Origin of the sequence: Acinetobacter sp. P8-3-8 (assembly GCF_000214135.1) — a bacterium.
Classification (GTDB): Bacteria; Pseudomonadota; Gammaproteobacteria; order Pseudomonadales; family Moraxellaceae; genus Acinetobacter.
This window is the reverse complement of sequence record NZ_AFIE01000001.1, coordinates 1-57,671: the sequence shown is the minus strand read 5'-3', so window position 1 is coordinate 57,671 and position 57,671 is coordinate 1. Positions and strand designations below refer to the sequence as shown.

The 57,671-nt window shown below is 37.1% G+C and carries 54 protein-coding genes and 1 pseudogene (1 of these 55 running past the window's edge); 24 read left to right on the top strand and 31 right to left on the bottom strand.

The window, feature by feature from the left end; genetic code table 11:
- Both GGG_RS0100275 and GGG_RS0100270 read right to left on the bottom strand, forming a co-directional pair.
- Window positions 1–1,437 carry the 5' portion of an arylsulfatase gene (locus tag GGG_RS0100275; RefSeq protein WP_010111104.1) on the bottom strand. Its footprint begins 114 nt before the window's first position, so the window shows 1,437 of its 1,551 coding nt (coding positions 1–1,437); its start codon is at window positions 1,435–1,437; its stop codon lies beyond the left edge, outside the window.
- A 151-nt stretch (window positions 1,438–1,588) separates the two neighbouring features.
- Window positions 1,589–2,854: an anaerobic sulfatase maturase gene (locus GGG_RS0100270; protein ID WP_010111103.1), complete on the bottom strand. Its 1,266-nt coding sequence runs from the start codon at window positions 2,852–2,854 to the stop codon at window positions 1,589–1,591.
- Between the two features lie 865 nt (window positions 2,855–3,719).
- Here GGG_RS0100270 and GGG_RS0100265 point away from each other — a divergent pair.
- The 4 genes from GGG_RS0100265 (at window position 3,720) to GGG_RS0100250 (ending at window position 9,304) form a co-directional block, all read left to right on the top strand.
- Complete coding sequence (locus tag GGG_RS0100265; protein WP_010111102.1) at window positions 3,720–5,210, top strand: NAD(P)/FAD-dependent oxidoreductase; 1,491 nt, start codon at window positions 3,720–3,722, stop codon at window positions 5,208–5,210.
- A gap of 48 nt (window positions 5,211–5,258) precedes the next feature.
- A complete protein-coding gene (locus GGG_RS0100260) occupies window positions 5,259–6,191 on the top strand; it encodes an alpha/beta hydrolase (RefSeq protein WP_157998070.1) in 933 nt (310 codons plus the stop codon).
- A gap of 156 nt (window positions 6,192–6,347) precedes the next feature.
- Window positions 6,348–8,279, top strand: a complete 1,932-nt coding sequence (locus GGG_RS0100255; protein WP_010111099.1) for an AMP-binding protein — start codon at window positions 6,348–6,350, stop codon at window positions 8,277–8,279.
- Between the two features lie 23 nt (window positions 8,280–8,302).
- Window positions 8,303–9,304: a nitronate monooxygenase family protein gene (locus GGG_RS0100250; RefSeq protein WP_138920247.1), complete on the top strand. Its 1,002-nt coding sequence runs from the start codon at window positions 8,303–8,305 to the stop codon at window positions 9,302–9,304.
- A 120-nt stretch (window positions 9,305–9,424) separates the two neighbouring features.
- Here GGG_RS0100250 and GGG_RS20535 read toward each other — a convergent pair.
- Together GGG_RS20535 and tsaD are read right to left on the bottom strand one after the other, a co-directional pair.
- Window positions 9,425–9,897 (bottom strand): annotated as a pseudogene (locus tag GGG_RS20535) (transposase); the annotation flags it as partial.
- Between the two features lie 147 nt (window positions 9,898–10,044).
- Entirely contained in the window at window positions 10,045–11,055 is a 1,011-nt protein-coding gene (tsaD, locus tag GGG_RS0100235) for a tRNA (adenosine(37)-N6)-threonylcarbamoyltransferase complex transferase subunit TsaD (RefSeq protein ID WP_010111093.1), read from the bottom strand.
- Window positions 11,056–11,201: 146 nt separating this feature from the next.
- On the opposite strand from tsaD, the gene rpsU reads away from it, so the two are divergent.
- Both rpsU and GGG_RS0100225 read left to right on the top strand, forming a co-directional pair.
- On the top strand, window positions 11,202–11,417 hold the full coding sequence (gene rpsU / locus GGG_RS0100230) for a 30S ribosomal protein S21 (RefSeq protein WP_001136722.1): 216 nt from the start codon (window positions 11,202–11,204) through the stop codon (window positions 11,415–11,417).
- A gap of 38 nt (window positions 11,418–11,455) precedes the next feature.
- On the top strand, window positions 11,456–11,902 hold the full coding sequence (locus tag GGG_RS0100225; protein WP_010110927.1) for a GatB/YqeY domain-containing protein: 447 nt from the start codon (window positions 11,456–11,458) through the stop codon (window positions 11,900–11,902).
- Window positions 11,903–12,029: 127 nt separating this feature from the next.
- Here the strand turns inward: GGG_RS0100225 and GGG_RS0100220 are convergent, their stop codons facing one another.
- The 14 genes from GGG_RS0100220 to GGG_RS0100155 form a co-directional block, all read right to left on the bottom strand.
- Window positions 12,030–12,596 (bottom strand): GNAT family N-acetyltransferase, encoded by a 567-nt coding sequence (locus tag GGG_RS0100220; protein ID WP_010110925.1) that lies wholly within the window; start codon window positions 12,594–12,596, stop codon window positions 12,030–12,032.
- Window positions 12,597–12,625: 29 nt separating this feature from the next.
- On the bottom strand, window positions 12,626–12,985 hold the full coding sequence (locus tag GGG_RS0100215; RefSeq protein ID WP_010110922.1) for a hypothetical protein: 360 nt from the start codon (window positions 12,983–12,985) through the stop codon (window positions 12,626–12,628).
- Window positions 12,986–13,117: 132 nt separating this feature from the next.
- Window positions 13,118–14,455, bottom strand: a complete 1,338-nt coding sequence (locus GGG_RS0100210; protein ID WP_227500473.1) for a M48 family metalloprotease — start codon at window positions 14,453–14,455, stop codon at window positions 13,118–13,120.
- A 205-nt stretch (window positions 14,456–14,660) separates the two neighbouring features.
- Window positions 14,661–15,626 carry a D-glycerate dehydrogenase gene (locus GGG_RS0100205; protein ID WP_010110920.1) on the bottom strand — a complete coding sequence of 322 codons (966 nt, stop codon included), beginning with the start codon at window positions 15,624–15,626 and terminating at the stop codon, window positions 14,661–14,663.
- Between the two features lie 73 nt (window positions 15,627–15,699).
- Window positions 15,700–16,425 carry a hypothetical protein gene (locus tag GGG_RS0100200; protein ID WP_010110919.1) on the bottom strand — a complete coding sequence of 242 codons (726 nt, stop codon included), beginning with the start codon at window positions 16,423–16,425 and terminating at the stop codon, window positions 15,700–15,702.
- A gap of 116 nt (window positions 16,426–16,541) precedes the next feature.
- Entirely contained in the window at window positions 16,542–18,431 is a 1,890-nt protein-coding gene (locus GGG_RS0100195; RefSeq protein WP_010110918.1) for a M48 family metalloprotease, read from the bottom strand.
- Between the two features lie 134 nt (window positions 18,432–18,565).
- Window positions 18,566–20,110 carry an amidophosphoribosyltransferase gene (gene purF, locus GGG_RS0100190; protein ID WP_010110917.1) on the bottom strand — a complete coding sequence of 515 codons (1,545 nt, stop codon included), beginning with the start codon at window positions 20,108–20,110 and terminating at the stop codon, window positions 18,566–18,568.
- A gap of 24 nt (window positions 20,111–20,134) precedes the next feature.
- The gene (locus GGG_RS0100185) at window positions 20,135–20,728 is read right to left on the bottom strand and encodes a CvpA family protein (RefSeq protein ID WP_029574369.1); all 594 of its coding nucleotides are present in this window, start codon (window positions 20,726–20,728) and stop codon (window positions 20,135–20,137) included.
- 9 nt (window positions 20,729–20,737) lie between these two features.
- The gene (locus GGG_RS0100180) at window positions 20,738–21,742 is read right to left on the bottom strand and encodes a quinone-dependent dihydroorotate dehydrogenase (RefSeq protein ID WP_010110915.1); all 1,005 of its coding nucleotides are present in this window, start codon (window positions 21,740–21,742) and stop codon (window positions 20,738–20,740) included.
- Window positions 21,743–21,832: 90 nt separating this feature from the next.
- Complete coding sequence (gene gspM / locus GGG_RS0100175; protein ID WP_010110913.1) at window positions 21,833–22,312, bottom strand: type II secretion system protein GspM; 480 nt, start codon at window positions 22,310–22,312, stop codon at window positions 21,833–21,835.
- Window positions 22,312–23,454: a type II secretion system protein GspL gene (gspL, locus tag GGG_RS0100170; protein ID WP_010110912.1), complete on the bottom strand. Its 1,143-nt coding sequence runs from the start codon at window positions 23,452–23,454 to the stop codon at window positions 22,312–22,314. Before gspL ends, gspM begins: the two co-directional genes overlap by 1 nt.
- Window positions 23,455–23,492: 38 nt before the next feature.
- The gene (locus GGG_RS0100165; protein ID WP_010110911.1) at window positions 23,493–23,948 is read right to left on the bottom strand and encodes a histidine phosphatase family protein; all 456 of its coding nucleotides are present in this window, start codon (window positions 23,946–23,948) and stop codon (window positions 23,493–23,495) included.
- Window positions 23,949–24,041: 93 nt separating this feature from the next.
- Window positions 24,042–25,115 carry an NAD(P)H-dependent glycerol-3-phosphate dehydrogenase gene (locus GGG_RS0100160; RefSeq protein WP_010110910.1) on the bottom strand — a complete coding sequence of 358 codons (1,074 nt, stop codon included), beginning with the start codon at window positions 25,113–25,115 and terminating at the stop codon, window positions 24,042–24,044.
- A gap of 72 nt (window positions 25,116–25,187) precedes the next feature.
- Window positions 25,188–25,763, bottom strand: coding sequence for a nitroreductase family protein (locus tag GGG_RS0100155; protein ID WP_010110909.1), 576 nt, complete (start codon window positions 25,761–25,763; stop codon window positions 25,188–25,190).
- 238 nt (window positions 25,764–26,001) lie between these two features.
- Here GGG_RS0100155 and GGG_RS0100150 point away from each other — a divergent pair, with 238 nt between their 5' ends.
- Complete coding sequence (locus tag GGG_RS0100150; protein WP_010110908.1) at window positions 26,002–26,382, top strand: hypothetical protein; 381 nt, start codon at window positions 26,002–26,004, stop codon at window positions 26,380–26,382.
- A gap of 79 nt (window positions 26,383–26,461) precedes the next feature.
- Here GGG_RS0100150 and rhlB read toward each other — a convergent pair whose 3' ends face one another.
- Window positions 26,462–27,613 carry an ATP-dependent RNA helicase RhlB gene (gene rhlB, locus GGG_RS0100145; RefSeq protein ID WP_010110906.1) on the bottom strand — a complete coding sequence of 384 codons (1,152 nt, stop codon included), beginning with the start codon at window positions 27,611–27,613 and terminating at the stop codon, window positions 26,462–26,464.
- Window positions 27,614–27,719: 106 nt separating this feature from the next.
- Window positions 27,720–27,932, bottom strand: coding sequence for a cold-shock protein (locus GGG_RS0100140; RefSeq protein WP_004822370.1), 213 nt, complete (start codon window positions 27,930–27,932; stop codon window positions 27,720–27,722).
- Between the two features lie 379 nt (window positions 27,933–28,311).
- On the opposite strand from GGG_RS0100140, the gene GGG_RS0100135 reads away from it, so the two are divergent.
- The 7 genes from GGG_RS0100135 (at window position 28,312) to GGG_RS0100105 (ending at window position 32,621) form a co-directional block, all read left to right on the top strand.
- Window positions 28,312–28,551 (top strand): sulfurtransferase TusA family protein, encoded by a 240-nt coding sequence (locus GGG_RS0100135; protein WP_029574368.1) that lies wholly within the window; start codon window positions 28,312–28,314, stop codon window positions 28,549–28,551.
- A gap of 138 nt (window positions 28,552–28,689) precedes the next feature.
- Window positions 28,690–29,559, top strand: coding sequence for an RNA polymerase sigma factor RpoH (gene rpoH / locus GGG_RS0100130; RefSeq protein ID WP_010110901.1), 870 nt, complete (start codon window positions 28,690–28,692; stop codon window positions 29,557–29,559).
- Between the two features lie 147 nt (window positions 29,560–29,706).
- Window positions 29,707–30,072, top strand: coding sequence for a DUF423 domain-containing protein (locus tag GGG_RS0100125; RefSeq protein ID WP_010110900.1), 366 nt, complete (start codon window positions 29,707–29,709; stop codon window positions 30,070–30,072).
- A 45-nt stretch (window positions 30,073–30,117) separates the two neighbouring features.
- The gene (gene thiS / locus GGG_RS0100120; RefSeq protein WP_010110899.1) at window positions 30,118–30,315 is read left to right on the top strand and encodes a sulfur carrier protein ThiS; all 198 of its coding nucleotides are present in this window, start codon (window positions 30,118–30,120) and stop codon (window positions 30,313–30,315) included.
- Between the two features lie 14 nt (window positions 30,316–30,329).
- Window positions 30,330–31,115 (top strand): thiazole synthase, encoded by a 786-nt coding sequence (locus tag GGG_RS0100115; protein ID WP_010110898.1) that lies wholly within the window; start codon window positions 30,330–30,332, stop codon window positions 31,113–31,115.
- A 131-nt stretch (window positions 31,116–31,246) separates the two neighbouring features.
- Complete coding sequence (locus GGG_RS0100110) at window positions 31,247–31,909, top strand: hypothetical protein (RefSeq protein WP_010110897.1); 663 nt, start codon at window positions 31,247–31,249, stop codon at window positions 31,907–31,909.
- A 31-nt stretch (window positions 31,910–31,940) separates the two neighbouring features.
- The gene (locus tag GGG_RS0100105) at window positions 31,941–32,621 is read left to right on the top strand and encodes a hypothetical protein (RefSeq protein ID WP_010110895.1); all 681 of its coding nucleotides are present in this window, start codon (window positions 31,941–31,943) and stop codon (window positions 32,619–32,621) included.
- A 56-nt stretch (window positions 32,622–32,677) separates the two neighbouring features.
- On the opposite strand, the gene GGG_RS0100100 is transcribed toward GGG_RS0100105, so the two are convergent.
- The 3 genes from GGG_RS0100100 to GGG_RS0100090 form a co-directional block, all read right to left on the bottom strand.
- Window positions 32,678–32,998, bottom strand: coding sequence for a putative quinol monooxygenase (locus GGG_RS0100100; protein ID WP_010110893.1), 321 nt, complete (start codon window positions 32,996–32,998; stop codon window positions 32,678–32,680).
- A gap of 73 nt (window positions 32,999–33,071) precedes the next feature.
- Entirely contained in the window at window positions 33,072–33,653 is a 582-nt protein-coding gene (locus tag GGG_RS0100095; RefSeq protein WP_010110892.1) for an NAD(P)H-dependent oxidoreductase, read from the bottom strand.
- Window positions 33,654–33,912: 259 nt separating this feature from the next.
- A complete protein-coding gene (locus GGG_RS0100090; protein ID WP_010110890.1) occupies window positions 33,913–34,524 on the bottom strand; it encodes a glutathione binding-like protein in 612 nt (203 codons plus the stop codon).
- 491 nt (window positions 34,525–35,015) lie between these two features.
- On the opposite strand from GGG_RS0100090, the gene GGG_RS0100085 reads away from it, so the two are divergent.
- The 4 genes from GGG_RS0100085 (at window position 35,016) to GGG_RS0100075 (ending at window position 39,673) form a co-directional block, all read left to right on the top strand.
- Window positions 35,016–35,708 carry a response regulator transcription factor gene (locus GGG_RS0100085; protein WP_010110888.1) on the top strand — a complete coding sequence of 231 codons (693 nt, stop codon included), beginning with the start codon at window positions 35,016–35,018 and terminating at the stop codon, window positions 35,706–35,708.
- Window positions 35,654–36,982: a 7TM-DISM domain-containing protein gene (locus GGG_RS19310; protein WP_227500468.1), complete on the top strand. Its 1,329-nt coding sequence runs from the start codon at window positions 35,654–35,656 to the stop codon at window positions 36,980–36,982. The genes GGG_RS0100085 and GGG_RS19310 overlap by 55 nt, the downstream gene beginning before the upstream one ends.
- Window positions 36,983–36,987: 5 nt before the next feature.
- Window positions 36,988–37,599, top strand: a complete 612-nt coding sequence (locus GGG_RS21270; RefSeq protein ID WP_227500467.1) for a sensor histidine kinase — start codon at window positions 36,988–36,990, stop codon at window positions 37,597–37,599.
- A gap of 160 nt (window positions 37,600–37,759) precedes the next feature.
- Entirely contained in the window at window positions 37,760–39,673 is a 1,914-nt protein-coding gene (locus tag GGG_RS0100075) for an ATP-binding protein (protein ID WP_010110886.1), read from the top strand.
- A 108-nt stretch (window positions 39,674–39,781) separates the two neighbouring features.
- Here GGG_RS0100075 and GGG_RS0100070 read toward each other — a convergent pair whose 3' ends face one another.
- Window positions 39,782–42,247: an ExeM/NucH family extracellular endonuclease gene (locus GGG_RS0100070; RefSeq protein WP_029574366.1), complete on the bottom strand. Its 2,466-nt coding sequence runs from the start codon at window positions 42,245–42,247 to the stop codon at window positions 39,782–39,784.
- A gap of 188 nt (window positions 42,248–42,435) precedes the next feature.
- On the opposite strand from GGG_RS0100070, the gene trmB reads away from it, so the two are divergent.
- From trmB to GGG_RS0100045, 5 genes are all read left to right on the top strand, one after another.
- The gene (gene trmB / locus GGG_RS0100065) at window positions 42,436–43,152 is read left to right on the top strand and encodes a tRNA (guanosine(46)-N7)-methyltransferase TrmB (protein WP_010110882.1); all 717 of its coding nucleotides are present in this window, start codon (window positions 42,436–42,438) and stop codon (window positions 43,150–43,152) included.
- 279 nt (window positions 43,153–43,431) lie between these two features.
- The gene (locus GGG_RS19305) at window positions 43,432–44,178 is read left to right on the top strand and encodes a glutathione S-transferase family protein (RefSeq protein ID WP_157998069.1); all 747 of its coding nucleotides are present in this window, start codon (window positions 43,432–43,434) and stop codon (window positions 44,176–44,178) included.
- A 57-nt stretch (window positions 44,179–44,235) separates the two neighbouring features.
- Entirely contained in the window at window positions 44,236–45,261 is a 1,026-nt protein-coding gene (locus tag GGG_RS0100055; protein WP_010110878.1) for an AraC family transcriptional regulator, read from the top strand.
- Window positions 45,262–45,505: 244 nt separating this feature from the next.
- The gene (locus GGG_RS0100050) at window positions 45,506–46,744 is read left to right on the top strand and encodes a hypothetical protein (protein ID WP_010110877.1); all 1,239 of its coding nucleotides are present in this window, start codon (window positions 45,506–45,508) and stop codon (window positions 46,742–46,744) included.
- A gap of 103 nt (window positions 46,745–46,847) precedes the next feature.
- Window positions 46,848–47,327, top strand: coding sequence for a hypothetical protein (locus GGG_RS0100045; protein WP_010110876.1), 480 nt, complete (start codon window positions 46,848–46,850; stop codon window positions 47,325–47,327).
- A gap of 212 nt (window positions 47,328–47,539) precedes the next feature.
- On the opposite strand, the gene GGG_RS0100040 is transcribed toward GGG_RS0100045, so the two are convergent.
- The 6 genes from GGG_RS0100040 to GGG_RS0100015 all read right to left on the bottom strand — a co-directional run bounded on the left by GGG_RS0100040 (window position 47,540) and on the right by GGG_RS0100015 (window position 54,125).
- Window positions 47,540–48,328: a fatty acid desaturase gene (locus GGG_RS0100040; protein WP_010110875.1), complete on the bottom strand. Its 789-nt coding sequence runs from the start codon at window positions 48,326–48,328 to the stop codon at window positions 47,540–47,542.
- A gap of 223 nt (window positions 48,329–48,551) precedes the next feature.
- Window positions 48,552–49,337: a Rossmann-like and DUF2520 domain-containing protein gene (locus GGG_RS0100035; protein ID WP_010110874.1), complete on the bottom strand. Its 786-nt coding sequence runs from the start codon at window positions 49,335–49,337 to the stop codon at window positions 48,552–48,554.
- 253 nt (window positions 49,338–49,590) lie between these two features.
- Window positions 49,591–51,132 carry an OmpA family protein gene (locus tag GGG_RS0100030; RefSeq protein ID WP_010110873.1) on the bottom strand — a complete coding sequence of 514 codons (1,542 nt, stop codon included), beginning with the start codon at window positions 51,130–51,132 and terminating at the stop codon, window positions 49,591–49,593.
- A gap of 178 nt (window positions 51,133–51,310) precedes the next feature.
- Entirely contained in the window at window positions 51,311–52,546 is a 1,236-nt protein-coding gene (locus GGG_RS0100025; protein ID WP_010110871.1) for a dihydroorotase, read from the bottom strand.
- Between the two features lie 16 nt (window positions 52,547–52,562).
- Window positions 52,563–53,579 (bottom strand): aspartate carbamoyltransferase catalytic subunit, encoded by a 1,017-nt coding sequence (locus tag GGG_RS0100020; protein ID WP_010110869.1) that lies wholly within the window; start codon window positions 53,577–53,579, stop codon window positions 52,563–52,565.
- A gap of 189 nt (window positions 53,580–53,768) precedes the next feature.
- On the bottom strand, window positions 53,769–54,125 hold the full coding sequence (locus GGG_RS0100015) for a hypothetical protein (protein ID WP_010110867.1): 357 nt from the start codon (window positions 54,123–54,125) through the stop codon (window positions 53,769–53,771).
- A 600-nt stretch (window positions 54,126–54,725) separates the two neighbouring features.
- Here GGG_RS0100015 and rlmKL point away from each other — a divergent pair.
- Window positions 54,726–56,930 carry a bifunctional 23S rRNA (guanine(2069)-N(7))-methyltransferase RlmK/23S rRNA (guanine(2445)-N(2))-methyltransferase RlmL gene (gene rlmKL, locus GGG_RS0100010; protein ID WP_010110865.1) on the top strand — a complete coding sequence of 735 codons (2,205 nt, stop codon included), beginning with the start codon at window positions 54,726–54,728 and terminating at the stop codon, window positions 56,928–56,930.
- On the opposite strand, the gene GGG_RS0100005 is transcribed toward rlmKL, so the two are convergent.
- On the bottom strand, window positions 56,927–57,400 hold the full coding sequence (locus GGG_RS0100005; protein ID WP_010110864.1) for a hypothetical protein: 474 nt from the start codon (window positions 57,398–57,400) through the stop codon (window positions 56,927–56,929). The two genes, rlmKL and GGG_RS0100005, sit on opposite strands and share 4 nt — an antisense overlap.
- Between the last annotated feature and the right edge of the window lie 271 nt (window positions 57,401–57,671).

Below are 57,671 nucleotides of genomic sequence, written 5' to 3'. Positions count from 1 at the left end.
AACTGGCTCATTCAACCATTGCTTACGTTGCAATACATCCGATCGGTCTGTTGTACCCTCAAACGACTCAAATGGATCCATACGAATATTATATATAATCGGGAACTTTTGTTTCTGGTACTGACTATAGTAATTTTCACTGGTTTCGAAATGTAACTTCCACTGATTAATACGAACCGCACGTAAAGTAGACTCATGATAATACAAGAAATTATTTCGCTTACTTTCTGCCGATTTTCCTGTCCAGTAATCTAAATTATTCACCCCATCTATATATTGTTTACGCTTAGTTTTCATATCTTCAACGACGTTTGGGTTACCCGCAGCGGCCGCTAAAGTTGTAAAAATATCCATATGGGCTTGAATACCATTCTTAATTTGTCCAGCTGGAATATGTCCTGGCCAACGTACCATCATCGGTACTCGCACTCCCCCCTCATAAGTGGTCATTTTCTCACCACGGAAAGGTGTGGTACCACCATGAGTTCTCGCACTATGTTCAGGACCATTATCGGTAGAATAATTAACGATGGTGTCATCAAGTACGCCCATGGCTTTCATATCATCAAGCAATTTACCCACTTGCATATCATGTTCCATGATACCGCTACCATATAAATCATGTTCAGAGGTATGCTTTGCCGCCAGATATCGATTTGAATCACGTAAATGCGTGTACATATGCATACGACTTGTGTTCAGCCATACAAAGAAGGGTTTATCGGCTTCTTTACTGCGCTTCATAAAATCTACACTGGCTGCAATAAACTCATCATCGACCGTTTCCATACGTTTACGTGTCAGCGGACCTGTGTCTTTACAAGTTTGTTTGCCCATTTTGCCAAAGCGCGGATCATCGGTACTATCTGATTTGCCAGAAGCATAGCAATGTAACACTCCACGAGTACCAAATTTTTTCTTAAATTCAGGATCTTTCGGATAATCGTACTGTTCAGGTTCTTCTTCAGTATTTAAATGATATAAATTCCCAAAGAACTCATCAAAACCATGCACGGTTGGTAAGTTTTCATTACGGTCACCTAAATGGTTTTTACCAAACTGACCATTCATATAACCCAAGGGTTTCAGTACTTCGGCTATGGTTGGCGAAGCTGCTTTTAAACCTAGTGGAGAACCTGGTCGTCCTACGGTGGTCATACCTGAACGAATTGGATACTGTCCTGTAATTAATGCTGCACGACCAGCCGTTGAACTCGGTTGAGCATAATGATCGGTAAACATAATGCCTTCTTTGGCAATTCGATCGATATTCGGTGTGGTATATCCCATCACTCCTTGACCATAAGCACTAATATTTTCCCACCCCACATCATCTGGAAAAATAATCAAAATATTGGGTTGTTTTGCAAACGTTGTTGCAGACAGCACCGCTCCGCCCAATAAGGCAACAGAACATGCAATTAAACTTTTCCGCATAGTATTTCTCCTGTTAAATTTTTTATGAAGCAAACATCAGTCTTTGTTATTGAAAATATCTATGCTCTTATTGTTTCGAAGAGACATAGCACCGAACTACAGATTCAATTTTCAGAAAAAATCTTCCTAAAAATCAGTTACAACATTTCTTCTAATGCGTTTGTATACGTTTTGCGATGTCATTTTTAGATAAAAGTGCGGTATGAAAAAACCGTTTTAGTCCTGAACATAGATAGTGCAATCCTGCTTCACCATCAGGAGTTTTTAAGAAGCGATCTTTCGGACAATCTCCCCAACAATATTGAAGGTACGGACATTCACGACAGTACTTGGGTAAAGTATTGGATTTTGCATAGGCAAATTGTTTTTGTTTTTCTGAAAAGACTAAATCACCTTGATGAATATCTTGTATATTGCCTAATTTATATTCGGGATAAACAAAGTGGTCACAGGAAAATAAATCCCCATTGTGTTCTACCGCCAATGATTTACCACAGATTTGTCCTGAAACACATTTCTGTGCACCATAGCCAAACATCATCGAAATCATGTTTTCAAATTGATCGATAAAAACTTTGCCGAAGTCTTTGTTGATCCATTCTCCCCAAACGCGTGATAGGAAATAGCCCCAATCATCGGCAGCAATTGACCAATCTGTCACCACTGAATCTGCTGTTCCCGGTTGCGATGCTGAACTTCCAAGTGTTGGTAATTCTTCAGGATTCCAATGGCCCGGCGCCGTTTGTTGAAATTGTGAACTTTCCATTCCGGGAATAAATTGAATCATGCGAGGTTGTACTTGGTCTCGTATAAAACGATAGACGTCAATCGGTCTTTTCGCATTGTCACGGTTGACGACACAAAGTGCATTAAAGGGAATTTGATAATGATGTAAGAGTGCGACTGCATGCATAACTTTGGCATGTGTCGGTTTGCCACCTTTGTTATAACGGTGTTTATCATGAAATTCGGCAGGACCGTCGATTGATAAGCCCACTAAAAAGTTATTTTCTTTTAGAAATTCACACCATGCTTCATCGAGTAAGGTGCCATTGGTTTGTAAGTCATTTTCAATACGTTGCTTGGGTTTTCTATATTTATTTTGTAGTTCAACTACTCTTTGGAAGAATTCCAGTCCCATTAAAGTCGGTTCACCACCTTGCCAACTGAATACAACCTCATCCCCTGTTTGACCTTCAATATATTGCTTGATATGCAGTTCAAGCATCGATTCAGCCATGCGTGGGGTTTTAGGTTGGTGTAACATGTCTTGTTTATGTAGGTAAAAACAATAGCTACAGTCTAAATTACATTGTGCACCTGAAGGCTTAATCATAACGTGATAACGATAAACGCCACCTTGTAGCTGTATCGTTTTCAACGATGGGGATTCAGCTTGTATTGGTATCATTTGCATTTCTATAGCATCCCTAATTGTTATGATCTCTTTCAGGCATATATTTACAAATCAACCAAATGCCAGCACGAAAAAATCATGTACAACTTGAATAGCATTTGGTCTGATTTGAATTGATGTAATTTTTAAATGTGTTTAGGGAAAGTTCCCTGCGAATATTTTGATCATTTAAATATCTTAAAATTCATGCTCTTCCCTGCCCATCATTCAAATTCACTCGCACTAATCTTTGTGCAAGCACAACACTAATACGCTTATTCTTGTGTAGGTATTAGCATCGGTGTGTTAATTCATTAGGCAAGTTATCAAATTTAGAAAATAGAAAAACCACTCAAAAGAATGGTTATTGAATTGTTTTTATCTATCCTTTAAAACTATGTCGCAGCTGGCCTTCAATGTAGAAAGGTATGAACTAATAAATATAAAACAGCATTTTGCTAATAAGTGAATAAAAAATATCTTTTTAATTATTCTAAAATGCGACTCATCCAATACCGCACATCATAAAATCATTCTCAATACGCAAAAATATCTAAAAAATCCTCATGTCATATTCACCTTTAATCATAACAATCTGACGCTTTCACTATATTTTTAAATAGATTGATGATGAATTAGGCATAGTGACTAAAATATCATCAAGTCTGTGATTTTGTTTAAATTTTATATTTAATCACACAAAAAATAAAATTAATTTAAATTAAAAATCAATAACTTAAACCAAATAAATATCTAATATCGCTCTCGCTTAAACCACGACAATCATGTCTCATAGGGTTAAAATTATGTCTCATAAAGTCAAGTTTAAACCCAGATTATCGATAAGATTTAAATGACCCGAATAACAAAGACAAGGATTTTCAAAATGAACATGGAATATGATGTAGTCATCATCGGAGCAGGTCTGGCTGGAATTGGCATGGCTTGCCAACTTTCACAGCAGAATCCAAATAAATCATTTACGATTTTGGAGCGCCGACAAGCTTTAGGTGGAACGTGGGATCTGTTTCGCTATCCTGGCATTCGTTCAGATTCGGATGTGATCAGCTTTGGTTTTAAATTTAGTCCGTGGAATAGTGATAAAGTTTTAGCTGCCGGCGATTCAATCAAGCAATATTTACAAGAAACTGCTCAGAAATTTAACATCGATGAAAAAATCCGTTACGGTATTAAAATTATCTCTGCAAATTTTTCAACCCAAACCAATAAATGGACTGTAGAAACGATTAATGAAGCAAATGGCGAGTCTTGCCAATTTACTTGTAATTATCTTGTTGCTGCAACAGGTTACTATAACCATGACCAAGGCTATACACCAAAGTTTGAGGGTGTTGAAAACTTTAAAGGTCTAGTTGTTCATCCACAACATTGGCCTGAAAATTTAGACTATAGCAATAAACGCGTCGTCGTCATTGGAAGTGGTGCAACAGCAGTTACGTTGATTCCTGCGATGGCGAATGATACTGCACATATCACCATGTTACAGCGTTCACCAAGCTATGTGATAAATGTACCAAATACCGATAAATTGGTTAATGCTTGCCGAAAAATATTATCAGAAGAATTGGTGTATAAAATTTTCCGTAAGCGTAATATTTTTATGCAACGCGGTATTTATAAAGTATCTCGTCGTTTCCCTAAACAAATGCGTTCATTCCTTCTTTCAAATGTTCAGAAAGCGTTGGGCAATCAGTATGATATGTCGAACTTTACGCCAGAATATATGCCTTGGGATGAACGTCTATGTGCGATTCCCGACAACGATTTATTTGACGTAATCCGTGATGGTAAAGCTTCTGTTGTTACTGATCAAATTGAGCATTTTACTGAAAATGGTATTTTACTCAAATCGGGTAAAACACTTGAAGCAGACATCATTGTGACTGCAACAGGTCTTGAATTACAGTTGTTTGGTGGCATTCAAATTTCTGTAGATCATGAGCAAATTAAACCAAACGAAAAAATGAGCTATAAAGGAACATTAATTGAAGATGTGCCTAACTTTGCTTATTTGTTTGGTTATACCAATGCACCTTGGACCTTAAAAATTGATTTATCTACCGATTATATTTGTCGCTTAATTAATGAGTTAGATATTCGCCAAATGGCTGCAGTAAAACCTATTGCGCCAACGAATGAAAATACCGGCAACAGTATCGTTTACGGCATGCGATCAGGTTATGTACAGCGTGGTGATTGGGTATTACCTCGCCAAGGTAAATCTACTGAATGGTTTGTCAGCCATAATTTCGAGAAAGATGCGGAAATGTATAATTTGCCAATTGAAAGCCAACATCTAGTTTGGAGTGCTACAGCACAACAGGTTAAGGCGAAAGGAAAACCCAAAGCAGCATAATTCATAATGGACATGGGTTCATCTGGCAATGTGTCAAATGAACCCCAAATGAACAATAAGAAATGGAAAATAGCCATGGATGCAATGCAACTTAATTTTATTAGCCAAGGCACTCGCTGTGCAGGTACATTACTGTTGCCTGAGCAAAATTCTAAGCCTCCTATTATTATCATGGCGCAAGGCTTTGGAATGATTAAAGAAGCAGGCTTACCTAAGTTTGCAGAACGCTTTGTTGAACAAGGTTATGCTGTATTTTCTTTTGATTATCGAAGTTTTGGAGAAAGTGACGGTTATCCACGCCACTGGGTTAGTCCGAAACGACATTTACAAGACTGGAAAGCAGCACTCGATTTTATACGAACACTCACATCTGTGGATCAGCAAAATATTATTCTCTGGGGATATTCATTCTCTGGAGGACATGTCATTCAAACAGCCGCAAGTGATGGGCAAGTAAAGGCTGTTATTTTACAAGCACCGCATGTCAATGGAATGGCGAGTTTAAAAGGTGTACCTTTATCCAAACTCGCAAAATTGAGTCTAGCAGGCTTTATGGATCTATTTGGTGGCATCGTTAACAAGCCAGTTTATCGCCCAATTATTGGTCATGAAAATGACATTGCTGCGATGACTACTGCTGATGCTTGGGATGGATATTTATCTTTATTGCCCCAAAATGCCAATTGGGAAAATAAAACACGTGCACGAATTTTTTTAGAAGTCGCAAACTATAATCCAATTCGTTTTGTACATAAACTTACCATGCCGACATTGGTCATCACAGGTCAGAATGATACGGTTATTCCTGAGAAGATGGTTCGTAATGCAGCACAGAAAATGCCAAATGCAGAGTATTTCCTGTTAAATAGCAATCATTTTGAGTTATGCACAGGTCAAATTTTTGAACAAAACATTGCATTACAAATAGACTTTCTGAATAAACACTGCCCAATACATGCTGAGACGATCATTGCTGCATAAATGAGTCATTCGCCTTTTAAATCAGAATTGATATTTCACAAAAGCATGGCTGAAACACCAATAAGCACTGAATAACTGATTTTATTTATTAATTTTTAAATGAATCCTTATTTTTAATAACTTTAATAACAAGGATTGGACTACACGGAAAAGTATATGGAACAGATTAAACATTCTTGGCATGGTGGTTTGCCTACGCTCGCAGCAATTGAACGTTTTGAAAAAGAAAAACCACTTATAGAACGTATTCCTCAAACTGTTTACCAATTATTTGTAGAAGCAGCTCAACGCTATAGCGATAAAACTGCTCTCACGATGATCATGACAGGTGAAGAAGATGAAAAGCCTGCTAGGCTCACTTACACTGAATTATTGAAACAAATTAATAGGACTGCCAATTTATTTGCTGAAATAGCAGGAACTGGGACAGGTATTGCCTATATTTTACCAACCCTACTTGAGACACAAATTACCCTTTGGGCTGCCGAAACTTCGGGTTATGCTGTACCTCTCAACCCGTTATTAAATGCTGATCATCTAGCAGATTTATTAGAAGCATCTCAAGCTAAAATTCTCGTCGTTCCAGGACCAAAAGTCGCCCCTCAAATTTGGGAAAAAGTTGAAGCCATTCGTACACGCTGCCCATATTTAAAAGTGATTGCGATTTTAGCGCCTGAAAATGAGGGGAATAGTAGCATTATCGATTTTCATCAATCGATTGCCCGTCAGCCAGATCAAGAACTTAGCTTCTCTCGCTCTGAACATCCTGATCGTGTAGTGGCTTATTTTCATACAGGCGGAACAACATCTGCACCGAAATTAGTTGCACATACCCACACCAATCAGCTCACTGCGGCTTTGGGTTCTGCTGCACTATTAGATATCCGTGCTGATGATATTCTTACAAACGGTATGCCGATGTTCCATGTAGGTGGTGCCATTGTAAGTAGTTTAGCTTTCTTTTTATCTGGTGCAAACATACTGATTATGTCGCCCGCTGGTTTTAGAAATCCTTCAATGGTGCAACGTTTTTGGCGCATTGTTGAAAATTATAAAGTGACTGTTTTAGGTGCTGTTCCGACCGCACTATCTGCGATTTTAGAGCATCCGATTAGTGGTGATCTATCTCGAGTTCGACTTGCGATCACAGGATCGGCTGCTACGCCTCGTGCATTAGCAAAACGCTTTCTTGAACAGACTGGACTATCAGTACATGAAATTTTAGGTATGACTGAATCAGGTGGAGCAACAGCTATTGATCCTGCTGGTGTTGATGCGACCATCAACTGTGTCGGACTCCGCCTACCTTATACACGCATATCTATTCATAAGCGTCTTGCAGAAGGCAAAATTGGAGAAGAATGTGCGGCAAATGAAACGGGTATTCTTGTTGTTTCTGGCCCAACTGTAAGCCCTGGTTATCTGAATGCTAGGCAAGGTGCTGATAATTTTACTGATGGCTATTTGAATAGTGGCGACTTGGGGCACATTGATGCAGATGGCAAGCTGTTCCTTTCTGGACGATCTAAAGACCTCATTATTCGTGGTGGACACAACATCGATCCTGTCATGATTGAAGAAGTGCTTGCCTCACACCCTGCTGTAGCTGCCGCCGCGGCTGTAGGACAACCTGACAGCTATGCTGGGGAGCGTCCTGTTTGTTATGTGACCCTTAAACCTAATCAAACAGTTACAGCAGAAGAACTGTTAACTTTTGCTCAAAATGGCATACCTGAACGCCCTGCTTGGCCTTGTGCAATTCATATTTTGGATGAATTGCCACTCACTGGTGTCGGTAAAATTTATAAGCCCGCATTACGTGCGAATGCGGCATTACGTGTCATTACACCACTATTAACAGAAGTTGCCGAATCGACTTTATTAGATATTAAATCTATCGACAGTGGTGCTAAAGGTTTAGTCATTGAAGTCCAATTGAGCAATGATAATGCTATCCAAGCTGTCAATGACATTCTCGGTCGCTTTACTCTAGCCAGTTGTGTACGAATCGCTTCTTCCGACGTATATCGGCAACAGCAATCCCGACATCAGCCTAATAACGTTCAATTTAGAGGATATATCAAATGACTACAAATAACGTTGACCGTCTGATGGCGCGTTTAAAGAGCAACCTGACTTTACCTGTCATTGGTGCGCCTTTATTTATTATTTCTAGCCCTAAATTGGTCATTGCACAATGCCAAGCAGGCGTGATTGGTTCATTTCCTTCACTGAATGCAAGACCTGCAAGTTTACTTGAAGATTGGCTCAAAGAGATTACTGAAACCTTGGCAGCATGGGATCGTGAGCACCCTGAGCGTCCAGCAGCACCCTTTGCTGTTAACTTGATTGTTCATAAATCAAATGATCGACTTGAACATGACCTTGCGCTATGCGTCAAGTATAAAGTACCGATCATTATCACCTCTTTAGGTGCAAGCACCGAAGTCAATGGTGCAATTCACGCCTATGGCGGTGTAGTTTTCCATGACGTTATCAATCAGAAGTTTGCTCGAAAAGCCATTGAGAAAGGTGCTGATGGTTTAATTGCTGTCGCTGCTGGTGCAGGTGGTCATGCAGGGACACAATCACCTTTTGCATTGATCCAAGAAACACGTCAATGGTTTAAAGGTCCTTTGGCTCTTTCTGGCGCAATCACAACGGGAAATGCCTTACTTGCTGCCCGTGTTTTAGGCGCTGACTTTGGTTATATCGGCTCTGGTTTTATTGCAACTCAAGAAGCAGGTGCTCCAGAAGCCTATAAAGAGATGATCGTGAATAGTGCAGCGGATGACATTGTGTATTCAAATCTTTTCACTGGTGTTCATGGAAATTATCTACAAGGTTCTATTGTCGCAGCAGGTTTAGATCCTGAAAATCTTGCTCAATCGCATGCAGCTGCAATCGATTTTGGTTCAAGTGGCGGTATGCAAAATAAAGCTTGGCGTGATATTTGGGGATGTGGTCAAGGTGTTGGAACAATCCATGAAGTTCCAACCGTTGCTCATTTTATCGCACGAATGAAACAAGAATATATTTCAGCGCTTGATCATACCCATGACATGCAACCTGCATCAAATTTAACTTTAGCAGATGAAACATGCTCAGCTTGAGTATAAATGTTCACACAAAACAAAATAGCTTTTAAGCATCGGTTGTGTTGATTGCCTAAATTGATCTGACAGTGACCGATATTTGATTGAGACTGTCAGATCAAGTCAAAACTAATACACATGAACTAATGATGGTGCACCTAAACGAGCATGATGTTGCCAGTACATTGCTTTTAAATCATCGTACTGCTTTGCTATACGTACCTGACGTTTTTTCCATGCATAGAAGCCTGAGGTGCTGACACCAAATTGTTTGCACAGCATAGTGACTTTAACCAGTCTCATTGCAAAGTATTTGATTACCATGTACTTCTCTTGCCTTGATCGGTGAGGAAGTACACATGCACTTTTTTTAGTATATCATTTGCCTCTTTGAGCTGTTTGACTTCTTTTTCTAGATCTAATATTCGTTGTTGCTCAGGTGTTAACTGACGTTTGCTTAAGCCTTCTGGATTAGCAGTACGAATCCATTTATCAAGTGTCGAGTAACCAATACCAAGCTTTACCGCAATTGATGCTAATGATTCATGTGAGTTTGCAAGTGCATAATCAATTGCTTGCTGTTTAAATTCCGGACTAAAGCGTTTACTCATGTGTACATCTCCAAAGTTAACATTACGTTATCTTTAGAGGGACGATGTGTCCATTATTTTGGCTAGGATCATTTACAAATACATCTTTAAAAAAGAGGCTTTCGCCTCTTTTTAATAAAATTTTTGAATTTTTAATACGGCTCAGTATTACTCAGGCTTAGTCAATTCTGTCATCGGCCAACGTGGTGTCGTCGTTACAGATAAACCATCTTGTTGCCCTGCTTTTAAACGCTGATACCCTGCAAATGCGATCATTGCACCATTATCAGTACACAAAGCAGGTTCTGCATAATAAACAGTACCTTTAATCTTCGCCAAATCTGCTTCTAAACGTTCACGTAAACGCTTATTAGCACTGACACCGCCTGCGATCACTAAACGTCTTAAACCTGTTTGTTTTAACGCTTTTATAGATTTTTTAACCAAAGTATCGACTAATGCTTCTTGGAATGATGCAGCAATATCTGCATCACGCTGTTCTTCACCTAATTTTTTTAACTGCACAGAAACTGCTGTTTTTAATCCGCTAAATGAAAAATCTAAGCCTTGATGTAACATTGGGCGAGGAAATTCAAAAGCCTCTTTATTGCCTTGATCTGCTAATTTTGAAATATTTGGGCCACCCGGATAAGGTAATTTCAACATTTTAGCAACTTTATCGAAAGCCTCACCTGCTGCATCGTCAATGGATTCACCGAGAATTTCATACTCACCGATGCTATGTGCTGCCATCAATTGGGTATGTCCACCTGATACCAATAAGGCGACAAACGGAAATTCCGGTGGATTTGCAGATAAAAGTGGTGCAAGCATATGACCTTCCATATGATGTACACCAATCGCTGGTTTATCGAGTGCAAAAGCCAAAGTACGACCAAATAAAGCACCTGTCATCAATGCTCCCATTAGACCTGGACCACGTGTATAAGCAATCGCATCAATCTCAGATTTTTTTACATCACTTTGTTCAAGTAGTTGATTAATCAATGGAATGAGTTTGCGTACATGATCACGAGAAGCCAGTTCAGGAACCACACCACCATATTCTGCATGCAATTTTATTTGACTATAAAGCACTTGTCCTCTTAAGCCGACCTCACTGTCATAGAGTGCTAATCCTGTTTCATCACATGAAGTTTCTAAGCCAAGAACGATCATTAAACTGCCTTTTACACATTTCGAAATATTGCTAACAGCATTATAGACTTGTGGTATGAGATGTAAATGAGTAAAATACTGCACTTCACTTGTGATCTTGGGTAATTCGACCCGAGATCTTATCCATAACTTAATGAGGATTCTTCATGCCACAAGTTAAATTGAAAGAAGGCGAACCAGTTGACGTAGCTATCCGTCGTTTCAAACGTTCATGCGAAAAAGCTGGTGTTTTAGCTGACGTTCGTAAACGCGAATTCTACGAGAAACCAACTCAAGAACGTAAACGTAAAAAAGCTGCTGCTGTTAAACGCTACCAAAAGAAATTGGCTCGCGAATCAGTACGCACTACTCGCCTTTACTAAGATTAATTTGTGATTGATTGACTAACTGGACAATATAAATGACTACTTTAAAAGACCAAATAACTGAAGTTTTGAAAGCAACAATGCGTGCTAAAGAAATGGATAAGTTAACGGTAATTCGTAGTCTCCAGGCAGCAATCAAGCAAATCGAAGTCGATGAGCGCATAGAGCTTGATGATAGTCGAGTTCTTGCGGTCATTGAAAAGCAAGTCAAACAACGTAAAGAATCGATTAAAGCCTTTGAAGGTGCTAATCGACAAGACTTAGCTAGTAAGGAACAAGCCGAACTTGAGATTTTATCTCAATTTCTACCAGCAGCTATGACTGAGGAAGAACTTGATTCAATCATTGCGCAAATAATTACTGCGCAAGAAGCTACTAGCATGAAAGATATGGGTAAGGTGATGAATTCTCTACGTCCGATCATAGCCGGACGTGCCGATCCTGCACAGGTTTCTGCAAAAATTAAAGCAAAACTTGGCTAAACCCGCATTCAAAAAGTCTTTATTTGTTTGGTTTGGTCTGTTTAATTTTTCACATTAGAACTATTTTGCAATGAAATGGTTTAGAACGATTAAATAGCCCAAATTATCTCAATCATTTCTTATTCTATTATTTATCTTTATTTTCAATCATATAGTGACAAATATCTCTCCAACTTGCATCAATTGGATTTTGTACAGATTTATATTCTATTTCTTTTAATTCAAAGTTGACTCGCTCACATAACTTTCGTGCAGCACTATTTTCTATATCCACATAGGCATGTAACTTTGAAAATGTCCATCTATGTAATAATGCATCAATAAAAATAGACAGAGCTTGCAACATATAACCCTGCCCTTGATAGCGTGCATTTCCCCAAAAGCCGATTGAAGCCTGATTTTCATCCCAGCGAATACAATGAATATCCAGAATACCTAAAAATACATGACTTGTTTTAGAGCGAACAATAAATACAAAATTTTCTTGGTTGAGTAATGCAGTCAATCTCGATCGGCAAAAAGCTTGAGAAGCTTCTAAGTTTGGTTGTTCTAATGCCCAAGGCAAACTCGCAGGAAATTTTCGTAAATCATCTAATGATTCTTTTATGCCAATATAAATATCTTCCGCATCAGATTCTTGAACGATATTTAAAACAATTTGATCATTCTCAATTTTGTATTGTGCTAAATCCATATCACCACACTTTGATCGTGATTGAGTTTTTAATGTAAATTACACTGAATATTATATTTTTTTAGAATCTGCATTTCTGGTGAAACCATGACTTTATCTATAATATTTTGTTTCGTCACAGACATGAGCGAAGGTGGTAAATCTGCACGATTTTCATCCGTGGTTTTGTACATATCATCCACGTATTTTTGAATCATTCCACAAAATTGTAATTGTTGCTGTGGGGTAAATTGATTCAATTGTGGATCTAAACTGCGTAAAAAAAACTTCATATCTGCATTGTATTGGTTTGAGATTTTTTCTACATCACGTACATAGTGCTCAGATACGCCTGCCATAATCTGGCTCGACGATAAAACCAATAACATTGTCACAAAGATTTTTTTCATTTTTAATCAATTACATTTAACCAATATCTGAGATAAATTCTAACTTTTTAATTGAAAAATAAACAGTTAAATTTGTTTATTTAATTACCCAAGAGAATATTCAAGATCTGTCTTGTCCTGAAATAAAAAGACTTATATTTTCAATCTACGCTCTTGTTGCATTGTTTTTAGTCGTACCTCAATTTTTGCACTCATGGCATTATTTTCTTTAGCCAAACGTTGAGCATGCAATAATGATTTAATCGCATTCTCCTCATCCCCACTCCAATATTGAACTTCAGATCGATTGCGTAACACATTTACAGTTCGCATTGGGTTTGATTTATCTAAATTGGCTGCTTGTTGTAATAATTGCCACCCACTAATATCACGATAATTTTTATTGATAAAACGATTTACCAACTGTTCTGCTTCTTTAGGCTTATTTTGTCGAATATACACTTCAGCCAATTTATAACTTAAAGCACGATTTTCAGGTGTAATTCTTTGTTTTGAAATAATCGCTTGATATGCATCATCAAGCTTATTCTGACCCAAATAAATATCCGTTTGAATTAAAGCAACCAAAGCATGTTGCGAATTTATTTTCTTAGCTAAATTAAGCTGAATTTGGGCATTTTGATAATCCCCTTGTTTTAAATAAAATTCACTTAACGCTAAAATACCAGCAAAATAATTTCTTCGAGCCAAAGCCTGTAATTCTTTTTCATTGGTTTGATCAGAAACAACAGCTGTATACCATTTGATGATTTCGAACTCTTGCTGATCATGACTATAAGGCACTCGTGGAAATTGATTTGCACGTAATCTTGCTTCACTCATCCGTTCTGTTGTAAGTGGATGCGTTAACCAAAAGTCAGGTAAAAAGCTCAAACGACTGGTTGAACGATGCATGGTTTCAAAAAAATCTGCCATGCTTTCAGGGTTATAACCTGCGCCATACATAAACTGCATGCCAATTCGATCAGCTTCACGCTCCTGATTACGACTATAACTGAGCTGTTTACCCATCAAAGCCGCTTGTGTCCCCATCATCACTGCTCCACCTGCATCACCATCAGCCTGTGAAGCAATCACAGCACCCACTAAAATACCTGCCAAAGCAAGTAAGCTTTGCCCTTTAAAATCTTCTTGAGAGCGACTGTAATGGCGTTGTGTCACATGTGCAATCTCATGTCCCATTACCCCGGCTACTTCATCCATGCTTTTAGAAGAGGTTACCATGCCTGTATTGAGTGCAAATAAACCACCTGGCACAGCAAATGCGTTGATTTGTGGATCTTTCACCACAACTAATCCAATCGGCTGTCCAAGTTGGGTTTGACTTAATATTCGAGAAAAAACCATCATAAATTGGTCTTCTAACCACGGATCTTGCAAAATCGGCAATTGATGATGAACTTCACGATAGACTTTTTCACCAATCATTTTTTCTTTTTGTTGATCAATAAAACCTATGCCACTTCCAATTTCAGGAACTTCAGTGTGTGATGAAGCAGAATTAAAAGAAAAGTCATCCGCTAAGCTTAACGAACTGCTTAGACAAAGGCATAGGCTCAGTAAAGTCTTGTTCAAATGTATGGCTCAATCAGGGCTAATACTTCGAATATAACATTGAATTTAGAACAAATTTGCAATGAAGTGTTATATTGTTTTAACCAAAATTGGTCATCAATTAAAAGTCAGAATTAACCAGATATCGTGGTGTTCTATCTTCTAAAGCATCTACTAAATTCTGATAAGCCAATTCTGCCATTTTCTTACGGGTTTCGGCAGTCGCTGAACCTATATGTGGCAAAGTCACCACATTATCCAATTGAAATAATGGAGATTCTTGCAGTGGTTCTCGCTGATAAACATCTAAACCTGCTGCGAAAATTTGCTTTTGCTGCAATGCTTCAATTAAAGCCTGCTCATCAACAACCGAACCACGCGCAATATTAATGAATACAGCATGCTTTTGCATCAAAGCGAATTGCTCAGCACTGATTAAGGCCTTAGAATCGCTATTTAAATCCACAGCAACTACAACAAAATCAGATTGTTGCAACAATTCTTCCAAACTTTTATATTGTGCATTTAAAGGCTGCGCCATTTCTAATTTTTCACGGCGATTATGGTAAATAATATTCATATTAAATCCATAAAAACCACGTCGTGCAATGGCTGCACCAATATTTCCTAAACCAATAATTCCTAATGTTTTACCAAAAATATCCTGACCAAACTGAGTCACTCCAACGGTACGTTTCCACTCACCTTGTTTGGTCCATTGATCTAAATAAGGCACTTTTCTCGCGGCGCTCATCAACAATGTAAATGCCAAGTCAGCGGTTGATTCCGTTAAAACATGGGGAGTATTTGATAACCAAATTTTCTTTTGATTTAAATACTGAACATCATAATTGTCATAGCCCACACTGACAGAGGAAATGATTTTAAGTTTTTGCGCAGGTTCAAGATTAGATTCATTCAGTATGCGCCCCGCACCGATCATTCCATCTGCATCAACCACTTTTTGGCGAATCTGTTGATTTATATCGCCTGCTTTTGGATTCAATACCACTACTTGATAACGAGACTCTAAACGGGCTTGGATTTCTTGATCAAACTGACTAAATACAATAACTTTTTTACGCATATCTCTTCCCTGCTTATTTCTTAACACTCATCAAATATCTTAAGACTCATCAAATCTATATCAACCTAGATCTTTAGTTCACTCTATTCTGCATAAATTGCCATAAACGACGCTTTAAAACAGGTTGATCAATCATTTCTTGTAAACTTGCTAATTGAATAATATCAGTGGCTTGCAAATGTGGAAGCTGCCCAAGACTCAGAACTTTACGCTCATTTTTGAGCGAATCAATAAAACCTTGAATATAAATATGTGCACCTTTTCCATCTTGTAATTGCAACATTGGAAATGGCCATTTTAATTCATAGTATTGCCCCACAATTGCATGCTGAATATTCAACCAAAGCTGTAGCTGATCTGCTGTGAGTTTCGTGCAATCGACTAAAATCACACAATTTGCAATACAAAATGCTTGTACTTCAAATGCATCCAACTGAATCGCAGGTTCAGTATGAAAATCAACTTGCTTTGCAATCTGCTCTGAAACCGAACTTTCGCTTTTTTGTTGTATTTCAATATTTTGTTTTAATGATGAATTTTCAGCCTGTGATTTACTCTCGGTCTTTGCAACATCCGTTGTATGCGCTTGTGCAAGTTGTTGAATAGGTTGAGCGTGTATAGTCTGAGATAAATTTTGAGACGCATCAAATTGCATAACACTGCTGTGTTCAAGTGAAGCAATATCACGATATAAATTATTTTGGTATGGACGTGTTTGCACATCAGACCTTGGAACCCATAGGTCGATTCCCATTGTAGCCATGAGACTACGCTGATGTTCTTGCAAATTCACATTCATTATGGATTCAATACGATTTCATTTCAGTGGCTATTTTAACGCTGTTTTCATGGTTTTGCTGAGCTTCTCATAAGAAAATAGCCAAATGTTGTAAATTTATGCACGAACTCAACAAATCACATAATCATGACACTGTTTTTCTTATGCATTTGATCAACGATTTCAGCAGTTGTAAAACCAAAGCGCCAATACAACAGCTCTAAAACATCTAATTCATCTTGAGTGATAATCCGATCATTCCACAAACAAATCTCAGCTACACCCAAGATACTTAAACGATCTCGCAATAACAGCCCTGCAATATCATTTAAAATCTCCCCTAAATCTATCGGCTCATCAGAGATTTCTTCAAAAAGCTCTAACTCAGGTTTGGATAATACACGTTCTAAAATTTGATAACGTACTTCAAGCTGATTTGCGCTATTAATTTGCTGAACATGCAACAATGCATCAATTAAACGAACGATTTGTGGTTTCACCGTTTCTAATGATGAAGGTGTATGCATCGGAAGCAATTGTAATTCTGATTTCACACGCTCTATCAACAATGCATCAAGCAAGCCAATTTCACCATCTTCTTGAATAATTTTTGCGAGCTTAGTGACAAATTGCCGAGCACTGGTTGCAGGCATATTGCCTAAATTTTCACATGCATCATGGAAAATCTGAATATAGAAACGCCCATCTATATTTAAAAGTGAATCGACAATCGCTCGACTGACTTCTGCATTGGAAGGAATAAATTCACGATATTGGCGAATCATCAAAATCGCCACCATCACTTCCCTTGAACCTGTTGCGGTTTGCATCGCCCTTTGGATCAAATCAGGACGTTCAATTTGCCGACGCACTTCAGGATTCAAAGGTTTAATCGCATCATTTAAAGCAAAACTAATCGGAGATAATCGCAATAACGGCAGTGGTTGTGGTGAAACCCATGGGTTATACACTTCACTGCTGGCTTCTTCCAAAGGTCGTAATAAACTAAATAACGGCTGGCTACGCAATTTTTTTAAATTTTCAAGCTGTAAATCTTGCAATAAAGTCGGATTAAGTTCGTAAATTCTATCTTCAATACTTGGATGAATATTCAACCAACTTTGCTGACTTAAGGAATTGGCAAAACACATGTGTGCAATAGCTTCCGAATATTCACTATGGATTTGTGAACCCGCATGATGCACATAAATACGTAGTAAAGTTTGCACATTGGCATTATTTAGCAGCAATCTTTTGGTTTTATAATCATTATAAAAAGTACGACCACCGAGAATAAAATACTTGGTTAAACGATTAACCAAAATTCCCATACTTCCAATGAGCCAAATAACACCACCTACAGCAACAAAACTGGTTTCAAATTTATGTCGTGCATTATTTGAATAACGATTATAGCCCTGCTTTGCAATCTTACTTCCCAACTGACTAAAGGTGGTTAAACCGCTATATAAAATTTTCAGTCGCGTATTTTCTTTCGCTTCACCAGACAAAATTTGATTGAACTCATGCCCCAATAATCCATAAAGTTCTAATTCATCTAAATTCTGCAATGCACCCCAAGTCAAAATAATCACCGTATCACGAGGGTGAAAACCTGCTGTAAGCGCATTTACCCCTACTTCATCGGGCAATACATACAGTGTGGGTGGTTCAATTTCAAAAGTTTTCGCCAATTTATCTGCGAGTTTTAGTGCCACACTTTCTTCAGGTGTGCTTTCAATTTGACTTAAACGGCGAGCTCTTAATTGTTTTGCTAAAGAGTGCCCACCTGAACGAAACACATAAAACTCATAGGCTATCGACCAGCCAATCACAGTCAACAACAAACCGACAAAATAAGGACTTAGGCTATGCCAAAAAATAGATTGTTCAGGTTCAAAGTAATGAATCAATAAACCAAGAACAGTATTGAGAATAAAGATCGCCAAAATGACCGCGAGCAAACAAATACTTGCAGTCCATAATATATTCTTGTTTTTAATCAAATAATGATTGACATCTTTCAATGTAAATTTCCTCATTACATTGCTAAACAATCATAAATGAAAAAAGCAGGAAATACCCGCTTTTTCAAAATGCTTTTTATTCAGACCAAACTAAAGCATGCACAAAACACACTTTAGCCTGTTGAATCATTCAATTACATTTCTTCTTTAATACCGCTTAAATCAACAGATGCAGCATCGATATTGACGTCAATATAACCATCTTTTTCCTTTTTCGCAGTATCGCTACGACTTTGTTCAAGATCCGTTAAATATTGTTCATCAATATCGCCAGTCACATAAACACCATCAAATACAGAACAATCAAATTCTTGCACTTCAGGAATTTTCTTAGTACGTACAGCAGCAATTAAATCATCCAAATCTTGGAAAATTAAACGATCTGCGCCAATAATTTCTTGAATTTCATCCACGCTACGATGTGATGCAATCAATTCAGCTTTGGCTGGCATATCAATACCATAGACGTTCGGATATTTCACCATAGGCGCTGCTGATGCGAAATACACTTTTTTTGCACCTGCATCACGCGCCATTTGAATGATTTCATTACAGGTTGTACCACGTACAATCGAATCATCCACCAGTAAAACATTTTTACCCTTAAACTCAAGCTCTACAGGGTTCAACTTTTGACGTACTGATTTTTTACGTTGTTGCTGACCTGGCATAATGAAGGTACGACCGATATAACGGTTTTTCATAAAGCCTTCACGGAATTTAACCCCGAGAATATTTGCCAACTCTAAAGCTGATGTACGACTGGTATCTGGAATTGGAATCACAACATCAATATCATGCTGCTCACCCCATTCACGCAAAATTTTATGCGCCAAAGTTTCGCCCATTTTCAAACGTGCTTTGTACACAGAAATACCATCAATCGTTGCATCTGGACGTGCAAAATAAACATATTCAAAAATACATGGGCGATAACGTGAGTTTTCAGCGCATTGTTGCGAAAAGAAATTACCATCTGCATCGATAAAAATCGCTTCACCCGGTGCAACATCACGTTCAACTTTAAAACCAAGTGCAGTGATTGCCACAGATTCAGAAGCGATCACATATTCTTTTTCGCCATTTTCAGTAATACGTGAACCATAAATCAATGGGCGAATACCATTTGGATCACGGAAACCGACCAAACCATGTCCAGTAATCATTGCAACCACACCATAAGCACCTTTACAGCGCTCATGTACACGTTTTACCGTATGAAAAATATCTTCTGGTGTTGGCGTTAATGATGCTGATTTTTGCAATTCATGTGCAAAAACATTCAGCAATACTTCCGAATCAGAATCCGTATTCATGTGACGTAAATCAGTTTTGAATAGGTCATCATGGATATCAGCAGCATTGGTCAAGTTACCATTATGCGCTAAGGTGATTCCATAAGGAGAGTTTACGTAAAACGGTTGTGCTTCGGCACTGCTTGACGAACCCGCTGTAGGATAACGCACATGGCCAATACCATAGTTACCTAGCAAGGCACGCATGTGACGGGTATGAAATACATCTCGCACCATACCATTGTCTTTTCTTAAAAACAGCCGCCCGTTATGGCAAGTTACGATCCCAGCTGCATCCTGCCCGCGATGTTGTAACATCGTCAAAGCATCAAATAACATTTGGTTCACAGGTGATTTACCGGCTATACCAACGACTCCACACATAACTACCTCGCAGACCAGCTAGGACTAATAAAACGGATTCTTTGTTGAATGTGCTGATTGATCATCATTTTTCAGTTTTGATGATGAATCAGACTCACCCACAGAAGTATCATCAGGACGATCTTCTGAATGTATATGATGCAATGCTTCATTGGCTGCATCTTTTGAAATTTCAGATGCTAAAGGCGCAAATGGCAATAAAGTTTGGATAACTTTGGATTGTTTCCACGTTGGAGAACTTTCAACCCAAGGCCCAATTCCCTGCATAGTAATGAGGACGATGAACAAACCTTTCAAGGTACCTAATGCACTACCTGCTAAACGATTCAATGGGCCAAGTTTTAAAGTTTTTAAAATTGAGTTCAGTAATGCTGTCACAACCCATGTTAAAACAATGATCACCAAGACAATAAATGCAAATGCTGCAATTTTTTGCACCACAGGATCTTGACTGAGTGCAGACATGGAGGGTGCGATGATATTTGCATATTTTGCACCAACAATCAGTGCAAATATCCATCCTATCAAGTTCGCAAAGGCTTTAACAAATCCTTGTCGCAAACCGTTTAGCCCTCCAATGAGCAATATAATCAGTAAGATAATGTCTAAGGTGTTCATGTTCATGTTTTATGTCATAGCATTTACACAATCTTGAATTAAAGTAGGACCTGTATAGATCATACCACTATAAATCTGAACTAAAGTGGCACCTGCTTGTTGTTTTGCAACAGCATGTTCGCCTGCTAAAATACCACCGACACCAATGAGCGGTACTTCACCTTTCAATTGTTTTGCAAATTCAGCCAAACATGCTGTACTTTTCTCAAATACTGGCGCACCAGATAAACCACCCGCTTCATCACCAAAGGCTAAACCTTCAACGCCTTCACGCGACAACGTTGTATTGGTGACAATAAGACCATCAATTTTAAATTGTATGAGCTGTGATGCAATAAATTGAATATCTGATTGCTCAAGATCGGGCGCAACCTTTAACACCAAAGGCACATAATGCTGATGTTCTTCAGCAAGTTCGAGTTGACGTTTCTTTAAAGTTTCGAGCAATTCTGTTAATGCATGACCACTTTGTAGTGAACGCAAATTTTTAGTATTCGGTGAAGAGATGTTGACCGTAATATAAGAAGCGTAATTATATACTTTTTCTAAGCAGATTAGATAATCAGAAACCGCATCCTCAACAGCCGTTGTCGCATTTTTTCCAATGTTTATTCCTAGAATGCCTTTAAATTTAGAGGCTTTAACATTCTCAACCAATTGATCCACACCGTCATTATTAAAACCCATACGGTTAATAATGGCTTTTGCTTGAGGAATACGGAACAGTCTAGGCTTAGGATTGCCCTCTTGCGGTTTTGGTGTAATTGTACCGATTTCGATAAAACCAAAACCCAAAGCAGCCAAGGCATCGATATATGCACCATTTTTATCCAAACCCGCCGCCAAACCAACTGGGTTTGGAAACTCAATCCCCATACAAGTGACTGGTTTTGCAATCACAGGATGGCGTATCGCACCCATTTTATGGGCTGATTTAAGCATGGATAAGGTGAGTTCATGTGCACGCTCTGGTGCTAAAGAAAATAACAAAGGGCGAGCAAGTGAATACAACATATCTATAAAAGTCTACTGCTTTTTAAGTTGCCACATTATAGGCACAGTAGCTTGAAAAGGCTATGCTTGAAGCATGTTTATTTTCATTGCTTATTGTACTGTCGCTGTTAATTTAATCTGAGCACCATCTTTCACCAATTCCAACTTTTCAAGACTCACACCCATTTGTGCAGCTTGGGTCAAGAAATTAGCCAAAACAGCATAATTTTGATGTTGCGCCACGATTTGCAATTGCTCACCCACCTGCTGTGATGCAACAGAAAGGCCTTGCTGCTGTGCCACTCTTTGAATTTTATCTGACGTGGTTAATGCCAAATCATCCGTTGGTTTCATGCTAACCACGTTACTTTGCATCCACACCACAAGATCTTTCATTTCATTTAAGCGAACTTGCTGTTTTTCCGCAGCTTTATGCATAAACCACAAAGCCGAACCCACGGCAGCAACAATGACAAAAACCGTGGTAAAAATTACCATCACTTTTTCACGCGAAGACATTTTATCCAAATGATCTGAAATTTTCTCAGACCATGCATCTAAGCGATTTTGTACGTTTTCCATTGTTTTCATTATTGTATTTTCACCAAACCTATAACGCTTGAACCTTGAGTTTGTACATTCCCCAATTCAGCTTTAAAGCCCTGTTCATTCAATTGTTTGACTAAAACTTGTAGTGAATCTGAAGATTTTGCAACTAAATCCATATTCAAAATCGCACTATCATAATTCACACGATTGGCAATAATTTGATGTTGCATCAAAATTGGCCCGACACGACTGAGTAATTGTAAAGCTTGCGTATTTGCTGCCTGACTCAATGCTAATTTATTTTTAAACTGACGCTCAACAGATTCTTCCGTGATCCGCTGTTCATTTGGAAACCATTTTTTGTATTGGTCTACAGCGATTAATGCTGTTTGATCTGCTACTTTTTTCAGTTTAAACCAACGCAATGCATCATAACTCAGCTGCGTCACGATCAAAGCAACCAGTAAGATCGCACATGCCTGCCAATAGCGTGAAACACCCGTATTTTCCTGCTTCGCTTTAGGAAGCACATTATAAGGATGTTGTTTTGGTTTTTTAATTTCAACAAATTGATCATTAAATTCATCACGACGATCAGTTGTCGTCACCGCAAACAGGCTAACCGCTTGCTCGTCGGTTAATCCACTGTATTTATAGATTTTATTTGGATCTGCGAAATCAAGATATAAACCTAAATCATCAATTGAATTACCCAAAAATTCATTTTCACGAACCAATAATTGACCATTGATATTGGCAAGAATACTTTGCCCAAGTTCTGGTACTGGTAAAATTAAAAAATCAGGCAACATTGAAACAATCTTGACTGGAATTAACGACAGTGAATGCTGCATCGTTGTTACAGCATATTGATTAATCCCAAGTACAGAAACTTGATCAGGTTGTTGGAAATGTGAAAAAACCTTCATTTGGTCTATTGGTAAAATCACATATTCTTCTAATAAGTATTTAAGACCATCTGTACCCAACTGTTTATATTGAGTTTTATTAAATTTCTGTTGAAGAATTTGCACTTCACGACTTGGAAAAAAAACAACCGCTTCTTCACCTTGGTAAAGTTTAATATCTTGAATTAACTGCTCCAGACTCGAAGATTTAGTCCAATCATCCCCTCTAGACCACTGCCAAACCCCATTGGCTTCAGGCATCCATAAGTACAACATCTATCGTATTCTGCCGTTCATTTATTTTGTTTATGCTTTTATACAGTTGGAATAAAGGCTTTGGTTTGTGTTGAAAGCCCATGAGCAATCACACTTTGTTCATATAATCGTGCTTCTGCCAAAGCAAAAGGATGAAAATGCTCTTGCGTTAATTGCTCTGCAATATGTGCAACAACGTTCATATGACACACCACCACAATACTTTCAAATGGTAATTGTGACAACCACTCAATCGCAAGTTTTGCATCATCTTCAGGTTTTATTTTGTCACAGATCAGCACAGGAACATCTGGAAAATATTTTTGTATGTGTGCCAAAGTTTCTTGCGCTCTCAGCAAAGTACTCACCACAAATACATCTGGTTTAACATTACTCTTCACAAATTCAGCCGTTTGCTGTGCTTGTAAATGACCACGTTCCGTCAAAGGACGTTTACTGTCTACTCCATTGATCGGTGGAGCTGCTTCACCATGACGCACTAAGGTCAGTTGCATAAGATTTCCCTATTTTATATTGCACTGATTATAACGATGCTTTATGACAAATCCATCGTTATCATTCAGAATACACACGACTTTTTATATATTTCACACTTCGTTGTGCGGTAGCACAAACTCAACATCGCTACGATGACCATTTTTCATTAAAGATACTGCAATATTTAATGGTGGTGCGCCCTCAAAAATCACTTCATACAAAGCTGTTGTGATTGGCATATACACATCCAGCTCTTTGGCACGTGCATTCACTTGGATAATGGTATTGATCCCTTCCGCAGTTTGTCCAAGTTCAGTGGTCGCTTGTTCCAATGTTTTACCCGAACCCAAAGCAAAACCAACTTGATAATTACGACTTAGTGGACTATTACAGGTTGCGAATAAATCACCTACACCAGATAAACCCAAGAAAGTCAGTGGATTTGCTCCAAGCTTCACCGCAAAACGACTCATTTCAGCTAAAGCACGCGTTAGGATCATACTCTTGGTATTTTCACCTACTTTATAAGCGGCAGCCATTCCCATAGCCACGGCATAAATATTTTTCAGTGCACCGCCTAATTCAACACCGTGTACATCATCACTTGCAAATACACGAAATAAAGCACTGTGTAACGCCTGTTGCACAGCATAGCGAACCAATTCAGATTCACTTGCAATCACAGTGCCAGCAGGCTGCCCTGCAACAATTTCTTTGGCTAAATTCGGCCCAGAAAGTACACCATACGGTACTTCTGGTAATTCTTCATGAATAATATCACTCATGAAACTAAACGTTTTTGCTTCAATCCCCTTAGTTAATGAAACCACAGCTTGAGCGGTAATAAATGGTTTAATTTGACGCAAAACATCTCGGAACGAATGACTTGGAATCGCCACAAAAATAATATCACGATCGCAAACTGCTTTTTCTAAATTAGATTCAGCACGTAAACCAGATTCTAATTGAAAATCAGGTAAGTAGCGTTTATTGATATGAGTTGCATTAATTTCAGCAGCAATCGCTTCATCACGAATCCAAATCATGGTGTCACAACCATTACGCACAGCCGTATTCGCCATTGCTGTACCGAAACTACCACCACCTAAAACTGTCACTCTTAGTGCAGTTTTCTGATCGACAGCAACAGGCTCAACCAAATCTTTAAATTGTAAATCTGACATTATTGTTATCCTAAGGATTCAATTTTTTTAAATATAATGTTTAAAATAGAAGTCATACTATTTGGCACATATTTAGATATGCCAAAACTGAACATATTGATTAATATCAATTTCAGCACGCGGTGCGATTTCTTTTGCAGCCGTACCGACATAAATAATCCCTGAAATTAAATCTCGCTCAGCCAAGCCCAATGCTGATTTCAATAGTTTCGACTCCACGACAGCCCCACTACGCCACATGGTTGAAAAACCTTGAGCTTGTAATGACAACAAAAGATTTTCAATTGCAGCACCTGAACTTAAAGTTTGCTCAAAAAGAGGAACTTTGGGATGATCTTGGAATCGAGTGACTGCAAGAACCAATAAGGGCGCTCGAAAAGGATGATTTTTTACACGATCAATTTGTACAGGATCTAATTCACCTAAGTCTGCAACAGCATTTGTCAATAATTCACCAAAAGCCAAACGTTGCTCACCTTCAATCACAATGAATTGAGTCGGTTTAAGACGATGATGATCAGGGGCAGCCAAAGCTGCTTGAAATGCAATATTGAGCTGCTCATGTGTAGGTGCTGGCTCAACGAGCTGTCCGATCGATTGACGTTGATGGATATTGTCATGCACCGCTTTAAAGTTCGAATCCGACATTGACCTTCCTATCACCCATTCAAATTAATTCATCTGCAAGATTAGCATAATCTAAAATCATTAGGCTATCTCAGCCGAGATTTACTTGTGGAATGACCTCGCTTTTTCACATTGCAACCATATAAAAACGCAAATTTTATACATGATTTTCAATATTTAGCGCAATGTGTGTGTTTCAATAAATGTCGCTTGAGTTATTTATGAATAACTATTTTTAAGATTGAATTTGGGAATGAATATGAAAAAATTATCAGTAATTCTTACTTTATCTACAGCTGCATTATTTTTAACGGCTTGTGCTTCAAATCCTACACAAAGCTTAGCTATTCAAAAAGCAGACAATCAATATGAAGTGACTGGTTTAGGTAAAACCCAAATTATTGCAAAGAATAATGCTGTGAATGCTGCCAATAAAACTTGTGGCAAAAAAACCACTCCCGTTGTAAGCAATGAGAAAACGGATTACAACGGTGCTTTAAAAGGGGTTGTGGATGAAGAAACTGGAAAAATGATCACCGCAGCAGCTGGTGTTTTAGGTTCAGTGATGGGTAAAAGTAATGCCATCGAAAAAGATACAGACTATCAAACAACACTAACCTTTAGCTGTAAAGCAAACTAATTGAATCAATTGTTATTGATTTAAAAATCCCCTCATTTGAGGGGATTTTTTTAATTTGATGTTTTAAAACGCAATAACATTAACAATAACCATCTAATCGAGTTAATGGTAATTTTTGACCAATTGCTTTTTCGATTTCTGGTAAATAAAAGGCGTCATCTTCTGATAAGAAACTAATACTTACCCCTTGTGTACCTGCACGACCAGTACGACCAATTCGATGTACATAATCATCAGACTGCTCTGGTAAAGTGAAATTCACAACATGTGATACACCATCCACATGAATCCCACGACCTGCAACATCTGTTGCAATCATAATATTGTGTTGACCATTTTTAAATTGATCCAACATTTTCAAACGCTTATCTTGTGCAATTTCACCAGATAGCATAACCACTTTATAGCCATCTGCTTTTAAATGATCATACAATTTACGTACTTGGTCACGGCGATTGGCAAAAATCATGACTTTTTCAATCGGCTCATCCGCTAAAATTTGACGTAATAACTTATATTTATCTTTCTTTTCTACCACATAAACACGTTGTTCTACGTCGGCATTGGTTTTTTTCTCAGGCTCAATTTCTACAGTAACAGGTTCAAACAACCATTGCTGAGCAAGATTTAAAACATCATAACTAAACGTTGCAGAGAACATTAAAGTTTGGCGTTGTTCTTTACGTGGTGAAAATCTTACGATACGTTTTACCGACGGGATAAAGCCCATATCGAGTAAACGATCAGCTTCATCAATCACCAAAAATTCGATTTGATCTAACCAAACTTCTTTTTGCTCAGTAAAATCAATTAAGCGACCCGGTGTTGCCACAATAATGTCGACAAAATTCTGATTGAGTTGCTTCTTCTGTTTATCAAAATCCACCCCACCGACCAATGTCACCACATTCAAATTGCTAAATTTCACCAAATCTTTGGCATCATTTTCAATTTGAATTGCAAGTTCACGTGTAGGCGCCAGAATAAGGGCGCGAGGTTCGCCACGAAAGCGTTGTTCTTTTATAGGATTATTGAGCAAATCATTGATAATACTGACAAGAAATGCTGCAGTTTTACCCGTGCCTGTTTGGGCACGCCCAATTGCATCATGACCCGCTAAAGTATATTTCAACACTTTTTGCTGAATCGGGGTCATTTCTTTAAACCCTAAAGCATCAATCGCTTGTTTAAGTTGCGGATGTAAATTAAGGGTTTCGAAACCTGATGACATAAATAGGAGCTCTAACTGTAGGCATTTTGAATTGCGACCATTATAAACAAAAAACGCCCCAATTTATCAAAAATTGGAGCGCCACTTAAATTTTAAAAATTTAAGATTAGTCTAAAGGCTGAACTTCTTCAGCTTGAAAACCTTTTTGACCTTGAACAACACTGAATTCAACGCGTTGACCGTCACGAAGTGAACGATGACCGTCACCTTGAATAGCACGGAAATGAACGAAAACGTCATCACCGCCTGCGCGTTGGATAAAGCCGAAGCCTTTAGTGTCGTTGAACCATTTAACTACGCCTTGTTCACGAGCTGTCATAAGTTAATCCTCAGTTATTAAGAAAAAGGGACCACCCGGTGTTGCAAACAGCAGAGCAAACAAAGTTTTAAAATATTTTGTAATTTCAAAGCTTGTAATCATTCTGTAAAACTATTAACAAAATCCCGGTTACATCCATTTGTAATAGGGTCTAAAACAACAATTGTTTCTGATAAATCCCAAATACGCAACGAGCTTAACATGGGTTAATCACAATTAATAGAATTTTTTTAGATAAATATGCCCTATTTTTTGCTTATTTTTTAAACCCCTTCGTTTTTTAGATTAAATTAATCAGTAATATGACAAATATGTTGGGTAGTTTTATGATTTTTGCTAGACTTGATGCACTTATATAATGATGTGTTTCAGAGCAAAGATGACGGATGCTTTAGGTCGAGTACCTATAGAAATAAATAGTATGGGTAAACCCTGCCCAATGCCTTTACTGATGTTGAAGCGTGCACTAAAGACGGCTGAAGAAAATCAGGTGTTTTTACTCAAATCATCTGATCCACATAGTGAAATTGATATTACCCGTTATTGCGCAATCAACCATTTGTCTTGTCAATTGACGCAACTTTCTGCAAATGAATTTCATTACTTAATTGAATCTTAATTATTTTCAATTAAAATTTAATTTTGCAAATTTGCATAAAATTTTACATTTCTATACCCAAATTTCCTTACTTATGTATGATATTCGAATTAAGATGAATACATCTGTATTAGAACGTAATTCCTATAAGGAGAACACATGAGTGACAGCAGCAATCAATTGATGCCCCTGTCCTTGTCTGCGCCTGGTGTAAATCTTGGTGCTTATATTAGCACTGTAAATCAGATTCCAATTTTGACGGCTGAACAAGAAAAAGAGTTAGCTGATCGTTATTATTATGATCAAGATTTAGATGCTGCAAAAATGTTAGTGATGTCACACTTACGTTTTGTGGTTCATATCGCCCGTAGCTATGCAGGTTATGGCTTACCTCAAGGAGATTTAATCCAAGAAGGTAACCTAGGCTTAATGAAAGCCGTTAAACGTTTTGATCCCAATATGGGTGTTCGTTTAGTGTCCTTTGCTGTGCATTGGATTAAAGCTGAAATTCATGAATATGTTATTCGAAACTGGCGTATTGTTAAAATCGCAACCACCAAAGCACAACGTAAACTATTCTTTAATTTACGTAGTCTAAAAAAATCAAGTAAGAAACTGACACTCGAAGAAGCAAAATCAATTGCCAATGATTTAAATGTGACTCCCGAACAAGTTTTGGAAATGGAAGGTCGTTTAACTGCTTATGATGCTGCTTTTGAAGCTCAAGGTGATGATGACGATGAAGGTTCAACCCATGTTGCTCCTGCACTTTATTTAGAAGATAACCGCTATGATCCTGCACGTTTAGTTGAAGAGGAGGACTATGAAAATCAAAGTACCTCTGCCCTGCATGATGCCATGGAACAGTTAGACGATCGTTCGCGTAATATTTTACAACGTCGTTGGTTAGATGATGATAAATCTACACTTCATGAACTTGCTGCTGAATATAATGTTTCCGCAGAACGTATCCGTCAGTTAGAAAAAAATGCGATGGATAAAATTAAAGTCGCGATGTCGTCTAACTAAATTTAAAACGTCAATCGTAGATAGATTTAATAAAAGGGCGAAATGCCCTTTTATTTTGCGCAAAGTTTGATTCTGTAAAGATTTAACCTTTAATCAAACTTTGAAATTGTGTTAAGGTTGTGCGCAAATTTATGCAGAGGGTTGGCTATGTGGATTGCAATTTCAGCCTTAAATTTAGCTATTGCTGTCATCTTAGGTGCATTTGGTGCACATGGTTTAAAAGCACGTGCAACGGAAGCTCAATTGGCATGGTGGCACACAGCAACAGACTATTTTTTCTATCATGCATTAGGTCTTTTGGCTTTAGCAATTCTCAGTAAAGTGATTCCACAACTCCCAATTAAAGCCAGCTTTTGGCTGATTCAGGTTGGAATTCTCTTTTTTTGTGGCTCACTCTATGTCATGGCACTGGGCTTACCACGTGGATTAGGCGCAATTACACCCATCGGTGGTGCTTTAATGATTGCAGGTTGGCTCATGCTGGCATGGAATGCGTTCAAATACGCAAAGTAAATATTCTAAAAAACATTATCATTTGCTCTATTGAATGGAATTTATATGCAAATTTTCTTAAATGGTGAATCACAAGAAACCACTTGCCAAAATCTTTTGCAACTTATTCAAGAACTTTCATTAGAAGGTAAACGATTTGCGGTTGAAATGAATGAAATGATCATTTCCAAAAGCAAGTTGGAACACACCCCTATTTCTGAAAAAGATCGTATTGAAATTATCCAAGCTGTCGGTGGCGGCTAATTCGGAGCTCTCTCATGCAAGATTCCCCTCTTATTATCGGTTCTCGTACTTTTCAATCACGCCTACTGGTGGGAACTGGCAAGTATAAAGACATGCAAGAAACCGATGCAGCAATTCAAGCCAGCGGTGCTGAAATTGTGACGGTTGCCATTCGCCGAGTGAATATTGGGCAAAATCCTGATCAACCCAATTTGTTGTCCGTCATTCCACCTGAAAAATATACAATATTGCCCAATACTGCGGGTTGTTTTGATGCCAATAGCGCAATACGCACCTGCATGTTGGCACGTGAATTACTCGATGGTCATAATTTGGTTAAACTTGAAGTTTTGGGTGATGAGAAAACGCTTTATCCGAATATAACAGCGACATTAGCAGCAGCACGTACTTTGATTGATGATGGCTTTGAAGTAATGGTCTATACCTCAGACGACCCTATTGTTGCTCAAGAGCTAGAAAGTATGGGCTGTGTGGCAATCATGCCTTTAGGTAGTTTGATTGGTTCTGGTTTAGGAATTTTAAACCCACATACCATTTCAATTATTAAAGAAAATGCCAAAGTTCCAGTGCTTGTCGACGCAGGCGTAGGCACTGCAAGTGATGCAGCAATCGCAATGGAATTGGGTTGTGATGGTGTGCTGATGAATACAGCCATTGCTGCTGCTCAAAACCCTGTACTGATGGCTTCTGCGATGAAAAAAGCCGTTGAAGCTGGCCGTGAAGCATACTTGGCGGGTCGCATGCCACGTAAACGTATGGCGAATGCCAGCTCACCTGAAACAGGTTATTTCTTCAAATAAGTGACTAAAGAATAAGTTATTGAAGATAATTTTTGAAGATTCTTAGCGCTTAGAATATTGAAAGGGTTTTTCGGAATCCTTTCATCATATCAATACATGTTAGAATCATAAAAAATTGATTGAGAAAGATCGTGATTAGAATAATAAATGTAACGCTGTTATGTACCGTTTATTCATCTATATGTTTTGCTAACCAACCCACTACAGCGCTACAAAAATTTGTACCTCAAAATTGGGAAATTATCTCTCAAACCCATGGTGATTTGAATGCAGATGGTCAAACCGATACAGCAATTATTATTCAACCTAAAAACACAAAAGTTCATAATCGAAGATTACTCATTTTAATTAACCAAAAAAATTCACTACAAATTAAACTTTCTAAGCAAATTCCCAATTGGACATATCGTGATGATGAAAACTGTATTGATGATGCGCTTTCTGGTGGTGGTGTGAGCATTAAAAATAGTGTCGTTGATATTGCTTTTGATGCGATGAATAGCTGCTCAAATTGGTACGGTGAATCATGGACATATCGTTTTAAATTTGATAATAGTCAATTTAAATTGATTGGCTTTGAATATTGGTTCGTTTACAAAACAGATGGTAAAAATAAAACTTATAGTGGAAATTTCTTAACTCAAAAATTAAAGACAACTCAAGGTAATGAATTTGATGACAATGTTAAGCCCCAAATTTCTTGGAAACCTTTAAAACCAATTTTGCCGAATACATTGGAAAAAATGACATTAAAAGACAGCCAAGATTTTCTAAAACAAATGATTCAACCATGAGAGGTTAAATTACATGATAAAACCAATATTCATGCTCATCTTAACATCAAGCTTTCTTCCTCATTTAGCTGTTGCAAATACTCAAGCAACAACTTATCAATCCTTTATTCCCAAAAACTGGAAAGTTCTAGAAAAAGTACAAGGTGATTTAAATCATGATCAGCAAGCAGATATGGCCTTGATCATCGAAGATACTGATTCTAAGAATATTATCCGTAATGAAAACTTGGGTAGCGCTGAGCTAAATACAAATAAGCGAAAACTATTGATTTTATTTAAAAATAATCAAGGCTACCGACTGGTTGCAACAAATGCTTATCTTCCACCTGAAGGCGACATAGAATCACCTTGTTTGGCCGATCCAATCGGCGAAAATGATCCATTGGAAATCAAAAATGGTCTGCTTAAAGTCAATTTACACTATTGGCTCAGTTGCGGTTCTTGGTATGTGACCAATCACAGTTATACATTTCGATATCAAGACCAAGCTTTTAAACTGATTGGATATGATCATAATGATTTTCATCGTGCTTCTGGTGCAATTACTGAACAAAGTATTAACTTTCTCACAGGAAAAATTAAAAATACTTCAGGTGCAAATGAGTTTGAAGAAAGTACACAACCTATAACAATAAAATGGGACAAACTGAAAAAAAGTTATTCACTTCAATTAGAACAAGTGAAATTTAATGAATATTATGAATTTAAATAAAAAATAGCCTCAAATGAGGCTATTTAAAACTGTGTGCGCGTTTTTTGAATAGGCAATTAAATAAAAAGACCTTTTTCTAAAATGCGTATTTTCACATCAGCAACATCATCTTTAACTTCAGTTTGATAAGCCTGCATATGTGCCGTTTGCATATGCGCATTTAAATGTTCAATACTTTCCCAGTGCTCAAGCATGGTGATCACATTAGCATCTTTGGCTTGAAAGCCTACGTCTAAATCTGCATCAACCAATAATTCATAACCATGACAACCCTGTTCTGCTAAAACCGTTGCTGTGATTTTTTCAAACGCGTTGATTACTTTTACTTTATGTTCTGGTCCTGCATGCACACGAATTTCAGCGATAATGGTTAACATCATAAATTCCTAAAATAAATTAAATCTTAAAACGAGCTAAAAAAACTGAACTCAATACTTGCTTCAATATTGTTTAAGCAAATACCTTGGTTAAATGGTCACGATATTGATCTTCGTAAAACGGCACATTCGGCTGCTTAATCACATCATTGGCAATAAAAGTATCTAAAGTTTGCATACCTAAAAACTGATTGGCTTTATGGAAAGGCAAATAAACACCATCTACACCCACACCATGGAAAAATTGTTCAGGATCATCAAAGGCCTGCATCGGTGCGTTCCAAGTCAAAGACAGCATATATTTTTTGCCATGAATCAAACCACCTGAACCATATTTTTTCTCGGCATCTGAACGTGTACGACCATCATTGGCATATAAACTGCCATGACCTTCGGTAAATACATCATCAATATATTTCTTCACAGTCCACGGCGCACCCATCCACCAACCTGGCATTTGGTAAATCACAACATCCGCCCAAAGATATTTTTGAACTTCTTCTTGGGCACTATAATCGCTATCAGCACGTGTCACTTGAACCGTGTGTCCAAGATCAGCTAAAACTGACTCAGCAAGAACGGTCAAAGTATCGTTTAACTCGCCATTTGAATGTGCAAAAGTTTTAGCGCCATTTACGATCAGGATGTTGCTCATTTTTAAACTGTCTCTATTTATCAATGGCGCAACTATATCGATTATTTTTATTGTTAAAAACGCAACCTCAAGCAAATGATTATTGCCTAAAAATCAAGAATAAGCTTTTTTATTTTCTTACCAATTTTTAAACTTTGACACAAAATGATTTTATTATAAAAAATGGAGCACGAAGCCCCATTCTTAAACAACTAAAAAGTCTAATTAAATCAAATCAATTAATACTTCTACTATCTCTTTTATACCAATTTTAAACGTTTTAAGGGATTAAACCTTCATCACGCATTGCGATTTGTACAGATTGGCGTTCCGCAACTTTATTACGTAAAGCGACAATATGGGTAAATGGTGTAAGGTCGTGGTGAATACTGTTCGACCAATTTGTTAATACAAATAAATACGCATCTGCTGGGCCAAAGCGATCATTCACCAAATAATCATATTCAGACTCACCTAGATAATCATCGATATATTTCAACATCTTATCTAGTGTTGCATAGCCACGTTGTTTTTCTTCTTCTGTTAAAGGCGGCCCAAAGAAAACTGCATATTCATCATGCAATTCAGAGTTTAAATAGCCTAGCCATTCCAAAACTTTAGCGCGACCTAAACCTGATGGAGGAATCAAATCTTGTTTAGGATCATGTTGTGCAATAAAAGGAAGCACAGCAACATTCTCAGTGAGCACCAAACCTGGATTGATTTCTAATGCAGGTACATAACCTTTTGGATTAATTTCGTAATAGTCTGCCCCTTTTTCTGTTTTATGGGTTTTTAAATTTACACGTTCTAAATCGAAATCAACATTAATTTCGTTGAGTAAAATATGGGCAGCTAAAGAACATGCACCTGGAGAATAATACAACTTCATATCTAATCCTTGTTATATGACTGTTTCAGTTTTAAATGGCTTATTGACCAATTTCAAGTTTTAAAACGTGAAAATTGCAAATAAGCGTAAATTTTATAAATAAGATACAACTTGAATATTCAATAAATTGAATCCTTTTTCAAGTCAAAGTTAGTTAGATTTGACTAAATGTTGTTTTAACATACACATCTTTAAGAATGATGAAAACCTTGTTTATGATTCAGCAAAAGTGAGCAATTCGCTATTTTCATTTATCGCATTTTAAAAGAATAAAATAGGCAAAATCATCATCCAAGAAATTGTTAAATTTTTCTCATAAATTAGACACATTACCGCTTTATTATCATTAAAATGCATTTAATTAGAACGTATTATCATAACATTTTTTAGAAAAACTTACGTTTAACCACAAAATACCTATTATCAGGTATAGATAAAATGACCAATACCTGAAAAGATATGGGTATAGACATTGATGAGTTTTCTACATTATGAACAACGAGTTAAGTTTACCTGTCCCAGTCATCATTGTAGAAGACGAACCTCTAATACAAAAAAGACTAACGGATATATTAGTCAATATTGGATATTCAATATCAGATTTATATTTTGCTCAAAATTTAGCGCAGGCCAATGAACAACTTCAACGGTATTCAGCATCATTCGCACTTGTGGACTTAGGTCTACCTGATGGAAGTGGCATTGATTTTATTGAAACCTTAAAGGATTACGATCCAACGATTACTATTCTTGTGATTTCAGCATGGAGTACTGAAGATTCTATTCTCAATGCTTTGAGTGCTGGTGCAACAGGTTATGTATTGAAAGAAAGAGATGATTTAGAAGTTTCATTGTCAATTCGAAGTGTATTACGTGGCGGTGCGCCTATTGATCCATTTATTGCCCAAAAAATTTTAAAACAATTACAATTTAATGAAAAAAGATCTGTTAATAAAAATTTAAGTGATTCAAAATTAACAAATAATAACGACGTTCTTTCGAAAAGAGAATTAGGAATTTTAGAACTCGTCGCACAAGGCTTAAGTAATAAAGAAATTGCGGATCAACTGACATTATCACGATACACGGTTGAATCTCATATTAAACATATTTATCGGAAACTTGCGGTATGCAACAGAGCCAAAGCAATCGACACAGCTCGAAATCTTGGAATACTCTATTAAAATTACAGTGTATTGTTTTTATCTGCATTTTTTGCAGTTTTATACAAAATGTATTTGCCGAAACATTATTAGAAACTAACTTTAATAATCATCTGAATCCGTGTAGTGCAGTCATCCTATCCACGCAAGTCGTTAAAGCCAATCAGAATTTAGCTCAAGTCCCTACACAAGGTTGGCAAAATGTTCAATTGCCCGATGATTGGGAAAGTCGTTGGCCAGATTATTCAGGTTCGGTATGGTATCGCATTATTTGGGAATATCAATGTCAGGATGACCAAGAACAACTTCCTGTCGCATTACTTATTGATCGAATTATTATTGCAGGGATTGTCTATAGCAATAATGAATTGATTTGGCATGATAAATCTTTAGTCAAACCCCTATCACGAAGCTGGAATATGCCTCGCTATTGGATTCTACCTTCAACCTCTTTAAATGAAGGCCGTAATGAAGTTTTAGTTAGAGTGGTCGGAGTCGCTTCACAACATTCAGGTTTAGGTGTGGTAAAACTTGGAAATGCAGAAAGTATCAGTAGTATGCATGAGCAACTCATGTTTGAACGCAGAACCCTTTATTTTATTAATTTACTGATTACTTTGGTTTTTGGAACAACCAGTTTTTTAATTTGGTTATTTAGGCGTCGTGAAGTTGCTTTTGGTTGGTTTGCGCTAAACTGTTTTTTTTGGTCATTGTTTATTTGTAATTTACTCATTATCGAACCATTCCCATTCACTGACAGTTTAATTCACTCTCGGCTCAATCTTATCTTTTTGGTGGCCTATGCCTATACCCTAAGCTTATTTTTATGGCGCTTTGCCAATGTTACTTTTGCAAATTTAGAAAAATTTTTGATTACCTTAACACTTATATTTGTCGTGGTTTTATTGGCTATCCCAGATCAATATCTCACCATAGCGCTAAACAGTGCTTTTTTCTCAAGTGTTGTTATTTTCATCCTGAATTGCTTCTTTATTCAATGGATCGCTTATAAAAAACGTAAGTTTGATGTCTATTTACTCGCTGCTGTTTTCTTCTTATTTATTATTATCGCTTGTCATGACCTACATTTAATACTAAATATACCTTTCACTGGAATGATGTGGACACCTTTTGCTGCGCCAATCACCAGTTTAGCAATTTCGTTCATTCTCGCATGGCGTATTTCAAAAAATATGCGTCACATCGAAAAATTTAATCGCACTTTAAAAGAAACCGTTGAAACTGTCTCTTTTGATTTAGAACAATCTTTAGAAAAAAACATCAACTTGAAATAGAAAATATGCGCTTACAAGAACGTTTAAATTTGGCACATGATTTACATGATGGCTTAGGGGGTTCAATCGTTCGTTCGATGATTTTATTGGAACATTCTGAAAAAGTTGAAAAACCTCAAGTATTGTCCATGTTTAAATTATTACGTAATGATTTACGGCAAGTCATTGATTCTGGTTCTAGTTTGGGTGCAAAGACTCCAGAAAGCCCGATATTGTGGGTCGCCCCCTTACGTCATCGCTTTGTACAGTTGTTTGAAGAAATGGATATTCAATCCTCTTGGATGCTTGCAAGCCATTGGAATACCATTCCTCATCCTCTGCACTGCTTAACCTTGTCACGCGTTGCGGAGGAAGCACTCACCAATATCGTGAAGCACAGTCATGCAACGAAAGTTGAAATTTCGCTAGTAGAAGATGAACAACACAGGCTGATTTTAGAAATTAAAGACAATGGTCAAGGGTTTATTGTCAATACAGTCCAAGAAGGATTACACGTTGGATTACAAAGCATGCAAGTGCGTGTTAAACGAATTGGTGGAGAGTTTTATATTCATTCAGAGGCAGGCTTAACTGTGATTCGTGCCGTCGTACCGCACAAGCTTCGAGGTGGTACATAAAAATCATTTGAATTTTATACAATAGACAACGATACATTCATATTTTTATAAATTGTGTATATTATAGCCAAAGCATTATAATAATGATGTGGTATTGAAGAACAACACCAATATAACTTAAGCATTTTCATAACTTTTTACAGCTTTGGAGAAAAGTTAAATGCATAAAGATCAGTGTTATAGCAAATGTAGGCCATACCATTGGATTGCCTACTTTGGTTTTATTACGCTGATTGTCTTTGCCTCTTCGCTACTACATGCTGACCAGACGTCGATTGAGCAAAATGCAAATTGCCAAGCATCGATTTCCTCAGTAAAAGTCATCAAATCTAATGTGAATAATATTCAAGAATTACCAAAATCAGGTTGGTCTGTGGTACAGATATTACCCGATTACTGGGACAAAAGATGGAAGGACTATAGTGTAAGTGCTTGGTATAAAATCACCTGGCAATATTTATGCCCAAACCCACAACACAACACGCCAATCACTTTAGTTATTCAAAATATCAACATGGCTGGAGAGCTCTACCTCAATAATGAGTTCCTTTGGAAAGATCAATTCTTAACAGAACCACTTTCACGCAGTTGGCATACACCTCGCTATTGGGTCTTACCTGCTTCCAGTCTAAAACAAGGTACAAATCACCTTTGGGTCAAAGTCATTGGAACGCCTACTCAAAAATCTGGCTTAGGTCATCTTTTTTTGGGTGAACATGCTCAAATGAAAAGCCTTTATGATCGCAGTTTATTAGAAAAACGGATTTCACCGATTCTGAGTTTTATTATTAATTTTATTATCGGCGTTTTTTGCCTCATGGTGTGGTTAGTCAATCCAACCGAAAAAGCATTTAAATGGTTTAGTTTTGTTGGTATTGGATGGATGTTATATGTGTGGATTATCATGCAACAAGAGCCTGTATTTGGCTTATCCAGTATCAATTTAGATCGTATTACAATTGCGATTTTTTGTTTTTCCATGATCGCTGGCTGTATTGCTGCATGGCGTTTTGCCAATAAAAAGTACCCTCGAATTGAACATGTTTTATTCACTTTTTGTGTAATTTCAATTGTTTTAATTTTTGTTGTTCCCGATCAACATACACCACAGCTTTTGAATCTATTATTCATCATGGGTGTAATTATTTTCTTATTAAAATGTTTTACTTATCCATTTATCGCCTATCAATCTAAATTAAAAGAAGCCTATGTACTGGCTATTCAATACGTGATTTTTATTCCGATTGTGATTAATGATGCAATTTATATGATGACACTCAAAGGTCATATTTTATCGCCTTATACATCACCTATTGGCACATTATTGGTCGGTTTTATACTGGCTTTACGGCTTGCAAATGATGCGAAAAGTATTGCACATTTCAATCAAACCCTTGGCCAAAGTATTATCCAAGCGAAAAATGAACTGTCGACATCGTTAAATATTCAACATCAACTCGCTTTAGAAAATGCAAAATTACAAGAAAGAATTAACCTTTCACATGATCTGCATGACGGATTGGGTGGCTCAATCTCTCGATCAATGCTGTTAATTGAAAACCATGATCACATTGAAAAGAAACAAATGCTGTCCATTTTAAAGCTTTTACGCAATGATCTTCGCCAAACCATTGATTTTGGATCATGCTTAAATACGAAAATTCCTACAACACCTATTCAATGGGTTGCGCCTATACGCCATCGTTTTGTACAAATGTTTGAAGAATTTGCAATACAATCAAAATGGATCTTGTCGGAAAATTGGCAGACACAGCCCAACGCACTCCAGTGTTTAACCATGGCTCGTATTGCCGAAGAAGCTTTGACCAATATTATTAAACATAGTCATGCAACCCAAGTTGAGTTTTCTTTGACTGAAAATGCACAATTTTTAATTTTAAAAATTTCTGACAATGGTATCGGTTTTGATCCTGCACAGGTAGATGCAGGCTTACATGTTGGATTACACAGCATGCAACAACGAGTGATACGACTCGGTGGGTTATTTGAAATAGATTCACTCACTCATCAAACTATTTTGAAAGTTAGTTTGCCATTTGGTTCGGCGTCATAAAACAGCGTGTCATAAAGAGAGCTTCTTAAAGCAAGGAAAATACTTATATTTTCCTTGCACTTAATCATTTTAATCTTGCTTGAATCATTTCTAATAACAGATTCAAAATTATTTTTTATATCGGGTAAATGCTGTTCCAACAGTCAATAATATTAATCCCAATAAAGACCACAAGCCTGTACCACCACCATTGGTATCTTTAGAATCATTTGATGAATCGGCACTATTTGAATCATTCAAATCAAGATCGACAATCACTGGATCATGGTCTGAAGATCTAAACGCATCGGCATTATAAAATGCAGTGATTTGCTCAGCCGTTTTATATTCTTCGTTATAGTCCAATGCAGTGGGTTCATCTGCATTGATATGCCATGCAAAAGCACGTTTCACCATCGGATATAGACCTGCATCTGCAATTGCATGGTCTAAGTTCCCTGCACCACCATTGCCGTTGAGATCACTCGCTACACCAAAAACATAACTATAGGCACTTTTGCCTTGTCCAATTTTTTCATCATTGAGCAAAGCCTTATAGTTGGCTTTCTCAAATGCAAGAATTGGGTCTTCTTTGGCATAACTATTCATATCACCCACCAATAAATAATTGGGCTTTTCAACTTTGGTTGGATTGGTCGCTATCCACTGGGTCAGCTTTTGTACGGCAGTCAAACGTGTTGCATTCCAACACCCCTGCCCATCACCTTGGTCTGCATCAGCCAAAGTCTTATCTTCTGGACAACTCCCTTTAGACTTCAAGTGATTAGGGACGACCGTAAATATTTTACCACCAGATAGAGCCTGAAAGCTTTGCGCCATCGTCACACGATTTTTCTGTGTCAAATCATCATAAACGACAGCCGCACCTACAGGTTTTACTCGTTTGCTATTGTAAATAATGGCGACAGCAATCACATCTGTACCCAATTTTGCAGTATTTGGCGGAGTAACATATTTCCAATCTGCACCTAAAGCTTTGGTTAAATAAGCCACCGCACTATTTTCAGCATAGCCATTATTGGCAATCTCCATCAAACCATACACATCTGCATCAATGGTTTTTAAAGCACTGACTGTTTTTGAATGTTGACTATTGAACTCTGAAACTGTATTTGCACCACGATCAGGTTTAACCCCTATCAATGGCGAATTGTCATAATTTAGAACATTAAATGCAGCCACTCGAATTTGTTTTGCATCTTTTGTAATGACAGTTGATTGACGTGGATTGGTATCCATCACCAATTCAGGTGTTTTATTCGGAATGGGTTGAATTCGCCATGCATTGAAGCGGTATTCCAAAATCCCTTCTACATTTTTCAGTTGATAACCTGTTCTCAGTGTATTGGCTGCATTGAAGTTTTGTGGCAACCACGGCGTTCTATTTTGATTGTTATAGCCATCATCTAAAATAATTTTTGACAATAGATTCTGTTTTGCCAAATTTACCGCTTCAGCCGACTTTGCAGGATATAAATTGGTTGGAATATATAAACGTCCTAAACTGAGTGATAATTCCCCAAAACGACCATAATTATAATTTTCACTTACTGTTAGTGTTTGAGGGATTTTAACCAACATACCTTGATAACGTTTAGGTGCATTGCCTTTGGCATCTGTTAAACTTGAAAATGGTAATTGCAGTGGCATTGCACTGACGAGGTTTGCAGCTTGACTATTACAAGTTTGAATATTGCTACTCAATTGATCGATTTGTAATTGATTTTGATACGTTGTTAAACGACCTTTGAGAATAACTTCCTCCCCAACCTTCCCCCCTGTAATTGTACTTCCCGCAGGTAAATACACAAAAATTGCATTGCTTAAATCCACTTTGGCTTTAGTGTCAGGTGTCTGAATATACAATCCAGAGAACCCATTTTCATAACGATAATCTGCGGTAATGACTCCACGAATTACATATTGTTGATCCTGAGCTACAGTTTGTAAATCTGCAATCGGTGTATCCGTCGCGCTACAACTGACTGAGCTTAATGGTGGGGGTGTTGTCGTACCCATCAAATATTGGTTGAATGCACTACTTTCTGACCATTTTGACCATTCACTGTCTAAATCGAACTGCGCAGATGGATCAATAGAAGTCACATCATTTTTGGTTTTAATTCTGCTTAGGCTATTTTTATAACTAGTGATCGCTCCGCCCCAACCATTATTTGCTGGTTTCTCTCCAACCCGACCAAAACGATCAACAGGTGTGCCTTTATATAGTAAGACCAATGCATCATCACCATTGAAAGATAAGCCTGCAACTTGATTCACTTTATCGCCAATCTCTGCTTGAAGTTCTGAACGACCAATGACAAATTTTGCCTTACTGGACAATGAACCTTGCAAAGTTACAGAGAAACTTTTACTGGTTGACCCATTACTAAATTGCTGAATTTCATAATCAGCCAAATTGACTGTACCAGCATCAGGATTATAAATTTCTAAGCCTTTGCGGTTTGCAGTAGCATCAATATATTGGCTAAACATAAGCTGTGCGTAGCTTGGGAATGAACAACCTAATAGTGCTAAACTTAGGCATAGGCGATGTGGTTTTAATATTTTCATAATTTTTTAACGTTTGTTGAAATTTAAAGCAGATTAATTTTTATTAATGACACTGTTGTGAATATTTAATGACAATTTAACATCAATACATAATGGATTCAATTTAACTAAAGATTAGATAAAAAATTTGACTTGCCCCACTCAGGTCTTACAATACGCCTTTTAGATTTTTAGTATTGCCAAAAAAGATGTCAAACGATCAAATTGAAGCACAAGTTGTAGATTTAGATAATTTACAAGAACACCGTGAAATTGTGACATTTATGCGTAGATCTTCTCCGCTAAATACATCGCAACGTACTGCGCTCGAACAACATCGTGATTTAATTTTGGAATACCCTGTTGGTGATTTACGCCAACACTTTGAACACCCTGAACGCCCTCTGACGGTTGAAATTGGCTTTGGTATGGGACGTTCATTGGTGCTGATGGCAAAAGCTAATCCTGAGCGCAACTTTGTGGGTATTGAAGTCCATGTCCCAGGGATTGCTCAATGTGTCTATGAAGCAGGTGTAGCAGAAGTCAAAAACCTTCGTGTTTTAGATGCCGATGCGATCCAAGTCTTACGTGAAATGCCTGATAATAGTATCAACACTGTTCAGCTTTATTTCCCAGATCCATGGCAAAAGAAGCGTCACTTCAAACGTCGTTTTGTTTCGCATGATCGTATGCCATTGATTGAAGAAAAATTGGAAATGGGTGGAACATTCCATGCAGCAACCGATTGGGAACCGTATGCAGAATGGATGCTTGATGTTTTAGATAATCGCCCTCGTTTAGAAAACTTGGCGGGTAAAGGCAATAGTTATCCCCGTCCTGAGTGGCGTCCACAAACTAAATTTGAGCGTCGTGGTATTGAATCTGGCCATAAAATTAATGATTTTATTTTCAAGAAAATCAATTAATAAATGCGTAATTGAATTTTAATATTCGCTTTTTAAAGGGATAAATATTTAATATTTATCCTTTTTTTTATTTCAAAACCTGATGAATTGATCAAAATAAAATAGACGTACAGTACAGATCCATATAAAAAATAGATAAATTCATCCACTCTAATCAATTTATCTGTTTAAATAAGATCGGTAAATCTGACACAACTTTGCCCTATTTCAATTTTGACTAAACAGACTTTTTCGTTTGGTTGTATGAGAATCCAAACTTATAACAATAGGTAAATGACAATGATAAAAAGAACTCTTTACCAATTTCCATTTTCACACTATTGTGAGAAAACGCGTTGGCATCTAGAGCTTAAAGGAATTGATTTCACTTGTCGCAATATGATTCCAGGCTTACATGCTGCTCCTGCTTGGTTAATGGCTCAACAAACAAGTTTGCCTATTTTCTCTGATAATAAAGTGACCATTGGTGATTCGACAAAAATTGCACTGTATTTAGAAAAGTACTACACCCATTTTCCACTATTGCCCAGCGACGATGTTCAACGAAAGCAAATATTAGAACGTGAAGATTGGTTTGATGATTTGGGAGACCATATAAGACGTTATGGTTGGAGTTGTATGATAGATCGGCCAGATATTGTAAATATCTTTTTTAATTTTGAAGGCTATAGCCAATTCCAACATTTTTTAACACGGCATAGTCAAGGTATTCTGCGCTTGATGATCCGTCGTACTTGTAAAATTCATCCCGAACAAGTTGCAATTTCCAAAGCATATATTAATGATGCACTCCTTCAAATTGAAAAATGGCTAGATGGAAATCCCGATAACTATTTGGTTGGAAATACTTTCACACTCGCAGATTTAACCGCAGCAAGTATGTTAGCACCGCTCATCAAACCTGATCTTAGCCCATGGCCAAATAGTCATTTACCAGATGAAGCACATCCACTACAAAAACAGATTCAAAATAGCATTGTCACTGAATGGGTCTTACGCATATACAGTCAATATCGTCGAATTTAATTTTTATAATCACGTTTAACCACATTTATAACCACGTTGTATTGAAGTGAAAATAACATGTCCGAATTAGATAGAACTTTAAAAACATTATCCTTTCCACAGCAGTTTATTGATATTGGTATCAATATTTTAAATTCGCTGGATGTATTTAAAAATTGTAATTTTTACAATATAAACACTGAGAATCTAAACACACTGATCCAAACCATTGACGGGAAAATGTTTATTTCCGCATTAAATGCTTTATATAATCAGTTGCCAAAAGATCAATTGGCCAGTGCTATTTTTTTAGAAAAAACACCATTAACAGCATATGGGCCTTTTGGTTTATTAGTCTTAACAGCACCCACCGTTGGAGAAGCGTTTCAATGCTTACTCGATTATTTAGAGCAACTGATTCCTGTTATAGAAGTTGCGACAATCGAGTCTGGTCATCAGGTTCACTATACGTTTAAACTGCGCTATGACTTTGGTGAGATTAATCACTTTTTAACCGAAGTTATTACATTGACCGCATTAACTGGGCGACCATTCTTAAGCCAAAGCTTACAACATACCACTGTTCATTTTGCACACGCTCCATTAAACACGATTGAAATGTATGAAACAGCATTTGATGCAAATTTTCAGTTCAATCGTGCGCAAAACGCTTTGATTATGTCTAAAAAAGATCTCGATATTACTCTAACGACAGCAAATCCAACGACACATGCTTGGATTAAATCTCAACTCAATCAACAAATAAAATTATTAGGCAATACCAATCTAACCTCTAACCATGTAAAACGCTTTATTATGCAAAGCTTAAAAAACAATACGGTAATCAATGCTACGTCTATATCTGAAGCCTTATCTATATCAGAACGTACACTCAGCAGAAGATTAAATGAAGAAGGTCATTCTCTTTCTGATCTCAAACTTGAAGTGGGAGTTGAATATGCGCAATTGCTTTTATTAGATACCAATAAATCGATGAATGAGATCGCCCTTAGCGCAGGCTTTAACAATGCCACAAGTTTTAGTCGAGCATTTAAGCGCTTTACCTCACAAACCCCCTCTCAATTTAAAAAGAACAAAAAGTAAAATAAATTATGCCAAATAACGCATAAAAATAATGATTTTATAGAACTACATCTTGTCTATTTATGTATAGAGTTGGCGACTCAAATGCTATTTAAGTCCTTTAAATTGTGTTTATACACATTGACTGTGTGTCGATTCAATTTTGCATTGGCTTTTATAGCATTTTCTTAACATATTGAAAATAAAATCAATATTCAGTTTTAGAAGCCAAATCATAATAAATAACATAGAGTAGGCATCATCTATGAAAAAGGATTTCAGTAAAGCTGTAGGGAAATTAACCATTTCAATCGTACTTGGTCTCTGTATCAGCCAGTTTTCTTCTGCAAAACTCAGTGAACTCCAAGACAAGGAGCTCAATCAAATCACTGGGCAATCTTTATTTAGCATGTCCTATATTGCACCTACAGAACCTGGGAATACCAGTAATTTAGGTTTTTACGCTTTAGGTTTAGAGGCTAAACTTGAACTCAATGCCAATATTCGAAGAGTGCAATTGGGTTGCGGTGGTGTGAATGGTGCTGATCAGTGCGATATTGATTTAGAAAGGGTTCGATTAACAGGTTTAACACCTGGACCGAGTGGTACCTACGCCGATTCAGATGCTGTTTTAGATAATCCATTTATCCAATTTGCTGTTAAAAATCCAAATTCAGCCTCTACTCGTTCTGTTGTCGGTGTTGCTTTAGGCGCACAAACGATCGTTGGGCAAATGTCTGTAGGTGAAAACCCCACTCCAAATATTGCAGGTACACCTGGGGGAACGCCAGGTGGAGAAACTGGTGCAAATGTAATCAGTGGTCGTCTTCCTGCGCAAGTTTCGCATGTAGAGCTTGCCTCTACTTTATGTACAAGAGTCTCTGGTTCAAATTGCATACTCGCCTTAGGTGATGGAAATTTACCACTTTTAAATACAACGGTAAAACCAAGAAATGGTGTCAACCAACCAAATGGTGTCTTTTCTTCATTAGTCACAGGCAATCGCATGACCAACTTAAAATTAGGTCCTTTTGGCTTAGATGCCGCTCCTTTAGATAGTATTGGTGGTGTGTTTGTCAGTGCATTAGGTGGTGTCGCTTATGGCACACTCGATGAAAACTTTATTGATATACATAATTTAAATATCAGTAGTAACAAAACTTCTGGCTTTCTTTTGACATTAAATCAACAAGATATTCTTTGGCCACAAATGGGTACGAGTGGGACAAGCAGTTTCCCTACACCTTCACAATTTACCAATTCGAATGGCAGTACCATCACAGAAGATATGCTCTTGGCTAAAAGAGGTTGGTTTCTTATTTTCCCTGGTGTAAGTCTTGGTGGGACACCTGAAGAGCCTTTAGTGACATCAAGAGTATTGCTCGGTGTGCTTAATAACCCTTCTGCGCTTCAAGTATTAAGTTACCCAGGTATCACCATTCCTTCAATTAATTTAAGACAAGTTCCGACTCACAACTGCTATGGCAATTTAAAATTTTGTTAATAAAAAGTCACCGTAGATTGTGAATAGAACGATAAATTTTCAATTCAAAAGCATTATTTTCATCTTCATAATGCTTCTTGGAATCTCAAATGTGAGAGCTTATATGATTAAAACATGTTCATCTCCAGAAAAATCCTATTTATCGGAAATCAGAACAGATTTACTGAAAATTAAAACAACTGATGATGAGTCTAATAATGCACGTATTGCATTTATCATGGCATCTGCGATCGCTGTAAAATTTAATGTGCATGTCGATCAAAATAGCATTACCCAACGCTTAAATGAAAAAACACAGTTTCACCGAAAAGTTTCTCTTTTAGATATTAAACAAGTGATTAATGAATTGGGTTATTCAATTGATCCTGTTCAAGCAAATGATCCTTTTGCCTTACAAAAATTAAGTCGTGAAATTTTAATTACGCAGGATTCCGAACAGAACTTTATTTCTCTTGTAGGTTTATCTAGTACAAATCTCTATTTTATTTATGGAAAATTTAACCGTGAGGTGATTGTTTGCCCTATCACTAAGTCTGCATTTTTAAATCATTATACCAGTAACAAATTTTTAGTCTTTAAATAGGGTCAGTAAATCCTAAAAAGCATAACAATATGCAGATCATTTGATTAGAGAAATATGATCAATAAAAATATGATCAATACATGCTTTAGCATATTTGACTACCTTGATGTTAAATCGGTGTAGTCAAATTGATTATAGATACTTGAATATAATTCTATTAAATTCAGTTCTTTATATAAGTTGCATAAATTAAATATAGCAATCCATATTGATCAAAACACTTCCCGAATCTCCACACTCGGATCGTATTCATCTAAACGTTTTGCCAAAATATGTAAATGTCGTGTAGGGACAGCAGGAAACAAGTGATGCTCAACGTGATAAAACATATTGTACGTCACAACCCGTTTAAACTCATTTCGTACTGTCCGTGCCATATAAACATGGTCTTCGGTATCATGATGCACCGTCCAAACCGCAAAAAATGCCGTCATACATTGACCGATGAACATTGCAATAACGTGATATTTTAAAATGGTAATATCGAGAACAATAAAAACGGCGATTAAAACAATAATATTGGCAAACAACTCAGCGGACATCCATTTGCGTTGAGTTGTAGTACCTACCTCAAATGCTTTTTTATGCAACATCACAGGGAAAATCGGCCCAAAAGCTAAAGCTTGCCACCACTTCATTTTTGCACTTTTAGCTTCAACATCTTCATCTTGCATACAATGTTGATGGTGTCGCAAATGATTGATTTGCACTGCATGCATTGAACCTAACATTAAAACACTTAAAATAAACATGGCCCAATGCGTATTTTGGCGACTGATCCCCAAGGCAAAATGAAAGGCGTTGTGTACCTGTCGAAGCCCCGTTAAAAAAAACATGAATGAACAGAATAAGGCTGGAATATACCAAGTCAAATATGCGAAACATAATGAAAACACCAACCAAGGTAAAGAAATGAGCAACTCTGACCAGACATCTTTTTGATTGAGTTGAACTAAATCTTTCCAGTGAACTTCTTTTAATAATCTTTGCTGAATATTCATTTTATCTTTAATGATTTATTTTAGTACTTACCCAATATATAACAACAACATTGATGTTCAAGTCTTTTGAATTGCAATTCCTAATTCAGTTTATTGCTCATTCACAAAGTCATTATATACAATCTGATATAATTCAATACCATAAAAACACTTATCGATGATAATATCAGATAAATACAATGCATTATTATAGAGCTCGTTGTATCCACTCTTTCGTTCAGGCTTATTTTTGGGGAGATGATTGCCTATTTTGAATTCCTAAACTTAAATCCTGATACAACGCTTTTAAATCCTCTCGCCCCGCATCTGACAACATATTCATATGCATATTGAGAATATTTTGATCACCACGCATTGCAGGGCCTGTTTGCATGGTTTGAGGATCATTTTGAGTCGCTTTACTGGCTGTTTCTAAAATTAAAGGATAAAGCAAACTAAAATCAACCTGCTCAGCGTCGACAACTTGCTTTGCCATGTCATAGCAATAATTGCTAAAATTACAAGCAAATACCGCAGCCAAATGCAGACTTAAACGTTGCTTAGAATCGTATTGGTAAACTCGATTGCTTAGACTATTTGCAAGTGTGGTTAATATGTCCAAATCTTCAGTTTTAGCTGCTTCTACAAATAACGGCGTATTCAACCAATCGATTCCACGTTCTAAGCTAAAGGTTTGTAAGGGATAAAATACACCTGAACGAGTATGTTGTTGAGTCAATACATTTAGATGCGTACTTCCTGAGGTATGCACGATCAGTACATTTTCAAGATAGCTTGCAACATTACCAATTACATCTGCAATCGCTTGATCGCTCACAGCAATGATTAATACATCAATATGAGTATCAAACTGCGTGTAATTCTGAATCGCTTGTGCATCACACTGTTCAGCGAGTATTTGAGCATGCTCTAAATGACGACTATAAATCTGTACAACTTGATGTTGTTTTGACAATTGTTTAGCGAGGTGATGAGCCACTCGTCCTGAACCAATGAAACTAATGCGCATATTTAATCTAAATCATGGACTATTTTAATATGTTTACAGCATGCCAATAATAAGCACAGGAATCAATTCATTCCCAAATGCATCTAAAAAATCATTCAGAACAAATTAGAATATCTGATCAATTTCAGCACTAATTCATTGAAACTTATTGAAGTGATTATGATTGACGTTATGGATTATTTTAAATAGAAATGAAAAAAGCCCTTAATTTTAAGGGCTTTTCTATACATATCAAAACATATCAAATATCGGTTTATTGTTTTTTCTCAATTCCTTCTTCTGAAACTTCACGTGTAATTCCAGTTTCAGTATTGGTCACTTCAAATTCAATACGTCTATTTTTAAATTGCCCTTCCTTAGTCCCATTATCAGCAATAGGATTTTCTTGTCCAAAACCTTGTGCTAAAAGTTTATCTGGTGAAACACCTTTACTCATCAAATAATCTGCAACGGCTTGTGCACGTTTTTGTGATAAGACTTTGTTAGAATCTGCATTCCCAACAGCATCTGTATAGCCTTTAATTAATAATTTTACATTCGGTAAATGGTTCATCAATGCTGCAGCTTGATCAAGAATTGGCTTATTCACATCAGGAATTGAATTTGAACCACTCGCAAAATTGATAATTTGCATATTCAGTGCTGTTGCAATATCTAAGGCTTTGGCTTTGCTTGGGTCTAAACCTTGCAGTGCTTGCTTAGCCTGTTCAATACTTGAAGAAACAGCTTCACTTTCACTTAACGGTTTTTGTACAACAACATTCATGTCTTTCACTAAAGGCTTAATCTTTTCAGCCAATGCTTGTAAAGTTGCTGGATCTGCACCTTGTAGTGAGATTTCATTACCCGTCCAAGTTAATGATGCATTTGGAATACCCTTCACCAATTTTAAAACACTGACCAAAGAGTTCTGATCGATCAATTCAGCATTAAAGCTTTGACTTGAATCAATACCACAACCGACTGAATGAGCGAAAATTTGTTTCACTTCATTTTGTAAAGCTGTTGTAAACGCCTCATGACCGATTTTTGCTGAGCATGTGACCAACCCACCTTGTGGATCTGTAGTAATTTGAAAATGTGCAGGTTGCTGAGCCGTTGTAGTTGCTTGATTTGCTGGTGCTGTGACATCATCATTTTTACAACTTCTTAATAGTAGAAATGCCAAAACAATGAGAATTAATAAAGCAATCAATGCTGTTAAAAATAAATTTGATTTTTTAGGTTCAGGCTCACTCACCGCTTGATGACTGGATAATGGCTCTGGTGGGACAGGTGTTGTCACAATCGGATCGACTGGCGGTGTCGGGATAATGGTTTCAACCACAGGTGCAGCTTGAGCTTGTGCACCAAAACCTAAGCCGCCAACACTTAACCCAATCGCAGAAAATAATCCAGAAGCCCACACAGGTAATGCCGCTTGAATATTTGCCCATTGTGATTGTATCAGATCGAAAATCGCCAGTTTATCGTCAGTGCCCGTTTGATCTTCGAGTAAATACAACGTTGGTGATATGGCATGATTTAAAGTCTTTTCGATTTCATTTGCTGGTGCTTCACCACCAACTAATCCGAGAAAATGACTCACTGACTCCGCATTATTGTTAAAAACTTCACCCAAACGTGGATTCAGACTTTGTTGTAAGATTTCAATTAATTCAGGTTTAGATTTAAACACGGTTAACAGAATCGGATAAAAAGCCGTTAGCGCTTCTATTTTCTCATCTTGAAACTGATTATCACCCTGTAATAATTTTGATGTCACTTTTTCTTTTAACAGCTCAATAATATTCATAATACTGAACACTCCTGTGTCATTGTTGTTTTGTAATAATAGAATCAGTTATTGACCGTTTTTATTCTAGTTATTAAATAATGAGAATAATAATAGTTTTTTGTAGTTAAACCATATTTATATCACACATAAAAAAGCCAGCCGAAGCTGACTCAGAAATATAAGAATACGATAAAGCTTAGACAATAAAAGTTTGAATCACTTTACCACGGACATTTTGATTGATAAGAGGCGTATTTTTCCCTTGAGAAAGAATATTCTCTTTAGAAACTGTCCATTCTAATTCAGGATCAACCAATACCCAGCCAGACTCTTGACTCCAACGATCAACCATATTGGCAACTTTTGCAGGTGCAAGTGTAACTTTCTCAACCCATTCCAAAGGTTCAAAAACACCTTCATTCACCAACTGCACACCGAACGGTACATAAGTATCAAAAGCAGTCATTCCCGGCAAAGTTTCTGCAAACGGCGCAAGTTTTGCAGAACTACTCAATGGCTCATGGTGTGTACAGATCGAATCGATGACACCGTCTTTTACACCCTGACGTAATAATTCTTTATCTTTTTCAGCACGTAAAGGCGGACGAACATGTGCTAAAGAATTAAATCCATCAATCAGTTGATCTGTGAGGTGTAGTTGATGCATGGCTACATCGGCAGTGACGGGTAAACCTTTATCTTTGGCTATTTTAATGAGCTCTACAGATGCACCTGCTGAAATAAGCCCAAAATGAGCTTTCACACCAGTCATCTCAATCATCAAAAGATATTTCGCAATGGCAATAGTTTCTGCAATTGCAGGAATCATTGGCAAGCCTTGGCGTGATGCAACAAACCCTTCATGCACACAACCATCTTTAGCAATTTGATGCTCTTCTGGATAGAACACCACAGTCATGTCCAAACCTGCTGCGTATTCTAATGTACGAATCACCACATCATCATTTTCAAAAGGTGCGTAAGCATTTGAAACCGCTGTACAACCACCCTTTTTCAAACCTGCCATATTTGCAGGTTGTTTACCATTTAAGCCCTGTGTTTGCGCGCCAATCACATGCAAATAAATGCCACCATCTAGCATGGCTTTTTCAACAAGCCCATGAATCAAAGCACCATTATCTTGCACGATGGGTTGTGAATCTGGCGGTGTAATGACATGTAAAATACCATTTTCACGTGCTGCTTTACCTTCAGACTTTAATGTTCCATGTTGCTGTTGACCCGGTTCACGCAAACGAGCACACAAATCAACCATGGTTGGCATTAACCATTTGCCTTGACCATCGATCGTTTCAGTTACGCTATCTGATGCAGCAATGATCTTTCCATTTTCAATATAAACTGTTTCTACACGGTCAGTTTTTTTGATCGGATCTAAGACACGTACATTTTCAATTTTAACAATACTCATGACTTTATCCTTCACCTTAAACTGCGATTGCTTCTAACAAACCTTTTTCTTGTAACTGCCCTTGCATTGCCAATGCTAATACTGCCATACGCACAGCAATACCATTGGTCACTTGATGAAGAATCACTGACTGTGGCCCATCTGCAATACTTGAATCGATTTCTACACCACGGTTCATTGGCCCTGGATGCATCACGATACAATCTGGTTTTGCCATAGCCAAACGTTCTTTGTTCAAACCATACATTTTGTAAAATTCAGATTGTGAAGAAAGTGCTGGTGAATCTATACGCTCATTTTGAATACGTAAGGTAATAATCACATCACAGTCTTGAATGCCTTGTTCCATATTATTAAACAAGCGCACACCTTCACCAAACTCGCTAAAACCCAAAGGTAATAATGTATTTGGCGCAATCACACGAATATCTTTGCATCCTAAAGTTTGCAACGCAGCAATATCAGAACGTGCCACACGTGAATGTTTAATATCACCAATAATAGCGACGCTCATGTCTTCAAATTTTTTCTTGGTTTCACGGCGAATGGTGAGCATATCTAACATCGCTTGCGTTGGATGTGCGTGGCGTCCATCTCCTGCATTGATGATAGCAACATGTGGGCAAACCGTTTCAGCAATAAAATGTGCTGCACCAGAAGATGAATGGCGTACCACAAAAATATCTGCTGCCATTGCTTCAAGGTTCCAAAGCGTATCGCGCAAGGTTTCCCCTTTTGAGGTACTTGAACGCGCAATATCAATATTGAGAACATTGGCTGATAAACGTTTGGCTGCGGCCTCAAAAGTTGTTCTAGTACGTGTAGAATTTTCAAAGAATAAATTCATCACAGTACGACCTTCTAAGAGGTTGTTGGTAATGAGCTGATTTTGGTCATTAAAAAAGGACTGTGCAGTGTCCAATATTTTTGTGAGAGTTTGTTTTGAAAGACCTTCGATGGTGAGGAAATGTTTTAAGTGCCCATCTTGATTGAGTTGAATCTGACTCGGAGTATGCAATGCCGCCAAGTGCATGAGAGATTCCTTACATGTTAAGTTAACGTATTATACAGATTTTATTTTTCTTTGGCAGATGAAGATTTAGACAAATAATCATTATTTTAACATTGCAAAATAAATGATTAATATTCAGTAAACTAAGTTTATTTTGGTTATGCTTAGGCTCTAAATTTAACAAAATTTAGAGCCTAATTAAATTGAAGATTATCTCAATGCACCAATATAGTGATGTGAAACTTGTGCACGGTAAATTTCTTCCTCTGTTGCACCAGAAACATATTCTTCGTCTTGAGTGGCTTGCATGGTTCTTACTGATTCAACGGGTATTTCAGGTTCTTCCTCATCAAGTAAATGTTGCAAACGCAAAGCATGTCTTTTGAGTTCCATATCTTGAACAGACACAGATAATTCAATGACATATTGTGCATACGTTTTATTTTCAACCAAATACATCACATCAATCACACGACCTGCAACACGTCTTAAACGAGCTAACATCAATGTTGCAATTGAAAACGCTTCTGAATGATTTTCAAAACCGATAGAAGATACTTTTTGCATAAAAATCCCCAAATAAATCAAACTAAAGTTCAACCAAAAAAATAAATCAATTTACTGACTTAATACGGGATATTAATAAGCAAATTACATACCAAAAAGTAAAATATGAAGTAAATCTAAATTAATATTTATCAATTTTTCATATAGTTATAGTATTCATTCAGGATTTTAAATCCTTAAAAAATACATAAATTACTACTTGTTATTCCTATACAGATGAAGCAGACAGACTTTTTAATGTGATTTATTATGTATTTTTAAAAATATTAGGCTGCTTGCGTAAGTCGAGTTGTGATGAATATTTTTATAATGGAAGTTCCCTCTTCTTTATATAAAGATCGAAGATGAGCGTTATTACACGCAAGAGGGAGAAGATATTTCAATATTAATTTTACTGCTAATTTTTAATCATTTTTGACTTTTGTAAGAGACTTATTGAAAGTTCCATTACAATAGTTCAATTTTAGGTGAATATTTTCAATTTCATCCAAAATTAAGCTTAATTCTCCAAAAAAATCCTATTCATTGATCAAACCTCAAGTTTTCGTCATCAAAATACGTTAAAATGTTAGATTGCTTTACAGTCTTTGGAAATTGTTCATGAATTCGAAACCACGTCTTTCTACATATTGGGTCACCTGTGCGGATGGACTAGAAACCTTACTACAAGAAGAAATTGAAGGTTTAGGTATTCAAAATGTCGAACGATTCCCTGGAAGACTCGTTTTTAAAGGCAAATTAGAAGATGCTTACCGTATTTGCATGTGGTCACGCCTTGCTTCACGTGTGCTTACACCGATTCATGTACATGAGCTTGAATTTACTCACGATGCACGTGATGTAGCTGAAGAGCTATATGAAGGCGCCATGAATTTTGATTGGTCTCTTATTTTTGCACCACAAAGTACTTTTGCTGTTCGCTTACACATCGAACGTGATATTAAGGTCAATACCCTATTTGCAACCTTGCGTGTTAAAGACGGCGTTGTTGATTCGTTTATGGAAGCTGTGGGTAAACGCCCAAGTGTAGACATTAAACAACCTGAAATTACTTTATATGTCCTTGCTGGCAAAACTGAACATACTTATTGCTTAGACTTATCTGGTGATTCTTTACATAAACGTGGCTATCGCCATTTTATGACAGATGCGCCAATCAAAGAAAATCTTGCAGCTGCAATTTTGCAAAAAGCAAAGTTAAAAGAACGCAATCCTGACATTATTTTAGATCCAATGTGTGGTTCAGGCACATTCATCATTGAATCACTCATGATTCTAACCGATCGAGCTCCAGGCTTAGTTCGTCGTTTTGGTTTTAATGGCTGGAATGGACATGACCATGAATTATGGATGTCAATCAAAGCTGAAGCTGCTGAACGTCACCAACAAGCTTTAAAACGTGAATTACCAAAATTCTATGCTTATGATGCAGATTGGGAAGCAGTAAAAGCCACTAAGCAAAACATTATTGCCGCAGGTTTTGAACAACAACTTGATCAAATTCAAATTGAAGAACGTACTTTAGCCGATTGGCCAGACTTCCAGACGGAAGGTAAAACGTCATTTATCGTTACCAACCCACCTTATGGCGAGCGTTTAGGTGAAAAAGCCTCAAACCGTTCTTTATATCTAGGTTTGTCTGCGCTTTTACAAAAGAATTTTCCAAATCAATATGCAGCAGTAATTGCAGCAGCCGTTGAGCAAGCTGACGTTTTAGCCTTTAATAATCCACAAATTTTACGTTTGATGAATGGTAAATTGCCAATTTACATTCGTTTCGGCGATATCAAGCCTGCAACAGTGATGAAGCCATTCCTTGAAACATGGCAGCCTCAGCAATTCGAAAAAATTGAAGGTGCCGAAGACTTTACCAATCGTTTGCAAAAAAATATGCAGACATTGAAAAAATGGGCTGTGAAAGAAAACATCTATTGCTTACGTCTATATGATGCAGATTTGCCTGATTTTAATGTTGCTGTTGATTTGTACGGTGATCGTTTACATGTACAAGAATATGCACCACCAAAAACCATTGATCCTGAAAAAGCGAAAAAACGTTTTAACCTTGCATTGGCATCTATTCGAGCTGTGACAGGTTTAGGCCGTGATGCGATTTTCATCAAAACACGTGCTCGTCAAGAAGGTAAAACACAGTACACCAAGCAAAGTACTGCGTCTAAACGTTTTATCGTACAAGAAGGCAAAGCAAAAATATTAGTCAATTTAACTGACTATTTAGATACGGGTCTATTCTTAGACCATCGTCAAATGCGTTTACGTATCGCAGCAGAAGCCAAAGGTAAGCACTTCTTGAATTTGTATAGTTATACATCTACAGCAAGTCTACATGCAGCTTTAGGTGGTGCGGCAAGTACAACCAGTGTCGATTTATCCAATACTTATTTAAACTGGTCTAAAGAAAACTTTGTTTTAAATGGTTTGACTGTAGATCACCCTGATGAACAACACCAATTCTTCTCAAGCGATTGTTTTGAATGGTTAAAAGAAGGTCATGAACAATATGATATGATCTTCATTGACCCGCCAACCTTCTCAAACTCTAAAAAGTTCTATGGTACTTTTGACGTACAACGTGATCACAACTCATTGTTAAAACGTGCTATGAACCGCTTAACCACGGAAGGTACTTTGTATTTCTCAAATAACTATCGTGGTTTTGAAATGGATGAAGAAGTTCAAGCCATGTTTGACGTTCAAGAAATCACAAATGAAACCATTGGCTTAGATTTCAAACGCAATACTAAAATCCATAGAGCATGGAAAATTAAACACCACCCTGTTTAATGTCCAACAAAACCCACACCGTCAATTTCATGACCGATATAGATCGTCACACGATCATCGGTTGTGATTCTGACGTCATGGCGTTGATATGGATTATAGCCAATCTCAATAAATTTATATTTTTCATACGGTTTGAGATATTTATCCGAAGGTTTATTTGAATCTGGATCTTTTTTCTGCCATTCATAATCCGTTAAGACTGTCGAATAAATTTCATCTTTTTTGGCCTTATCAGCTTGTTCTCTAGCAAGTTGCTGTTGCAGATTATTTTGTTCTTCTATCGACTGTTGTACATCTTGTTTAACTGCACTAATAATAATAGGTGATAGTTTAACGACACCCCCGACCTCATCAGCCAGACTATTATCATCTAAGGTGCTTTTAGCATTAGCTTGCGATACCCCTAATGTAAGTAACAAAACCCATATAACTTTTAAATAATCAGACTGTTCCGTATTATTGATCAACATGATCTACCTTCCTTTTTTTATTATTCCTGTACAAAAAAGTACCAATTTTTATCAGTTGTTGCAATAAATTGATTAAAAAACCCGATAATAGGTAAATCCTATATTTTAGTTTTATTACACAATGTATCTATTAAAAATTCATTACCAAACAATTCAAAATACTCTATTTATGCTTAAGTCTTAATATTGACCTACTCTATATAAGCTCGATCCTCTATACCTCTCCTACAATCAAGGCTATGCCTCGCTCTACTCACTTAAATAATAAACA

Bases quoted from the DNA above. Each gene is read 5' to 3' on its own strand.
- GGG_RS0100270 (WP_010111103.1), bottom strand. From the start codon at position 2,854: ATGCAAATGATACCAATACAAGCTGAATCCCCATCGTTGAAAACGATA.
- GGG_RS0100265 (WP_010111102.1), top strand. From the start codon at position 3,720: ATGAACATGGAATATGATGTAGTCATCATCGGAGCAGGTCTGGCTGGA.
- GGG_RS0100260 (WP_157998070.1), top strand. From the start codon at position 5,259: ATGAACAATAAGAAATGGAAAATAGCCATGGATGCAATGCAACTTAAT.
- GGG_RS0100255 (WP_010111099.1), top strand. From the start codon at position 6,348: ATGGAACAGATTAAACATTCTTGGCATGGTGGTTTGCCTACGCTCGCA.
- GGG_RS0100250 (WP_138920247.1), top strand. From the start codon at position 8,303: ATGGCGCGTTTAAAGAGCAACCTGACTTTACCTGTCATTGGTGCGCCT.
- tsaD (WP_010111093.1), bottom strand. From the start codon at position 11,055: ATGATCGTTCTTGGCTTAGAAACTTCATGTGATGAAACAGGATTAGCA.
- rpsU (WP_001136722.1), top strand. From the start codon at position 11,202: ATGCCACAAGTTAAATTGAAAGAAGGCGAACCAGTTGACGTAGCTATC.
- GGG_RS0100225 (WP_010110927.1), top strand. From the start codon at position 11,456: ATGACTACTTTAAAAGACCAAATAACTGAAGTTTTGAAAGCAACAATG.
- GGG_RS0100220 (WP_010110925.1), bottom strand. From the start codon at position 12,596: ATGGATTTAGCACAATACAAAATTGAGAATGATCAAATTGTTTTAAAT.
- GGG_RS0100215 (WP_010110922.1), bottom strand. From the start codon at position 12,985: ATGAAAAAAATCTTTGTGACAATGTTATTGGTTTTATCGTCGAGCCAG.
- GGG_RS0100205 (WP_010110920.1), bottom strand. From the start codon at position 15,626: ATGCGTAAAAAAGTTATTGTATTTAGTCAGTTTGATCAAGAAATCCAA.
- GGG_RS0100200 (WP_010110919.1), bottom strand. From the start codon at position 16,425: ATGAATGTGAATTTGCAAGAACATCAGCGTAGTCTCATGGCTACAATG.
- purF (WP_010110917.1), bottom strand. From the start codon at position 20,110: ATGTGTGGAGTCGTTGGTATAGCCGGTAAATCACCTGTGAACCAAATG.
- GGG_RS0100185 (WP_029574369.1), bottom strand. From the start codon at position 20,728: ATGAACACCTTAGACATTATCTTACTGATTATATTGCTCATTGGAGGG.
- GGG_RS0100180 (WP_010110915.1), bottom strand. From the start codon at position 21,742: ATGTTGTATTCACTTGCTCGCCCTTTGTTATTTTCTTTAGCACCAGAG.
- gspM (WP_010110913.1), bottom strand. From the start codon at position 22,312: ATGAAAACAATGGAAAACGTACAAAATCGCTTAGATGCATGGTCTGAG.
- gspL (WP_010110912.1), bottom strand. From the start codon at position 23,454: ATGTTGTACTTATGGATGCCTGAAGCCAATGGGGTTTGGCAGTGGTCT.
- GGG_RS0100165 (WP_010110911.1), bottom strand. From the start codon at position 23,948: ATGCAACTGACCTTAGTGCGTCATGGTGAAGCAGCTCCACCGATCAAT.
- GGG_RS0100160 (WP_010110910.1), bottom strand. From the start codon at position 25,115: ATGTCAGATTTACAATTTAAAGATTTGGTTGAGCCTGTTGCTGTCGAT.
- GGG_RS0100155 (WP_010110909.1), bottom strand. From the start codon at position 25,763: ATGTCGGATTCGAACTTTAAAGCGGTGCATGACAATATCCATCAACGT.
- GGG_RS0100150 (WP_010110908.1), top strand. From the start codon at position 26,002: ATGAAAAAATTATCAGTAATTCTTACTTTATCTACAGCTGCATTATTT.
- rhlB (WP_010110906.1), bottom strand. From the start codon at position 27,613: ATGTCATCAGGTTTCGAAACCCTTAATTTACATCCGCAACTTAAACAA.
- GGG_RS0100140 (WP_004822370.1), bottom strand. From the start codon at position 27,932: ATGACAGCTCGTGAACAAGGCGTAGTTAAATGGTTCAACGACACTAAA.
- GGG_RS0100135 (WP_029574368.1), top strand. From the start codon at position 28,312: ATGACGGATGCTTTAGGTCGAGTACCTATAGAAATAAATAGTATGGGT.
- rpoH (WP_010110901.1), top strand. From the start codon at position 28,690: ATGAGTGACAGCAGCAATCAATTGATGCCCCTGTCCTTGTCTGCGCCT.
- GGG_RS0100125 (WP_010110900.1), top strand. From the start codon at position 29,707: ATGTGGATTGCAATTTCAGCCTTAAATTTAGCTATTGCTGTCATCTTA.
- thiS (WP_010110899.1), top strand. From the start codon at position 30,118: ATGCAAATTTTCTTAAATGGTGAATCACAAGAAACCACTTGCCAAAAT.
- GGG_RS0100115 (WP_010110898.1), top strand. From the start codon at position 30,330: ATGCAAGATTCCCCTCTTATTATCGGTTCTCGTACTTTTCAATCACGC.
- GGG_RS0100105 (WP_010110895.1), top strand. From the start codon at position 31,941: ATGCTCATCTTAACATCAAGCTTTCTTCCTCATTTAGCTGTTGCAAAT.
- GGG_RS0100100 (WP_010110893.1), bottom strand. From the start codon at position 32,998: ATGTTAACCATTATCGCTGAAATTCGTGTGCATGCAGGACCAGAACAT.
- GGG_RS0100095 (WP_010110892.1), bottom strand. From the start codon at position 33,653: ATGAGCAACATCCTGATCGTAAATGGCGCTAAAACTTTTGCACATTCA.
- GGG_RS0100090 (WP_010110890.1), bottom strand. From the start codon at position 34,524: ATGAAGTTGTATTATTCTCCAGGTGCATGTTCTTTAGCTGCCCATATT.
- GGG_RS0100085 (WP_010110888.1), top strand. From the start codon at position 35,016: ATGAACAACGAGTTAAGTTTACCTGTCCCAGTCATCATTGTAGAAGAC.
- GGG_RS19310 (WP_227500468.1), top strand. From the start codon at position 35,654: ATGCAACAGAGCCAAAGCAATCGACACAGCTCGAAATCTTGGAATACT.
- GGG_RS21270 (WP_227500467.1), top strand. From the start codon at position 36,988: ATGCGCTTACAAGAACGTTTAAATTTGGCACATGATTTACATGATGGC.
- GGG_RS0100075 (WP_010110886.1), top strand. From the start codon at position 37,760: ATGCATAAAGATCAGTGTTATAGCAAATGTAGGCCATACCATTGGATT.
- GGG_RS0100070 (WP_029574366.1), bottom strand. From the start codon at position 42,247: ATGAAAATATTAAAACCACATCGCCTATGCCTAAGTTTAGCACTATTA.
- trmB (WP_010110882.1), top strand. From the start codon at position 42,436: ATGTCAAACGATCAAATTGAAGCACAAGTTGTAGATTTAGATAATTTA.
- GGG_RS19305 (WP_157998069.1), top strand. From the start codon at position 43,432: ATGATAAAAAGAACTCTTTACCAATTTCCATTTTCACACTATTGTGAG.
- GGG_RS0100055 (WP_010110878.1), top strand. From the start codon at position 44,236: ATGTCCGAATTAGATAGAACTTTAAAAACATTATCCTTTCCACAGCAG.
- GGG_RS0100050 (WP_010110877.1), top strand. From the start codon at position 45,506: ATGAAAAAGGATTTCAGTAAAGCTGTAGGGAAATTAACCATTTCAATC.
- GGG_RS0100045 (WP_010110876.1), top strand. From the start codon at position 46,848: ATGATTAAAACATGTTCATCTCCAGAAAAATCCTATTTATCGGAAATC.
- GGG_RS0100040 (WP_010110875.1), bottom strand. From the start codon at position 48,328: ATGAATATTCAGCAAAGATTATTAAAAGAAGTTCACTGGAAAGATTTA.
- GGG_RS0100035 (WP_010110874.1), bottom strand. From the start codon at position 49,337: ATGCGCATTAGTTTCATTGGTTCAGGACGAGTGGCTCATCACCTCGCT.
- GGG_RS0100030 (WP_010110873.1), bottom strand. From the start codon at position 51,132: ATGAATATTATTGAGCTGTTAAAAGAAAAAGTGACATCAAAATTATTA.
- GGG_RS0100025 (WP_010110871.1), bottom strand. From the start codon at position 52,546: ATGAGTATTGTTAAAATTGAAAATGTACGTGTCTTAGATCCGATCAAA.
- GGG_RS0100020 (WP_010110869.1), bottom strand. From the start codon at position 53,579: ATGCACTTGGCGGCATTGCATACTCCGAGTCAGATTCAACTCAATCAA.
- GGG_RS0100015 (WP_010110867.1), bottom strand. From the start codon at position 54,125: ATGCAAAAAGTATCTTCTATCGGTTTTGAAAATCATTCAGAAGCGTTT.
- rlmKL (WP_010110865.1), top strand. From the start codon at position 54,726: ATGAATTCGAAACCACGTCTTTCTACATATTGGGTCACCTGTGCGGAT.
- GGG_RS0100005 (WP_010110864.1), bottom strand. From the start codon at position 57,400: ATGTTGATCAATAATACGGAACAGTCTGATTATTTAAAAGTTATATGG.